Source organism: Streptomyces sp. NPDC002779 (assembly GCF_042888685.1).
In the GTDB taxonomy this organism is placed as follows: domain Bacteria; phylum Actinomycetota; class Actinomycetes; order Streptomycetales; family Streptomycetaceae; genus Streptomyces.
Window position 1 is genome coordinate 57,672 of record NZ_JBIAQC010000004.1, and the last position, 56,150, is coordinate 113,821.

Consider the following 56,150-nt stretch of genomic DNA (forward strand, 5'->3'; position numbering starts at 1 on the left):
GTGCCGATCCCGGAGGGGTGGTCGTTCGAGCAGGCGGCGTCCGTCCCGGTCGTCTTCCTGACGGCGTACTACGGCCTGGTGGACCTGGGTGGCCTCAAGCGGGGTGACACCGTGCTGGTGCATGCGGGTGCGGGTGGGGTTGGTATGGCGGCGATCCAGCTGGCGCGGCACTTCGGCGCGGAAGTCCTCGCTACGGCCAGTCCTGGGAAGTGGGATGTGCTGCGAGGGCTGGGTCTGACGGACGACCGGATCGCCTCCTCCCGGGACCTGGACTTCCGGGAGAAGTTCAGTGCCGAGCGCGTGGACGTCGTCCTGAACTCCCTCGCCCGCGAGTTCGTCGACGCCTCACTCGAACTCCTCGCTCCTCAGGGCCGGTTCGTCGAAATGGGCAAGACGGATCTGCGTGACCCTGAGCAATTGGCGCAGGCCAATCCGGGCATGACGTACGCGCCCTTCGAGCTGAGTGACGCCGGTGCCGAGCGGATCCAGGAGACCCTGGGCGAGCTCATGCGGCTGTTCGAGTCGGGTGTGCTGGAGCCGTTGCCGGTGCGGGCGTGGGATGTGCGCAGGGCGCCGGAGGCCTTCCGTTTCATCAGCCAGGCGAAGCATGTCGGCAAGGTCGCTCTGACCATGCCGGTGCCGGTGGATCCTGACGGCACCGTCCTGATCACCGGCGGGACCGGCACCCTCGGCTCGCTCCTGGCCCGGCACCTCGTGACCGAGCACGGCGTACGGAACCTGCTGCTGACCAGCCGCAGCGGACCGGAGGCACCGGGGGCGCAGGAACTCATCGCTGAGATGGAGGAGTTGGGGGCATCGGTCCAAGTGGCCGCATGCGACGCCGCCGACCGTGATCAGCTCGCCGCCCTGCTGAACGGCCGTACGCTGACCGGTGTCGTCCACGCAGCAGGGGTCCTGGCCGACGGTCTGGTCACCGCCCTCACCCCGGAGCAACTGGCCACGGTCTGGCGGCCCAAGGCACAAGCCGCCCTGCACCTGCACGAACTCACCCAGGACTCCGACCTCGCCTTCTTCGCGCTGTACTCCTCCGCTTCCGGTGTCTTCGGCGGTGCCGGGCAGGCCAACTACGCCGCCGCCAACACCTTCCTCGACGCCCTCGCCCATCACCGCCGCGCCCAAGGGCTGCCCGCCACCTCCCTCGCCTGGGGCTTCTGGGCCGAGACCAGCGCCCTGACCAGCAGCCTCGGAGAGACCGAACAGGCCCGGATGACCCAGGCCGGGATGCTGCCGCTCACCACCGAGCGCGGGCTCGCCGTCTTCGACGCGGCGACCGGCTCGGACGGCGCTGTGGCCGTGGCCGCCGCGCTCGACACGGGCGGGCTGCGCGATCGGTCCCCCCAGCACGTGCCGCCGTTCCTGCGGGAGTTGGTCACCGTGACCCGGCGGCGGCGCGGCACCGCGGCCAACGAGGTCGTCGAGTCGGCCTCCGGGTTGGCCAGGCGGCTCGCCGGACTGGACCCGGCCGGCCGGGACGAGGCGCTGCGCGAGCTGGTGCGGAGCCATGTGGCCGTGGTCCTCGGCCACTCGGATGCCGCCGCCCTCGACATGGCACGGGAGTTCGTCGCCCTGGGCTTCGACTCGCTCACCGCCGTCGAGCTGCGCAACCGGCTCGGCACCGCCACCGGTCTGGCACTCCCGGCGACGCTGATCTTCGACCACCGGACGCCGGAGGCGCTGGCCCGGTACCTCTCCGGTGAGTTGGCGGGCAGCGGCGAGGCGGCGGATGGCGGACCCGTCACCGTCGTCACCGCGGAGTCCCGGCCCGCGGATCCCGACTCGCTCAGCGGGATCTTCCTGCGTGCCTGCCGCGAGGGCCGGTTCGCGGAGATCAGCACGGTGCTGCGGACGGCGGCCGACTTCCGTGAGAACTTCAGCGGCCCGGCGGAGCTGGCCAAGCTGCCGCAGCTCACCCCGCTGGCCCGGGGCGCCCGGACGCCCCAGCTGATCTGCTTCCCGACCTTCGCCTGGAAGCCGAGCGTCTACCAGTACCTCCCCTTCGCCTCCGCGCTCAGCGGCACCCGAACCGTCTCCGCCCTCTCTCTTCCGGGGTTCATGACCGGCGAGTCGATCCCGGCCGACCTGGACGCACTGGTGCGGACACTGGCCGAGGCGATCCGGCAGAACGCCGGGGACGAGCCGTACGCCCTGCTCGGCTACTCCAGCGGCGGCCTGATCGCCAGTGCGGTTTCCCGGCATCTGGAGGAGGCGGGTTCCGGTCCGGCCGGACTGGTGATGGTGGACACCCACTGGTGGGACACAGCGGGCGGTTTCGACCTCGATCCGTGGGCGAACAGCGTCCTCAGCGGGCTGCTGGACCGGGTCGGGGAGAGCGAGCACCAGGGGGAGAACTGGGGCGACGCCTGGGTCACCGCTCGCGCCCGCTACCTGTATCTGGACTTCCACCAGGCCGAGTTGGCGGCCCCCACGCTGCTGGTGCGGGCGGCCGACTCGCTCGGTCCGGAGGGCTCACGGCGGCGCGCCGACTGGGGCTACGGGCACACCGCCGTCGAGGTGCCGGGCGACCACTTCACCTTGATGGAGGGGGAGTTCGCCGCCGGAACCGCCGGGGCCGTGGACAGCTGGCTGCGGGCGCTGCCTGTGAACGACTGACCGACGACCCGTTTTCCTCGTCCTTCACCACCCCATCGACCACCACCCCCATCAACACGCACAGGAGAGGAGGCGCGGTGTTCGAACTCGCGGGACGGACCGCCTTCATCACCGGCGGCGCCCAGGGCATCGGACTGGGCCTGGCCCGGGCGCTCGCCAAGGAGGGCGTACGGCTCGCCCTCGCCGACATCGACACGGACGCGCTCGCCGCGGCCGACGTCGAGCTGTCGGCGCTGACCGGGGTGGCCACCTTCACCCTGGACGTCACCGACCGCGCCGCCTATAGCCGAGTGGCCGACGAGGCCGAGGAGCGCCTCGGTCCGGTGACGCTGCTCTGCAACAACGCGGGTGTCGGCGGCAGTTACCCGGTCAACGCGATGAGCTACGAACTGTGGGACCTGTTCCTCGGCGTCAACGTCGGCGGGGTGGTGAACGGTCTGCAGACCTTCCTGCCCCGCATGATCGCCCGCGGGGAGCCGGCGCACATCGTCAACACCGCCTCCACCGCGGGGCTGGCGCCCCAGGGCGGGCAGGCGGGCTACATGTACGAGGGGACCAAGGCCGGGGTGATCGGTCTGTCCGAGGGGCTTTCCCGGCAGTTGGCGCACGAGGGGCATCCCATCGGGGTGACGGTGTTCTGTCCGGGCCTGGTGGCCACCAACATGGTCGCCACCGGCCGGGCCGCGCGCCGCCGGCTCGGCGGTGACCTCGGGCTCACCGCCGAGCAGGAGGAGGACCGGGAGCGGCTCCTCACCGAGCAGGACTTCTATCTGCGCCAGCTCGGGCACTCCCCGGGCGCCGTGGGGGAGATGCTGGTGGAGGGGCTGCGGTCCGGAAAGCTGTACGTGATCACCGATCGAGGGGTGGCGGAGCCGCTGGCCGCCCGCTCGAAGGCCCTGTTCACGGCGCTGCCGCCGGAGACGGAGCACGACCGGCGGATCGCCCGCCATGTCGCGGCTCAGCTGCGGGAGGCCGCCCGCTCGGGCAGCAAGACCCACTGAGTCGCCCGTGAGGACGTGAGGAGGGGCCACCGCGCGAGGCGGACCTGCCTGCGGGGTGGCCCCTTTGCCGTTGCGGCCCCGGGGGAGGTCGGCCGCAGCGGCTGGGATGTCCGGGGCCGGACGCCCGGCGGTGTCCGGGGGTCAGGCGACGTCGCGCCGCCGGAAGCCGCTCAGCCCCGCCGCGATCAGCGCGGCGGCCAGCAGCACCAGCAACAGCAGCGGGGTCGCCCGGAAGTCCGCCGACGGCAGATCGGGAACATGGGTGAACGGGGACAGGTTCATGACCATCTGGTCGAGCTTGAGCACCTCACCGAACTGGCCGATGACCAGGACGACGGCCAGCACCGCCCACGCGACGGCCGTGTAGCGGGGCAGCAGCCCGAAGAGCAGCGCGCACAGACCGATCAGCGTCCATACGGCGGGCACCTGCGCTAGGGCGGCGCCCAGTACCCGGGGCACCTCACCGGCCACGTCACCGCTGTTGATGCCGTGTGCCAGGCCGGCCGAGAGTCCCGCCGAGGTGAGCATGACGACCGAGCCGAGCGCGGCGACGGTGAGATGACTGCCCGCCCAGCTCAGCCGGTTGACGGCCGTGCTCAGCACCGGGTCGATCCGGTGGGCGGACTCCTCGCCGGACAGCCGCAGCGCCGACTGGACGGCGTAGGCGCCGACGACGACGGCGATGAGCGAGGTGATGGTGGCCAGGAAGACGTCCACGATGCTGCCGCTGCCGCCGAGGTCGCGCAGCAGCTCGTCGATGTTCGGGTTGTCCTCGGCGACGTCGACCATGCCGTCCGCGACCCCGCCGAACGCGGCGCCGACGACCACGAAGGCGAGCGTCCAGCCCAGCATGGAACCGCGCTGGAGCCGCCAGGCGAGGGCGAAGGGGGAGCGCAGCGCGGGGGTCGCCTCGTTGGGCCCGAGCGAGGGCGGCAGCACACCGGCGCCGACGTCCCGCCGGCCGATGAGCACGCCGACCGCGGCGACGAGCACGGCCGCGGCGGCGACGAACAGCAGGGCCACCGCCCAGTTCTCGTCGGTGTACGGGCGGATCATCTGGGCCCAGCCGATGGGGGAGAGCCAGGTCAGCCACGACAGTCCGCCGTCGGAGGCGCTGGCCGCGTCACCCGTGGCGCGCAGCAGGTAGGCGAGGCCGAGGACGGTGGCCGCGATGCCGTTGGCGGAGCGCGCGTGGTCGGTGAGCTGGGCGGCGATCCCCGCCACGAGCGCGAAGAAGATGCCGACCCCGGCGCAGCCGAACGCGAAGGCCCAGGAGCCCGTCGCGGGCAGATCGGTGTTCTGCAGGCCGAGTCCGAGGAGCAGCGCGATGACCAGGTTCATCCCGGTGACCAGCAGCAGCGAGCTGGCGAGCCAGGCCTTGCGGCCGAGGACCGCCGAACCGGCCAGTTCCGCGCGGCCGCTCTCCTCCTCGGCGCGGGTGTGCCGCACCACCATGAAGATGCTCATCAGGCCGATGATCGTGGCCATGAAGGCGACCAGCTGGTAGGCGTTGACCCCGCCGGTCGTGGTCAGGTCGAAGGCGCGGCCGCCGAGGGCGAGCATCGCCGGGTTGGTCTCGACCGTCTCGGCCAGCTTCTCCCGCTCCTCGGCCGTGCCGTACAGGTCGTTGTTGCTCTGGGCGGATGCCGTGGTGAACAGCACGATGCCCAGGATCCAGGCGGTGGCGCGGACCCGGTCGAGCCGGAGGGCGAGCCGCAGCAGCGTCCCGGTGCCTGCGTAGTCCCTCACCGCGCGGCCTCCGCCCGGTCGTCGGCGCCTTCGGCGCCTTCCTTGTCCTGCGCGGCGGTGTAGTGGCGCATGAACAGGTCCTCGAGCGTGGGCGGCCGGCTGACGAGACCCCGCAGGCCCAGGGTCGTCAGATGCTGTACGGCGGTGTTGAGGTCGCCGGCGTCCACGTCGAAGGTGACGGTGTGGCCGTCCTCGCTGCCGATCCGCACGTCGTGCACGCCCGGGAGGCGGGAGAGGTCGCGGACGGGCTCGGTCAGTTCGGCGCGGATCGAGGTGCGGGTGAGGTGGCGCAGCTCGGTGAGGGTGCCGGACTCCACCGTACGGCCGCCGCGGATGATGCTGACCCGGTCGCACAGCCGCTCGACCTCGGACAGGATGTGGCTGGACAGCAGCACGGTCCGGCCCCGGCCGCGCTCCTCGTCGATGCAGTCCTGGAAGACGGATTCCATCAACGGGTCCAGGCCCGAGGTGGGTTCGTCGAAGATGAGCAGTTCGACGTCGGAGGCGAGGGCGGCCACCAGGGCGACCTTCTGCCGGTTGCCCTTGGAGTAGGCGCGGCCCTTCTTCTTCGGGTCCAGCTCGAACCGCTTGATCAGGTCGTCCCGGCGCTTCTTGCTCGCGCCGCCGCGCAGCCGCCCCAGCAGGTCGATGACCTCACCGCCGGAGAGGGTGGGCCAGAGCGTCACGTCACCGGGGACATAGGCGAGCCGCTTGTGCAGCTCCACGGCGTCCGCCCACGGATCTCCGCCGAGTAAGGACAGCCGGCCGCTGTCGGACCGCATGAGCCCCAGCAGGATGCGGATGGTCGTCGTCTTGCCGGAGCCGTTCGGGCCGAGGAATCCGTGCACCTCCCCGGCCTCCACGCTGAGGTCCAGCCCGTCGAGAGCCCGGACGGGGCCGAACGTCTTGACCAGTGAGGAGATTGAGATGGGTGGCGTCATGATTTTAAGAGTACTTGAACATTCGGAAATTTGCGAGAACTGGAAGAAGCTCGAATGGCCGGTTAAGGTGGCTGCAGGAGGTGCAGAACACGTGTCCACAGGCAGAGCAGAGTCAGCGGGCGATGCGTCCACGGGACCGGAGGGGTCGGCCGGAGGCGAGAGCAGGGCCGTGGAGCGGCTCGCGAGCCGGTTCGCCGAGACGGGCCTGCCCCGTATGTCCGCACGCGTCTTCGCCGCTGTGCTGGTGTCCCCGAGCGGCGCGCTCACGGCGGCCGAGATCGGCCAGTTTCTTTCCATCAGCTCCGGCACCGTCTCCACGGCCCTGCAGAGCCTCGTCCGGATCGGCCTGATCAACCGGGAGAACCAGCCCGGCTCCCGCCGGGACCTCTACCGAGTGCGGGAGGACCCCTGGCCCGACGTCTTCGCCATCCGCAGCCTGTGGCTGAGGGAGTTCGCGAAGGGGGCCATGGAGGACATGGAACTGCTCGACGAGGCCAACACCGGTGGCCGCGCGCGCCTGATGGACATGCGGGACTTCGGGCTCTTCGTCATGCCCAAGCTGGAACAGATCGTCGCCGACTGGCGCGAGCACCGGGCCTCCGGTGCCGCCGACGTCCCGCCCGACGACGCCGGAGGCGCCCCCGCCTGACCGGCCCGTTCGGGGGAGGGGGCGACTCGCAGGGTGGGTCCGCGTGCGAATTCCCGCCACGCGATGTCCTGCCCGGCGTCGAGCGCGTCCAGCGCCTCCTGCCACTCCCGCAGGTCCCGGGGGGAGACCCACAGGTCGAGACCGCCCTTCACGAAAGGCGTCTCGACGACGAGGTCACCGGTCAGGACGCCGTCCGGGGCGCCCCCCCCGCGGAGTCCGTGCCGGTGATCCTCAGGACGACGCTGTTCCCGCCGCCCTCCAGCCGTACCAGGTCCACCGGCCCGTCCGTCATGGATGCTCCCCCGTTCGCTCAACTGGCCGAAGAGCAGCCCGCGTCAGGAGGCGAAAGGTGTCAGGGGACCGGAGGCATGTCGCTCGGGCGGGAGTCCAGGCCCGTGCGGTGCTTGACCCAGGAACCGCGGGTGAAGTCGGGGACCGCCACCGGACGGCCGCCCGCCGCGAGGGACTTGACGCTCAGCGGGATCGGGGAGCACCAGACCGCGCCGTCGTAGACGTCCATGTCGGGGACCAGCCCGGCGCGCATCAGCTGAATGGTGCGCCACTGCAGGACGTAGTCCATGCCGCCGTGGCCGCCGTTGTTGGCCGCGTCGTCGCCGATCTTCAGCCACAGCCAGTGGTCGAACTCCTTGCGGTAGGCGTCGAACGCCCGCCAGGTGTGGCCGCTGTGGTCGGGTTCGAGATAGATCCGGCCGCCGCCCGCGGACGTCACGCCCGCGTAGTCCTCGAAGATGCCCCGGCTGCCGGCGAGCGAGTTGATACGGCTGTACGGCCGCGGTGAGCTCACCTCGTGCTCGGCGCGGATCACCCGGCCCTCGGCGGTGTCGATCAGGCAGGTGACGAGGTCACCGTTGATGTACGTCTCCTTCCAGCTCGGGTGGGATTTGGGGATGAAGCGCTCGCGGTAGTCGGCCAGCCCCCGGGGCTCGGTCGCGGTGGCCCGCAGCGTCGTCATGCGGTCGCCGCGGTTGATGTCCATCGCCGCCGCGATCGGGGCCAGGCCGTGCATGGCGTAGAAGGACGCGGTGCTGCGGGTGTGCCACAGCCGCCGCCAGGAGTCGGTGTAGTAGGTGTCCGAGAACAGCAGGGCCCGCAGGTCGTGCAGATAGCCGCCGTGACCGTTGGTCACCTCGCCGAACAGGCCGTCGTGGGCCATCTTCAGCATCGCCAGCTCGTTGCGGCCGTAGGAGCAGTTCTCGGAGAGGATCAGATGGCGGCGGGTGCGCTCGCTGGTGTCCACGAGGTCCCACAGTTCGTCCAGCTCGGTGGCGATGGGCAGTTCGACCAGCGCGTGCTTGCCGGCGAGCAGGGCGGCGCGGCCCTGCTCGTGGTGGAACTCCCAGGGCGTCGCGATGTACACGAGGTCGATGTCGTCGCGGCGCAGCATGCGCGCGTAGGCGTCGGCCGAGCCGCCGTACTCGGCGGGGCGGGGGCGGCCCTCGGCGACGAGCCGGTCGGCGGTGCGTCTGGCGCGGTCGGCGCGGATGTCGCACACGGCCGTCACCGTGCAGCCCGGGACCGCGGCCCAGCCCGAGGACATCCCGTGGCCCCGGTTCCCGAGACCGATCAGACCGACGCGGACGGTCGGGTACGCGCCGAACGGCACGTCGATCATCGATTTCTGCCCCGGGCGCCGCGACGGGGTCACGTCGGCGGTCGGGGCCGTGGGGGCGGCGGAGGCCTGGGTGCCGAGTCCGGCGACGACGGCTCCGGAGGCCAGGGCCCCGCCCATGAGGGTACGGCGTGAGACAGCAGGGATTTCAGGCATGGCGCGGATCGCTCCCTTATGCGTGGCGGCCGGCTGCTCTTGCTGCCGCATGACTTTGTCCACGCGAGCGTCCTGTGTCAATAGGTGCTTGAAAAGAAGGTGTTGCGAGCAGAAACGAGCATGCGGTTCTCAAGTGGCCGAAGTCCGCCGGTCCTTGGGCAACGCGAAGGCCCCGCCGCCGGTCGGTGTCGGTGACCGGTGAACGGGGCCTTTCCGCGGGCCGGTTGGGCCCGGCGTGCGGTGGTCAGCGGGCGAGTACGTCCCTGATCCGGCCGTGGATCACGTGCCGCGCGTCCTCGGGAAGCGCGCCGAGGTCCGTGTTCTCGACGGCGTGCAGGACCGTTTCGACGTCGGTGTCGCAGGGCGTGGTCGCGGTGAGGAACTCGTAGCCGTCGCGGACGGCGACGCGCAGGCGCCTGGTGCCGTCGGGCTCCGCGTGCACCGCGGTGGCGACGACGAACGGCGGCGGGCCGCCCGGGTCGCCCTCCTGCTTCAGGTAGCCGCTGACCAGCGGGGTGCGCCAGGTGATGCCGAGCAGGACGGGGCGCTTGGCCAGGAGTTCGGTCAGGTCGGTCTCGTAGACGCCCGTCGTGTCCAGGACCGTCGCGCGGGTGTCCAGGACGAGCGCGGCGGGGAGCAGGCAACGCAGGGTGCTGCCCACGATGTTGCCGCCGACCGTGGCCGCGCGGCGCACGGCGCCGGTGCCTATGCCGCCGGCCGCCCGGCGCAGCACCTCCGGCACCCGGTCGTCGATCCGCTGGAGCACCACGGCCGAGCCCAGGGCCTCGGGCCCGAGGGCGTTCGCCTCCGGCAGGTTGCGCAGGGACATGGCCCGGTCGGGGAAGCCGTCGCGCTGGAAGGACGCCCAGACGAGCGTCGCCCCGCCGATCGGCAACGCCCCCTTGGCAAGGTGCTGTTGGACCTCGGACACGGATGTGGGCAGATGCAACAACACGGAGCGGCCTGCTTTCGCGACGGGTCTGTGGTGAACGCGTACCGCATTCTCCCCGCCGGGCAGGGGGCGCATGCAGGGTTCACCGGGTCACTCCGTGCGCCCCTGATGCTGGACTTTCTGTATAGCATCTGGACGTGTAGTCTAGGCGCAGGCTGACGGACAGGGAGTGAGCGATGGCGGGTGAACCGGGCCTGGAAGCCGAGCGGGACGCGATCATCTCGGCGCTGACGCCGGTCGTGGACGGGCTCGTGGCGACCTTCGGGCCGCTGTGCGAGGTGGTGCTGCACGACTACCGCCGGCCCGAGCGATCCGTCGTCGCGGTCGCCGGTTCCGTGACCGGGCGGACCGTCGGCGGGGCGATGAGCGAGATCGGCATGCGGATCGTCGCCCGCGGCGCCGAGGCGGACGACGACCTGAATTACGTCACCCGCACCCGGACCGGGAAGCTGGTCAAGGCGTCCACCCTGGTGCTGCGGGACTCCACCGGCGAGGTCTTCGGCGCCCTGTGCGTCAACCTCGACGTCACCGCCGTCAACGAGGCCCACGCCCTGCTCGGCGCCCTCGCCGGCATCGGCCGGGACAGCGCCGAGGCACCGGTCACCACCTTCGGCAACGACATCGACTCCGTCGTCGACGCCATCCTCGACGCCCACCAGCTCCGCCAGAACCGCGGCTGGGCGGAGCTGGACCGCACCCAGCGCCTGGAACTCTTCCGCGGCCTCGACGGCCGCGGCGTCTTCGCCGTGCGGCGCGCCGTCGAGCAGGTCGCCGCCCGGCTCGGCATCTCCCGCGCCTCCGCCTACCACTACCTCGCCCAGGCACGCGCCGCGACCGGCCCGGCTTCCGACCCCGATGGAGGACCCGCGTGACCAGCACCCCGCCCCTCACCCCCGACGACGTCCGGGACGCGGCCGCACGCCTCAAGGGCGTCGCCCACCGCACGCCGGTGCTGCGCTCGCGCACCCTCGACGGCCTCGTCGGCGCCGAGGTCTTCCTCAAGTGCGAGAACTTCCAGCGCGTGGGCGCCTTCAAGTTCCGCGGCGCCTACAACGCCGCCTCCCGGCTGACGCCGGACCAGCTCACCCGGGGCATCGCCACCTACTCCTCCGGCAACCACGCCCAGGCCGTCGCCCTCGCCGCCCGGGAACTGGGCACCACCGCCGTCATCGTCATGCCCGAGGACGCCCCGCCCGCCAAGCGGCGGGCCACCGAGGGCTACGGCGCCGAGATCGTCACCTACGACCGCTACACCGGCGACCGGGTCGCCCTCGCCGAGGCCCTGGCCGCCGAGCGGGGCCTAACCGTCATCCCGCCCTACGAACACCCCCACGTCATGGCCGGGCAGGGCACGGCCGCGCTGGAACTCCTCGAAGAGGTGGGTCCGTTGGACGCGCTGCTGACCCCGGTCGGCGGCGGCGGACTCATCGCGGGGAGCGGCACCGTCGCCAAGGCGCTGTACCCGCGGCTGCGGCTGATCGGCGTCGAGCCCGAGGCCGGGGACGACACCAAGCGGTCCCTGGAGGCCGGCCGGCGCATCGAGATCCCGGTGCCCAGAACCATCGCCGACGGCCAGGCCCTGCACACACCGGGCGAACTCACCTTCTCCGTCAACCGACGGCTCGTCGACGCCATCGCCCTGGTCGGCGACGACGAGATCCGGGACGCGATGCGCTTCGCCTTCGAGCGCCTGAAGATCGTCGTCGAACCGAGCGGCGCCACCCCCCTGGCGGCACTCCTCTCCGGCCGCGCGGGCGCGCTGCCGCCCCGGGTCGGAGTCATCGTCTCCGGGGGCAACGTCGACGCCGAGCGGTTCGCCCGGCTGTGCGCGCCCGCCGGCTGACACCCGGGCCGCGCGACCGCCGTGCCGCCGTCACCCGCATGGCGGCGCCGACTGGACAGGCGGACGATGGAGGGGTGGGGTCCGGCCCCCGCCGGGGCCGCTCGGCAGCGGCCGGGAGACGGAGACCGGCCCCGGCCGTACCGACGCGGCCGGAAGGAGATCCGTGATGATCGAAGTGAAGACGCTCGACAAGCCGGACGAGCGGCGCGATTTCCCCAGGGGACACCTGGAGGCCGTCCACCTGACCGGGCTCGACTTCGCCGTGGGCACCTTCGAGCCCGGCTGGCGCTGGTCGGAGTCCGTGGCCCCGATCGCGGGCACCGAGAGCTGCGAGGTCCACCACAACGGCTACGTCGTCCAAGGCCGTCTGCACGTCACGATGGACGACGGCGGCGAGGCCGAGGTCGGCCCGGGCGATGTCTTCGTGGTCCCGCCGGGCCACGACGCCTGGGTCGTGGGCGATGAACAGGTCGTCGTGTACGACTTCGCGGGCACCATGGCCACGGAGTACGCGAAGGCCAAGGAGTAGCGAGGAGGAGCGACGCTCAGACGGTGACGACGATCTTCGCGCGCGCGTGCTCCACCTCCAGGTGGCGAATCGCCTCGGCCGCCGCACTGAGCGGATACGTCCGCTCGACGACCGGCGCGATCCGCCCGGCCTCGGCCAGCTCCTTGAGGGCCGCGAGGTTCTCCCTGCTCTGGCGGGCGGGGAGTTCGAGCAGCCGCTGCCGTGTGAAGGGCGCCGCCAGCCGCCGCTTGAGGAACAGTCCCATGGGGCCGACGATGCTGCCGCCCTCGTAGAATCCGCCGCCGGACAGCACCAGGGTGCCGGTCGGGGTGAGCGCGCGCCGCAACGCCCGCAGTGAGTGGTTGCCGACCAGGTCCAGTACCACGTCGTAGCGCCGGCTCGTGCGGGTGAAGTCCTCGCGTGCGTAGTCGATGACATGGTCCGCGCCCAGTGAGCGGGCCATGTCCGCGTTGCGCGCGCTGCACACCGCGGTCACCTCCGCGCCGTACGCCTTGCCGAGCTGCACGGCGAAGGTGCCGACGCCGCCCGAGGCGCCGTTGACCAGCAGCGTCTGCCCCTGCCGCACACCGCCCACGTCCCGGACGCCGATCAGGGCCGTGTTCCCGGCGAGGGGTATCGCGGCGGCCTGCTCGAAGGTGAGGTGGGACGGCTTCGGGCCCACCGCGTCACCCGGCGCGCACACATACTCCGCGAAGGCGCCGTCGGCTTCGCCGAACACCTCGTCACCGGGCCCGAGACCGGTGATCCCGTCGCCCACCGCCGCCACCCGGCCCGCGAAGTCCCGGCCCCTGACCCGCGCCTTGGGTCCGCGCAGCCCCATCACCGCGCGCGCCACCTTCGGGTCGCCGTGCATGAAATGCCAGTCGTAGGCGTTGACCGACGCGGCGTGCACCCGCACCAGCACCTCGCCGGGTCCCGGCACCGGCCGTTCGATGTCCCGGAACTCCAGCACGTCCGCCGGGCCGTACCGGTCCTGCACCACTGCCTTCATGATCTCCCCCTTCACCGCTTTCGAGACTACGGATCCGGGCCGGTCAGGGACATCAGGGACGAACCCTGATTCGTCCCGGGGAGCGGAGCCCACGACCACCACCGAAGGTTCCGTCGCCCCGGTCACACCGGCAGCAGCCGGGATACCAGGTCGCTGAGCTGGCGGGCGTTGCGGCACTCGTGCATCTCCACCAGCTCGGCGTAGTCCGGCGCGGCGGAGTCGCCCGTGCCCCAGCTCGTGGTCTGCTCCGGGTTCAACCAGTAGACGCGGCGGGCCCTTTCGCTGATGAGCCGGACGGCCGCGAGGTTCGGGTCGCTCATGTTGGTGCGCGCGTCGCCGAGCACGAACACCATGGTGCGCGGGCCGACCGCGTCACCGTACCGCTCGGCGAACTCGCCCAGCGCCACGCCGTAGTCGCTGCTGCCGTGCCAGCCGGTCAGGGTGGCCTCGGTCCGGATGCGGTCGCCCAGACCCTCCGGGTCGGCCGTGCCGTGCACGAGCAGGCCGGTCACCTCGTCGATGCGGTTGACGAACGCGAACACCCGCACCTTGCTGAACTGGTCGTGCAGCGCCTGCACCAGCAGCATGGTGAAGTCCGAGAAGCCGGACACCGAGCCCGACACATCGCACAGCAGCACCAGTTCGGGCCGCACCGGCCGCCGCCTGCGCAGCACCGGCTTCATCGGCACCCCGCCCGTCGACAGCGAGCCGCGCAGGGTCCGCCGTAGATCGATCGCACCGCGCGCGGCCCGGCGCCGGCGGGCCGCCAGCCGGGTGGCGAGCTTGCGGGCGAGCGGCTGAACGGCCCTGCGCAGCTCGGCCAGTTGAGCCTTCCCCGCGAAGAGGAAGTCCACCCGGTCGGCGCTCGGCGCCACCGCCCGCCGGGCGATCTCGTCCCGGCCGCGCCGCTCCGCCACCCGGCGCCGCGCCTCCGCGGTGACCAGAGCCCGGAACCCCTCGATGCGCCGCCGGATCTCGTCCTCCAGCAGCCGGTCGGCGAACCCCGGAGCGCCGCCCCGAGCCCGCACGTCGTCGCGGACCCGGGCGAGCAGCGTCTGCGGGCGGAGCCGGTCGAGGGTCTGGTACGACGACCAGCCGTCCGACCTCGGGGAGGAGCCGTATCCGCCGAAGCCGTCGACCGCCTCCACCGCCAGCCGGCCCATCAGCGCCCGGTCGTTCGCCGCCAGCGCCGCCGCCAGCCGGTCGCGCAGGTCCTCCCGCCCCGCCGCCTCCTGCTCCGGCGCGCCGACGCCCCGCGGGAAGTACAGGTCGAAGACCGGGTCGAACACCGGCCGTTGGGCCGTACCGTGCAACAAGGTCGCCGCCAGGCCCTCGCGCAGCCGCTCCCGGTCCGTCAGGCCGAGCGCCGCCACCGCCTGCGCCGCGTCCACGGTCTCGCCGGTGCCGATCCGGATGCCGTGCGCGCGCAGGGCGGCCACCAGCGACGTCAGCCGCTCGGCGACCCCAGCGGGGGTGGTCACAGGGCGTCCAGGTCGAGCTTGGCGGTGGCCTTCAGCACGTCCTCCCGGTGCTTGAGGAGGACGCCGAGACTGTCCCGTACGACGGTCTCGTCCAGGGTGTCGGCGCCGAGCGCGAGCAGGGTCCGGGCCCAGTCGATGGTCTCGGCGACCGACGGCAGCTTCCGCAGGTCCATGGCGCGCAGCGCACCCACCACCCGTACCACCGAGCGGGCCAGCGCCTCGTCGAGCTCGGGCACCTTCAGCCGGACGATCCGGCGCTCCAACTCCTCGTCGGGGAAGCCGATGTGGAGGAAGAGGCAGCGGCGGCGCAGCGCCTCGGACAGTTCGCGGCTGGCGTTGGAGGTGAGGACGACGAAGGGGCGGCGGGTGGCGGTGACGGTGCCGAGTTCGGGGACCGTGACCTGGAAGTCGCTGAGCACCTCCAGCAGCAGGCCCTCCACCTCGACGTCCGCCTTGTCCGTCTCGTCGATCAGCAGCACCTTGGGGTCGTCGCCGCGGATCGCCGTGAGCAGCGGACGGGGGAGCAGGAACTCCTCGCTGAAGATGTCCGTGCGCGCCTCGTCCCAGGTCTCGTCACGGCCCGCGCTGATGCGCAGCAACTGCTTGGCGTGGTTCCACTCGTACAGCGCGCGGGACTCGTCCACGCCCTCGTAGCACTGGAGCCGGACGAGCCGGGCCCCGGCGACCTGGGCGACGGCCTTGGCGAGCTCCGTCTTGCCGACCCCGGCGGGGCCCTCGACCAGCAGGGGCTTGCCGAGGCGGTCGGCGAGGAAGACGGTCGTGGCGACCGCGGGCGAGGCGAGGTAGCCGGTCTCGGCCAGCCGCGCGGCGACGTCGTCGACGGAAGTGAACAACGGGGCCTCCAGGTCGGATACTGCCACCTATCTAAGCGCTTGTTCACCTCCTGTGTCACGGCGTCGAGGGGGCTCGCCGCCAGAACGCGCCGAGCCCCCCGCCATCCGTCACCCCACCGCGACCGCCGCCACCGCCGGAGTACGCAGCACCCGGCGGGTCGTCACCAGGCTGGTGCCCAGGGTCGTCGCGGCTGCTACGGCGATGACCGCGGCGGCGACGCCGTAGAACTCGGTGGGCAGGAGCCGGTCGGAGCGGACCAGCGTGAAGGGGATGATGCCCGCCAGCGCCGCCAGCGTCCCGCACACCACTCCGGTCAGCGTGAGGATCAGTCCCTCGGCGCCCACCATCCCCAGCACCTGGCCGGGCGTCGCCCCCGCCAGCCGCTGCTGGCCGAACTCCCGGACCCGGTACGTGGTCGCCGCGTACAGCGAGTTGACCAGCATCACGCAGACGAAGACCACGATGATGCCGACGACCGTGTAGTTGAGCGTCTCCAGGTTCTTCGCGTCGACCGACTTCACCGCGCCCGAGGCCGCGAGGGCGTCGCTCTCCACGGCCTGCGCGGTGAGCGTGGCCGTGGACACCGCCGTGAAGAGGATCAGCGACATCAGCGTGCCCGCCAGGTCGGCCACCCGCCGGCGCAGATTCCGCACCGCCAGCCAGCCGCTCGCACCCCGCGGCGCCAGCCGGTCCAGCACGCCCCCGAGCAGCCGGGGCGCCCGCAGCGCGAACCCCACCGACAGCAGGATCGCCCCGTACACGGCCGGCGCCATCAGCGCCTCGTCCGTCGCCGAGAAGGCGAAGGTGGCGCTCGCCGACAGGGCACCGGCCGCGAGCGCCGCGTACCCGAGATACGTCCGCCCCCTGCCCGGCCGTCGCGACCCGCGCGTGGCCCGCCGTACGGCGAGGAACGCCGCGCCCGCCGACGCGAGCAGCGTGATGCCGACGCCTGTCACGAGCACGACCGGGCCGAAGACGTGGCCGACGGAACCGGCCACCTGGCCACTCTCCTGGAAGACGGCCAGCAGCGCCCGCCCGCCGAGCATCGCCGCGCCGACCGCCGGTACCGCGCCCACCAGCGCCACCGCCACCGCCTCACCCACCACCATCCGCCGGAGCTGCCCCGGCGTCGCCCCCGAGCAGCGCAGCAGTTCCAGCTCCGCCGTCCGCTGACGGACGTTGACCGTCAGCGTCGAGGCCACGGCGAAGAACACCAGCAGGCTGCCGTAGCCGCCGACGACACTCGCCGCCGTCGTCAGCGTCTCCGCGCTCGTCGCGTCGATGCCGTCCCGCGCCGCGGTGTCGTGCAGGGAGTTGAACGTCATGATGATCGCCGCGCCCAGGAAGGCGGCGAGCAGCGTCGCCAGGAACCGTCCGGGCCGCTGCCGGATCGACCGCATCGCCAGCAGGAACATCGCTCACACCTCCGTCGCCACGGCGTCGCCCAGGTGCGCGAGGCGCTCGGCCACCGCGTCCGGGGTCGGCGCGTCCATCCGGCCCGCGAGCCGCCCGTCCGCCAGGAACAGCACGGAGTCGGCGTAGGAGGCGGCGACCGGGTCGTGCGTCACCATCACCACCGTCCGCCCGAGCCCCCGCACCGCGTGCTGGAGCAGCGTGAGGACGTCCCGCGCGCTGCGCGTGTCCAGGGCGCCGGTCGGCTCGTCCGCGAAGATCACCCGAGGTTCGGTGACCAGCGCCCGGGCGATCGCGACACGCTGTCGCTGGCCGCCGGAGAGCTGGTCGGGACGGTGGCCGAGCCGGTCGCCGAGACCGACCGAGGCCAGCACCTCCCGGACCCGCCGCTTGTCCACCCGCCGCCCGGCCAGCTTCAGCGGCAGCACCGTGTTCTGCGCGACGGTCAGCGTCTCCAGCAGGTTGTACTGCTGGAACACGAACCCGATCCGGCCGCGCCGGAACTTCGTCAGCGCCGTCTCGTCGCCGCCCGTCAGCTCGGTGCCGTCCACCCGCACGATCCCGCTGTCCGGCCGGTCCAGACCCGCCGCGCAGTGCAGCAACGTCGTCTTGCCGGAGCCGGAAGGACCCATCACCGCGGTGAAGGTGCCGCGCCCGAGCCCCAAGGTGACCTCGCGCAAGGCGGTCACCGCGCTGTCGTCCGTGCCGTAGGTCCTGGTGACCTTGACCAGCCGCAGCGCCTCGGCGGCGGGTCCCTCGTCGTGCGCGGGTGTGCCCGTGCGGAACATCGTCATCACTCCCCGGTGGGGCACTCCCTGTGCCCCCCACCACGAAGCTACGGAGACGGCGGGCTCGGCACATGGGGTGCAGAACCCGTATCGGGGGGTGTACTCAGGGACACCACGGCCCCGTCTCCAGGGCAGTGGCCCGCCGAGGTGACACACCGGTGACAACCGTCACGGGACTGGTGCGGCGAGCCGACTTCCCGGCCGTCACCCGCGGCGGTACAGGTACCCCATGACGGTCGACGGGGGACGCCGCCACTCGTGGTGGCAGGGATTGCGGGAGTCGGTCGAGGGGGCGGACACCGATCTGCGGCCCGAGGGACTGATGCACATCGTGCCGGCCGGACTCGGCCCGGCCTACATGAAGTTCGGGGACCTGTACCCCGAACAGCAGCTGCAACTGCAGCTCTTGTACGGCGCCTCGCAGCGCGCCTTCGAGCGCACCACGCGCGTCGCGGCGCGGGTCGCCGTGCGGCGCGTCCTCCACAACGCGCTGAGCGATCCACGCCTCGAGGACGCCAAGCCGAACGACCACCTGGCCGAGTACCTCGACGAGGAGGTCGCCGACCTGCGGGGACGACTCGCCCAGGACAGCGCGATCGCGGTCAGTCGCGGCCTCAACGTCGGCCTGACGCTCGGCTCCGCCGCCAGCCTGGTGCTGCTCGTCGTACCGCTGCTCTGGGGTGCCGGACTGCTCCAGGCCCTGGGGGTGACGCTCAACTGCACCAACCGCTGGCAGCTGCTGGGCGCGTTCGTGTGCGGCGGGGTCGGGGCGCTCGGCGCGGTGCTGAGTGTGCTGGTCCGACTGCGGGGACACACCGAACAGTTGACGCAGCGTCAGAACGGTGCCCAGGACGGTCTGGTCGTGCCCGGCCAGATGGCCCGCAGGATGCGCCACGAGGGCGTGTACCGGGTGGTCGTCGGCTGGATCCTCGCCCTCGCGGTGTACTTCCTGCTCAGCGGCGGCCTCGTGCCCGTCTTCGAGGTCCCGGCCACGGCGGCCGAGATCTGCCCGTCCGCCGCCACGCCCGGCTCTCCCGCGAAGGGCACGGACTTCTGGGGGTTCTGGTGCGCGATAGGTTTCGTCGCCGGGTTCAACGAGCGCTGGGCCTTCGGCATCCTGGCCCGCGAGTCGACCCGCAAGCCGAAGAACGCCTGAGTGCGGGGGCGGGGATGCGCGGGGGTTGGGGCACCGGTGCGCGACCGGCGCCCCGAGGGCGTACGGCATCTTCCCCGCCCGGCGATCGACCGCTCCGACGTCAGGGCGAGCGGACGCGTCAGCGCCGCGGACTCGGCGACCGTGGTCCACGACGACCCCCCACCCGCAGCCCACCTGGCCGACCGGCTCCGGCCGCCGCTACGCGCTTGCGTGTCCGGCGGCACGGCGGGTCGCCGGGCCCGTGCCACCGGTGGCCCCTGGCCAGTCCGCGCACCTGCACTTGCTCGGGTCGCCGCGCGTCGTGTGGCCGGGTCCGTGTCACGGGCGGCCGTCGGCCGTTGCGCGCTGGCCTGCGCGCTTGCGTGGTCCGGCGGCACGGCGGGTGGCTGGATCCCTGTCACACCGCGGCCCCCGGCCACTCCCCGCTGACCTGCACCTTTCCCTGGCTCCCCGTACGTCGTGTGGCCGGGCCCGTCCGGGGAACCCGGGCGCCATGGACGATCAGGCCCGCACCCGTAAGTCGCACTGGATCGAGACGGCGCCGCCCGGCGACCTCGCGCCCCCGCCGGACGGTGACCTCACCGTCGAGGTGGCCGTCGTGGGCGCGGGTATCGCCGGGATCAGTACGGCCTGGGAGCTGGCCCGGCGGGGCCACGGCGTCGCCTTGCTGGAGGCGGACCGGATCGCCACCGGCGTCACCGGGCACACCACGGCCAAGATGAGCGCCCAGCACACCCTGATCTACGACCGGCTCCGCCGTACCCGCGGCCGGGACGGGGCACGGCTGTACGCGGCCTCCCAGATGGACGCGATCCGGCACGCCGCCGAAACCGCTGAGGCGCTCGGCGTGGACTGCGACTGGGAGACCACGGCGGCCTACACCTGGGCCGAGAACGCCGACCGCACCGAGGAACTGCGGGCCGAGGCCGCCGCCGCCCGGGAGGCGGGGCTGCCCGCGCAGTACGTGACCGAGACGGACCTGCCGTTCCCGGTCGCGGGGGCCGTTCGGGTGGAGGAACAGGCCCAGTTCCACCCCCGCAAATACCTGCTGGCGCTGGTCGAGGACCTGCAGCGGCTGGGCGGTCGCGTGTACGAGCACACCCGTGTGGTCGGCCTCTCCGAGGGCGAACGCTGTGTGCTCACGACCGAGGACGGCGTGAAGGTGACGGCGCGGTCCGTCGTGGTCGCCACCCATTATCCGATCTTCGACCGGGCGCTGCTGTTCACCCGCCTCACGCCCCGCCGGGAACTCGTCGTCACCGCTCCCGTCGACGCCGCCACGGCTCCGACCGGCATGTACATCACCCCCGAGCAGAACACCCGCTCCGTCCGCACGGCGCCCTACGGCGACGGCAGGCGCCTGCTCCTCGTCACCGGGGAACACTTCACCCCCGGCGCCGGCGGCGATGTCGAGGCCCGCTTCGAGACCCTCTCCGCCTGGGCCCGGGAACGCTTCGGTGACCTCGACTTCACCCACCGCTGGGCCACGCAGGACAACGACCCCACCGACTCCGTACCGCTCGTCGGCCCCCTGCACCCCGGGAGCAAGCACGTCTACGTGGCCACCGGCTTCGGCGGCTGGGGAATGGCGAGCGGGATCATGTCGGGCCGCCTGCTGTGCGATCTGATCACCGGCCGGGACAATGCGTGGAGCGACCTGTACGACCCGCGCCGGGTGGCGCCCGTCCTGCGGGAGGGGATGGACTTCCTCAAGCACCAGGCCGACGTGGCACGGCACTTCGTCGGTGACCGGCTCCAGCACCTGCCGGGCCCCTCGGCCACGTCGGTGGACGAGATCGCCCCCGGGGACGGCGCCATCGTCCATGTGTCGGGCAAGCGCTGCGCCGTCCACCGCGACGAGGACGGCAAGGTGCACGCCGTCTCCGCCAAGTGCACGCACATGGGCTGTCTCGTGGCGTTCAACCGCGCGGAGCAGGCCTGGGAATGCCCGTGCCACGGCTCCCGTTTCGCCCCGGACGGCCGGGTGGTCCAGGGGCCCGCGGTGCGGCCCCTGGAGCAACGGGACATCTGAGCCGCCCCCTCAGCCGACCAGGATCACCTCCAGGGTGCGCGGCCCGTGCACCCCCTCGACCCGGTCCAGTTCGATGTCGCTGGTCGCCGAAGGGCCGGAGATCCAGGTCAACGGGCGGACGGGGTCGAGCCGTTCGAGGGCCTGCGGCACGGAGGAGACGACCTGGTCCGGCACCCGTACGACGCAGATGTGATGGTCGGGGACGAGCGTGATGCGGCGACGGCCCTGGTCGGGGCCGCCGTCGAGGACGATGGTGCCGGTCTCGGCGACGGCCACCGCGCACGCCGTGATCACACTGTCGACGCGGTCCAGCTCGTGCGGGGTGCTCTCGATCCGGTCCGGGACCTGCTCTGCATCGGCCACCGCGAGCCACGACGACTCCAGACCGGGCGGCACGAGCACCGTCCTCGCCCCCCGCGCGGCCAGCAGCCCGGCGAGCGTCGCCGGCAGGTCATCGGGGGAGCAACGGTGCACGATCGCCCGGTAGTCGGCCAGGTTCTCGGCCAACAAATCCACCGTCTCCTCCGCGCCCCGCTCCCCGTGCTGCCGCAGATACCCGCGCTCGACCGGCGTGTCCTCGTCCGGTCCTACGTCGGCCAGCGCGCGCCGCACCCGCCCGAGGATCCGTTCCCTGCTGCTCACTTGGCGTCGTCCTTTCCGCCGTGCGTCCGCTGCCACCAGTCCCGGAACGGCTCCCGGGGCACCGCGGGCAGTTCCCGGGTGCCGCTCCACGCCTTCCCGGGCCCCGGCAGGCTGCGGGGATGCAGGCGCCGGGTGCGGGAGGCGAGCCGCTGCCCGGTGCGCAGGGCGGCCGGGTAGGTGAACGCCCAGCGGGCCGCCCGCATCGCCGCCCGTTCCGCCGCGTGTCCCTTGGCGGGCTTGAGCACGACCTTGTTGCCGCCCCGGGTCACCGGCCCGCCCTGCACGACCCGTTCCCGCAGGTGCACCAGCACCTCGGGGATGTCGATGGCCACGGGGCACACCTCGTAGCAGGCGCCGCACAGGGAGGAGGCGTACGGCAGGGAGGCGTCGATCTCGCTTGCCGTGCCCCGCAGTTGGGGGCTGAGGATGGCGCCGATCGGGCCCGGGTAGACCGAGCCGTACGCGTGGCCGCCGGCCCGCTCGTACACCGGGCAGACATTGAGGCAGGCGGAGCAGCGGATGCAGCGCAGGGCCTGGCGGCCGACCTCGTCGGCGAGGGTGTCGGTGCGGCCGTTGTCGAGGAGGACGAGATGGAAGGTCCGGGGCCCGTCCGCCGTCCCGGAGTCCGTCGTACCGGTCCACATGCTCGTGTACGGGTTCATGCGCTCGGCGGTGGAGGAGCGGGGGAGGGTCTGCAGGAACACCTCCAGGTCCTGCCAGGACGGCACGACCTTCTCGATGCCGACGACCGAGATCAGTGTCTCGGGCAGGGTCAGGCACATCCGGCCGTTGCCCTCGGACTCCACGACCACCAGGGTGCCGGTCTCGGCGACCATGAAGTTGGCGCCCGAGATGCCGACCTTGGCGCGCAGGAACTTCTCCCGCAGATGCACCCGGGCGGCCTCGGCGAGTGCGGCCGGGGTGTCGGTGAGCCCTTCGGGGGCCGGACGGCCCCACTCGCTCATCTCCCGGGCGAAGATGTCCCGGATCTCGCCGCGGTTGCGGTGGATCGCCGGGACCAGGATGTGGGAGGGCCGGTCCTTGCCCAACTGCACGATCAGTTCGGCGAGATCGGTCTCGTAGGCGCGGATGCCCTCCGCCTCCAGCGCCTCGTTCAGCCCGATCTCCTGCGTGGCCATCGACTTGACCTTGACTACCTCCGACTCGCCGGTGGCCTTGACGAGTCGGGTGACGATCCGGTTGGCCTCGTCGGCGTCGGCGGCCCAGTGCACGGTGCCGCCCGCGGCGGTCACCGACTCCTCCAACTGCACCAGGTAGCGGTCCAGATGGCGCAGCGCACGGTCCTTGATTCGCGCGCCCGCGTCGCGCAGCGCGTCCCAGTCGGACACCTCCGCCACGGCCGCGGCCCGCTTGCCGCGGATGGTGTGCGTGGCGTGGCGGAGATTGCCGCGCAGGGTCTGGTCGTGCACGGCCTCGTGCGCGGCCTCCGGGAAGGCCGGCATCCCTACGAACGTCCCGCTCATACGGCCGGTTCCTCCTCCGTGCTCGCCAGGATCTCGGCGATGTGGACGGGCCGCATCCCCGTCCTGAGCCGGGCCATGGTGCCGCCGATGTGCATCAGACACGAGTTGTCGGCCGAGCAGAGCACGTCCGCGCCCGTGGACTCGGCGTTGCGCACCTTGTCCGCGCCCATCGCCGCCGAGACATCGGAGTTCTTCACGGCGAAGGTGCCGCCGAAACCGCAGCACTCGTCGGCGCCCGGCAGCTCGACCAGCTCAAGTCCCTTCACCGCCCGCAGCAGCCGCTGGGGCTTGTCACCGAGCCCCAGCCCGCGCAGCCCGTGGCAGGCCGGGTGGTAGGTCACCGTGTGCGGGTAGTACGCCCCGACGTCCGTCACCCCCAGCACGTCCACCAGGAACTCCGTCAGCTCGTACGTCTTCGGCACCACGGGCGCGAGGGTGGCGGCGAGCGCGTCCCCGCGCCCCTCCGCCCGCGCCCGCTCGCCCATCCGCGGGTACAGCTCGCGCACCATCGCCCCGCACGACCCGGAAGGCGTCACGATCGCCTCGTACTCCCCGAAGACATCGGAGAAATGCCGGGCCAGTGGCTCCGCGCCATGCCGGTAGCCGGTGTTGTAGTGCGCCTGCCCGCAGCAGGTCTGCGCCATCGGGAAGTCGACCTCGACACCCAGCCTGGTCAGCAGCTTCACCACGGCGCGCCCGGTGTCCGGATAGAGCGTGTCGTTGACACAGGTCAGGAACAGAGCGACACGCATCGCGGCTCCTTGTCGTCGATCATCGGATGAGTGCAGGGTAGTGCGGGGCAGCGGCCCGGGGGAGTCCCGCTCATCCGCGGGCGAACCGGGCCTCGGCCTCGCGCCACCGGGCGGTGTCGCCCCGTGGCTCGTAGCGGGTCAACGGCTGGGTACGGGTGAGCAGTTGCCGCCCGTCCATGAGATCCCGGACCAGGCCGTGCGGGCGGGCCTGGACCAGGACGTTGCCGAGGGCCGCGGCTTCCGTCGGCCCCGCCACCACCGGCAGCCCGCAGGCGTCGGCGGTGAGCTGGCACAGCAGGGCGTTGCGGGTGCCGCCCCCGACGACGTACACGACGTCGACCGGCCGGTCGGCCAGCCGCTGGGCGTCCGCGACGGCCCTGCGGTGGGCGAGGGCGAGCGAGTCGAGGATGCAGCGCGTGACCTCGGCGGGCGACTCGGGCGCCGGCTGCCCGGAGGCCCGGCACGCCTCGGCGATCCGCTGCGGCATCCGCCCCGGCGCGAGGAACGCCGCGTCGCCCGCGTCCACCACCGACCGCAGCGCCGGTGCCTTGGCCGCCCTGAGCAGCAGCCCGCCCAGATCCGGCTCGTCCCACACGCGCAGGCACTCCTGGAGCAGCCACAGGCCCATGATGTTGCGCAGGTAGCGGACCGTGCCGTCCAGCCCCAGCTCGTTGGTGAAGTTGGCAGCCCGGCTCTCCTCGGTCAGCACCGGCGCATCCAGCTCCAGACCGGCCAGCGACCAGGTCCCCGTGCAGATGTACGCGAAGTGCTCACCGGCGCCGGCCGGGACCGCGGCCACCGCGGAGGCGGTGTCGTGCGAGCCGACGGCGGTCACCGGCACGGGTCCGGTGAGCCCGGTGTCGTCCAGGACCTCGGGCCGCAGCAGACCGGCCGGCTCCCCGGGCTGCCGCAATGGCGCGAACAGGTCCAGGTCGACGCCGAGCCGGGCGGCGACATCGGTGGCCCACCGCCGGGTCCGCGGGTCGATCAGCTGGGTGGTCGAGGCGTTGGTCAGCTCGGTGCCCTGCTCGCCGGTGAGCCAGTACGTCAGCAGGTCGGGGATGAGCAACAGGCGCCGGGCACGGGCGAGTTGGTCCGTGCCGCGGGCGGCCATGAGCTGGTACAGGGTGTTGAAGGGCGCGTACTGCAGCCCGGTCGCCCCGTACAGCTCCTCGGCGGGCACGGTCGCCCACACCTTCTCCGCGACCCCGTCCGTACGGGAGTCGCGGTAGTGGACGGGGTTGCCGAGCAGCGCCCCGTCGGCGTCCAGCAGGCCGTAGTCGACGGCCCAGCTGTCGATGCCGACGGAGTCGACCTGCCCGGCGGCCCGCAGGCCGTCCAGCACCCCCGCGTACAGCCCGAGCACGTCCCAGCGCAGCCCCTCCGGAACGCGCACCGGCCGGTTCACGAACCGGTGCGCCTCCGCCAGCTCCAGACTGTCGGGCCCCACGCGGCCGACCATGACCCGTCCGCTGGACGCGCCGAGGTCGACCGCGGCGTACGACTTCACGGACCCGCTCACCGCAGGAAGGCGGCCGCGACGCCGGCGTCGACCGGGACGTGCAGTCCCGTGGTGTGCGTCAGCTCCCCGCCGGTGAGGGCGAAGACGGCGTTGGCGACATGCGCGGGCAGCACCTCCCGCTTGAGGATGGTCCGCTGGGCGTAGAACTCGCCCAGCTTGTCCTCCTCCACCCCGTACACGGCGGCCCGCTGGGCGCCCCAGCCACCGGCGAAGATCCCCGAGCCGCGCACGACGCCGTCCGGGTTGACGCCGTTGACGCGGATGCCGTGCTCGCCCAGCTCGGCGGCCAGCAGCCGCACCTGGTGGGCCTGGTCGGCCTTGGTGGCGGAGTAGGCGATGTTGTTCGGGCCGGCGAAGACGGCGTTCTTGGAGGCGATGTACACGATGTCACCGCCCAGACCCTGGGCGATCATCACCCGCGCCGCCTCCCTCGACACGAGGAAGGAACCGCGCGCCATGATGTCGTGCTGCAGGTCCCAGTCCTTGGCCGACGTCTCCAGCAGCGGCTTGGAGATGGAGATCCCGGCGTTGTTCACGACGAGGTCGACCCCGCCGAAGGCGAGCACGGCGGCCTCGAAGGCGTCGGCGATCTGCTCCTCGGAGGTGACGTCCACCGTCACCGCGACCGCCTTGTCGGGCCCGCCCAGCTCCTCGGCGACGGCGGCGGCGTTCTCGGCGTCGAGATCGGCGACGACCACACAAGCACCTTCGGCGACCAGCCGCTGGGCGATGGCCTTGCCGATCCCGCTGCCGGCGCCGGTCACCAGCGCGACCCGGGTGGCGAGCGGCTTGGGCTTCGGCATCCGCTGGAGCTTGGCCTCCTCCAGGGCCCAGTACTCGATGCGGAACTTCTCGGACTCCTCGATGGGCGCGTACGTCGAGACGGCCTCGGCGCCGCGCATCACGTTGATGGCGTTGACGTAGAACTCGCCCGCGACCCGGGCGGTCTGCTTGTCCTTGCCGAAGGAGAACATGCCGACGCCGGGGACCAGCACGATCGCCGGGTCCGCCCCGCGCATCGCGGGGGAGTCGGGCAGGGCGTGCCGCTGGTAGTAGGCGGCGTACTCCTCGCGGTAGGCGGCGTGCAGCTCCTTCAGCCGCGCCACGACGTCCTGAAGCGGCGCCGTGGGCGGCAGGTCCAGCACCAGCGGCCGCACCTTGGTGCGCAGGAAGTGGTCGGGGCACGAGGTGCCGAGGGCGGCGAGCCGGGGGTGCTCGGCGCGGGCGAGGAAGTCGAGGACGGCGTCGGAGTCGTCGAAGTGCCCGACCTGCGCCCGGTCCTGGGAGGCGACGGCACGCACGTGCGGCGCCAGAGCCGCGGCCCGCTCCCGCCGCTCGCCCTCGCCGAGGGCCTCGTACCCCTCGATGACGGGACCGAAGGGATCGGCCTTCCCCTTCTCCGCAAGGAACGCCTCGGCGGTGCGGATGATGTGCAGCGAATTGCGCTCGCACTCCTCGGAGGTGTCACCCCAGGCGGTGATCCCGTGCCCGCCGAGCACGCACCCGATGGCCTGGGGGTTGGCCTTCTTCACCGCGGCGATGTCGAGCCCGAGCTGGAACCCGGGGCGCCGCCACGGCACCCACACCACGGTGTCGCCGAAGCACTCGGCGGTCAGCTTCTCGCCGTCGGCGGCACAGGCGAGCGCGATACCGGAGTCGGGGTGCAGATGATCGACATGGGCGGCCTCGACGAGCCCGTGCATGGCGGTGTCGATGGAGGGCGCGGCACCCCCCTTGCCGTGCAGGCAGTAGTCGAACGCGGCGACCATCTCGTCCTCGCGCTCCACACCCGGGTAGACGTCGACGAGCGCCCGCATCCGGTCCAGCCGCAGCACCGCCAGCCCCGCCTCGGTGAGCGTCCCGAGATCACCACCGGACCCCTTGACCCACATCAGCTCGACATCACCCCCCGTGACGGGATCGGTGCCGGCGCCCTTGGCGGAGGCATTGCCGCCGGCGTAGTTGGTGTTACGGGGATCAGAACCGAGCCGACGGGACCGGGCGAGGAGAGCGGCGGCTTCGGGATGGATAGCCATGGAAAATTTCCTTACTTCTTGAAAAAGGGCGAGTGCACTTCCCAAGGGGCGCGGGGCAGTGCCGATTTGCGGCTCCGCCGCGTGGGCGCGACCAGCCACACACCACGCGCACCCCGCATACGACAGATCAGGGCAGACGCTCACGCCCCCCAACCGGCCTGCTCCCCACCGACTCGCTCAGCAACGATCTTCTCGGCCCACCCGGACCGCGCATACGCGGCAAGGGGCTCAGGATCCAGCCCCATCTCCTCCCGCACCTCCCGCAGCAGCGGCCGCACATCGGTGTTGTACGCGTCCATCACCACGGCATTCGCGGCCAGCACGTCCCCGGCGGCCTGCGCCTCGGAAAGAGAGACGCGATCCACCAGGAGCGCCTTCGCCGTGGCCTCCTGCACATTCATCACCGACCGGATGATCGCCGGGATCTTCGCCTCGATGTTGTGGCACTGATCGAGCATGAACGCGACCTCGGTGCTGAAGCCCCCGCCGCGGATCACCTCGTACATGATCCGGAACAGCTGGAAGGGGTCCGCCGCGCCCACCATCAGGTCGTCGTCGGCGTAGAAGCGCGAGTTGAAGTCGAACCCGCCGAGCTTCCCCTCCCGCAGCAGCGTGGCGACGATGAACTCGATATTGGTGCCGGGCGCATGGTGCCCGGTGTCGACGACGACCTGGGCCTTCGGCCCGAGCTTGAGGCAGTGCGCGTACGCCGTCCCCCAGTCCGGGACGTCCGTCGTGTAGAAGGCGGGCTCGAAGAACTTGTACTCCAGCAGCATCCGCTGCCCGTCCCCGAGCCGCTCGTAGACCTCGGCGAGACCCTCGGCCAGGCGGTCCTGGCGCCCGCGGATGTCGTCCTGCCCGGGATAATTCGTCCCGTCGGCGAACCACAGCTTCAGGTCGGTGGAGCCGGTCGCGTCCATGATGTCGACGCACTCCAGCAGGTGGTCGACGGCCTTGCGGCGCACCGCCGCCTCGGGGTGGCAGATGCTGCCGAGCTTGTAGTCGTCGTCCTGGAACGTGTTGGAGTTGATCGCACCCAGCTTCACCCCCCGTTCCTCGGCGAACTTGGCGAGAGCCGCGTAGTCCTCGACCTTGTCCCAGGGGATGTGCAGGGCCACCGTCGGCGCCACCCCCGTGAACGTGTGGACCTGCGCCGCGTCCTCCAGCTTCTCCTGGGGTGTCCGTGGCACCCCCGGTTGCGCGAACACCTTGAACCGGGTCCCGGAGTTCCCGTACGCCCACGACGGCGTCTCGACGGCCTGGGTCTTGAGCGCGGCCTTCACCGCGGCGAGGTCGGTCACTTCGGGCTCCTGTGACGTCGGGGCGGAAAGTCTTCAGAAACGCATCACTGTGAAACGATTCAAGACGGGAAGCTATGAGCCCCCCGAAGGGGTGTCAAGCCCCAGGCCCAAGCCTGTTGCTCGTGACCCGGCCGTGACCTTCGTTCATCGAAACTTTTTCGACACGGACCCATTGACGTGACATGCGTCGCATGCCTAACGTCCCGGCAACCAAGTTGAAACCTTTCACGACGTCGCGAGGGCCGTCCCGCCGACGTCGTCGAGGAGCCCCCATGACCCACCCGTCCACCACGGGTCCGGCCCCGGTACTCGCGCTCAGGGACCTGTCGAAGTCCTTCGGCGCGGTCCGCGCCCTGCGGGACGTCTCCCTGGAGCTGTTCCCCGGGGAGGTGCACGCCCTCGCCGGAGAGAACGGCGCGGGCAAGTCGACCCTCATCAAAACGCTCGCCGGAGTGCACCGGCCGGACGCCGGCCAGGTGCTGCTCGACGGCGCACCCGTCGTCTTCCACGGCCCCGGCGACGCCCGGGACGCCGGTATCGCCGTGATCTACCAGGAGCCGACCCTCTTCCCCGACCTGTCGATCGCCGAGAACATCTTCATGGGCCGCAGGCCCCGGCGCGCGTTCGGCCGGATCGATCACAAAGCCACCCATGCCGCCACGCTGGCCCTGATGCGGCGCCTCGGCGTCGAGCTCGACCCCGACCGCCCGGCGCGCGGTCTGTCCATCGCCGACCAGCAGATCGTCGAGATCGCCAAGGCGCTCTCCTTCGACGCCCGGGTCCTGATCATGGACGAGCCGACCGCCGCGCTCACCGGCAGCGAGGTCGCCCGCCTCTTCGGCGTCGTCCGCACCCTGCGCGACCAGGGCGCCGCCGTGCTGTTCATCTCCCACCGGCTGGAGGAGATCTTCCAGATCTGCCGGCGGGTCACCACCCTGCGCGACGGCGCCTGGATCGCCAGCGAGCCGATCGACGGCATGACCGAGGACGACCTGGTCCGCCGCATGGTCGGCCGTGACCTGGACGAGCTGTACCCCAAGCAGGACGTCACCCCGGGCGAGGTCGCCCTGAGCGTGCGCCGCCTCACCCGCGAGGGCGTCTTCACCGACGTCTCCTTCGACGTCCGGCGCGGTGAGATCGTCGGCCTCGCGGGGCTCGTCGGCGCCGGCCGCACCGAGGTCGCCCGAGCCGTCTTCGGCATCGACCGCTGGGACGCCGGGGAGGTGTCCGTCGGCGGGAAAGCCCTCGTCAACGGCGCCCCCTCCACCGCGATGGCCGCCGGCCTCGCCCTGGTCCCCGAGGACCGGCGGGCCCAGGGCCTGGTGATGGACATGTCCATCGAGCGCAACATCGGGCTCACCGGCCTGCGCACGACCGTCCGGGCCGGCCTGATGGACCGCGGGGCCGAGCGCAGCCGCTCCCTCGACTGGGCCGTCAAGCTCCAGGTGAAGTACGCCCGGATCGCCGACACCGTCGCCACCCTCTCCGGCGGCAACCAGCAGAAGGTCGTCCTCGCCAAGTGGCTCGCCACCCGGCCCGACGTGCTCATCGTCGACGAGCCCACCCGCGGTATCGACGTCGGCACCAAGGCCGAGGTGCACCGGCTGCTCAGCGGGCTCGCCGCCGACGGGGTCGCCGTCCTGATGATCTCCTCCGACCTGCCCGAGATCCTCGGCATGGCCGACCGCGTGCTGGTGATGCACGAAGGGCGGCTCACCGCCGAGATCGCACGCTCCGAAGCCACCGAGGAAGCCGTGATGGCCGCAGCCACGGGGAGGGCCGCCGCATGACGGTGACCACCCCCCAGCAAGCCCCCGCCCCAGAGGTGCCCAAGGCAGGCGCGACCCGACTGGTCGACCGCGTCTTCAAGATGCGCGAACTGGCCATCCTGGTCGTCTTCCTGGCGATGATCGCCGTCACCCAGGCCGGCAACAGCGAGTTCCTCACCGAACAGGGCATCAAGGACCTCCTCCTCAACGCGACGATCCTGGTGCTGGTCGCCGTCGGACAGTCCCTGGTCGTCATCACCCGCAACGTCGACCTGTCGGTCGGCTCGACCCTGGGCATCAGCGCCTTCGCCGCCGGTACGTATCTCCAGGGCGGCGGCAACCCGGTCCTGGCCGTGCTGCTCGCGGTGCTGATGGGCATCGGCTTCGGCCTGCTCAACGGCCTGCTCGTCAGCCTCGGCCAGGTGCCGGCCCTCGTCGTCACCCTCGGCACGCTGTACATCATCCGCGGCATCGACTCCATCTGGGTCGGCTCCCGGCAGATCACGGCGGCCGACCTGCCGGACGGCTTCGTCGACTTCGGCTCCGGCGGCATCTCCGCGGTGCCGTGGCTGGCCCTGATCGCCCTGGTGGTGCTGGTGGCCACCGCCTACTACCTCAAGCACTACGGCAGCGGACGCGAACTGTATGCCCTCGGCTCCAACCCCGAGGCCGCCCGCCTCGCCGGAATCCCGGTCCGCAAGCGCATCCTCGCCGCCTACACCTTCTGCGGGGCGCTGGCCGGGCTCGCGGGGGCGCTGTACCTGGCGCGGTTCGGCAACGTCGACTCCGGCACCGGCAACGGCTACGAACTCACGGTCGTGAGCGCCGTCGTGGTCGGTGGTGTCGTCTTCACCGGCGGCTCCGGCAGCGTCTACGGCGCCGCCCTGGGCGCCCTGCTGCTGACCTCCATCAACAGTGTGCTGCCCGCCCTCGGCGTCAGCTCCGTCTGGGTGCTCGCCATCAACGGCATCCTGCTCATCCTCGCCATCGCGGTCGACCGGGTCGTCGCGCTGCGCGTGGCCTCGGCCCTGAAGAAGAGGAACGCCCGCCATGCCTGAGTCCCTGCTGCGCGCGGTCCGCTGGGACACGGTGGTCGGCGCCCTGCTGATCGTGGTGCTCCTGCTGTCCTTCGGATCCGTGGACGGTTTCGGAAACGCGCTCAACCTGTCGTTCCTGATCGGGAACACCCTTCCGATCGCCTTGATCGCGCTGCCCATGACCCTGCTGGTCGTCTCGGGCGAGATCGATCTCTCGGTCGCCTCGACCGCCGGACTGTCCGGAGCGGTCATGGGCGCCCTGTGGAACCAGGGCATGACGATCGAGGCGATCATTCCGATCTGCCTGCTGCTCGGGGTGGTGTGCGGGCTGATCAACGGTCTGCTGGTGACCCGGCTCGGGCTGCCGTCCCTCGCCGTCACCATCGGCACGCTGGCCGCCTACCGGGGCATCGCGCAGATCGTGCTCGGCTCCGACGCGGTGACCGACTTCCCCACCCCGTACCTGGACTTCGCGTCCGGACGGATCGGCGACACCTTCATCCCGTACGCCCTCCTGCCCTTCCTGGTGCTGCTGGCCATCGCGGTGGTCGCGCTGCACGCCACCCCGTTCGGGCGGTCGCTGTTCGCCATCGGCGCCAGCCAGGAGGCGGCCCGGTTCGCCGGGATCCGGGTCAGGCGGCAGAAGCTGATCCTGTTCACGGTGACGGGCTTCATGGCCTCCCTCACCGGCATCTTCTGGGCCCTGCACTACGCCAGCGCCCGCTTCGACAACGCCACCGGACTCGAACTCTCCGTCGTCGCCGCCGTGTTGCTCGGTGGCATCGACTTCGACGGCGGCAAGGGAACGCTCGGCGGCGCGATCGCCGGTGTCTTCCTGCTCGGCGCCCTGCAGAACGTGATGAGTCTCCAGGACGTCTCCGCCCAGTCGCAGATCCTCGTCACGGGTGTGCTGCTGGTGCTCTCCGTGCTCGGACCCCGCGTCGCACGGCAGATCGCCGTCGCCCGCGCCGGACGCAGAGCCGCGGCCTCGCCGGCGGTGTCCAAAACCCCCGCCCCGACCTCGTAACCCCTCCGCTGACCCCGCCTCCCCTAAGGAAGAGCCCTCATGCGCAAGTCATCGCTCCGCCGTGCCTCCGCGGCCGTCGCCGCCGCCACCTCCCTCGCCCTCGCCCTCACCGCCTGCGGCGGCACCACCAAGGAGGACGTGGCCAAGGAGGACGCCTCCGCCGCCACCGCCGGAAAGGCCGACCCGAACGCCGAACTCGAGAAGGGCCTGACCGTCGGCTTCCTGCCCAAGCAGGTCAACAACCCCTACTTCACCTCCGCCGGCAAGGGCGGCGAGACGGCCCTCGAGCAGCTGGGCTCCAGCTACAAGGAGGTCGGCCCGTCCAGCGCCACCGACACCGCGGGGCAGGTCAGTTACGTCAACACGCTCACGCAGCAGCAGGTCGACGCCATGGCCGTCTCCGCGCAGGACCCCGGCGCCCTGTGCACCGCGCTCAAGCAGGCCATGAAGAACGACATCAAGGTCGTCACCTACGACTCCGACACCAAGGCCGACTGCCGCAACGCCTTCGTCTCGCAGGCCTCCGCCGAGGACCTCGGCCGCACCGAGGTGCAGCTGCTCGCCGAACAGATCGGCTACAAGGGCGAGATCGCGATCCTGTCCGCCGCGCAGACCGCGACCAACCAGAACGCCTGGATCGAGTTCATGAAGGACGAGCTCAAGGACCCGAAGTACAAGGACATGAAGCTGGTGAAGGTCGCGTACGGCAACGACGACGCCCAGCAGTCCTTCCAGCAGACCCAGGGCCTGCTCCAGGAGCACCCGAACCTGAAGGGGATCATCTCCCCGACCACCGTCGGCATCAAGGCCGCCGCCCAGTACCTGTCGGGCTCCAAGTACAAGGGCAAGGTCAAGCTGACCGGCCTCGGCACCCCGAACGACATGCGCAAGTACGTCAAGAACGGCACCGTCGAGGCGTTCGAGCTGTGGGACCCGGCCAAGCTCGGCGAGCTGGCCGCCCGTACCGCCGTCGCCCTGGTGTCCGGGCAGATCACCGGCAAGGAGGGCGAGACCTTCACCGCCGGCGACATGGGCGAGTACACCATCGGCAAGGACGGCGTGATCAGCCTCGGCAAGCCGACCGTGTTCAGCAAGGACAACATCGACCAGTTCGACTTCTGAGCGACAAGGGGCTGTTGATGCACCGCGTGTGCTTTCTGCTGAAGGTCCGGGCGGACCGCCTCGACGAGTACCGCGAGCGGCACGCCGCCGTATGGCCGGAGATGCTCGACGCGCTCTCGGCCACCGGCTGGCACAACTACTCGCTCTTCCTGCGGGACGACGGCCTGCTGGTCGGCTACCTGGAGACCGAGGACTTCGCCGCCGCCCAGGCCGGCATGGCAGCCACCGAGGTCAACGCCCGCTGGCAGGCGGAGATGGCGCCGTTCTTCGAGTTGCTGGACGGCGCCCGACCCGACGAAGCGATGAAACCCCTCACCGAAGTCTTCCACCTAGCCTGAGCCGGAGTTGCTTCCATGAGAAGACGCACTGTCCTGGCCACCGCGCTGCTGGCCGCGGTGGCCACCCCGGGCACGGCGCGGGCCGCCGATCCCGGCCCCTCCGTCACCCTCACCGGCACCACCACGCTCGACTCCCAGGCCATCTTCTTCGTCTCCTACGACGGCCTGGTCAACAACAACTCCTTCCAGAAGAACGGCCTGTTGACCTACAAGGGGTACCAGTACGCCGTCTGGTACACCGCCGACCGCAACGCCGTCGTCGGCCGGCGCGCGCTCGGCGCGAGCACCTGGTCGACCGTCAAGGTCGGCCACACGCTCCGCTACAACGACTCCCACAACGTCATCTCCATGGGCGTCTCCCGCGTCGACGGCCGACTGCACCTGAACATGGACTCGCACAGCGACGGCTTCACCTACGTCAAGTCGGTGGCCGGCCTGATGGACAACCCGGCCGGGCTCTCCTGGACCACCGCCCGCTTCGGCACACCCCAGTCGACGCTGGACGGCCTCACGCTGACGAGTCAGTTCACCTACCCGCAGTTCATCGCCACCCCCGAGGGCCGGCTCCAGCTCAGCTACCGGGTCGCCGTCTCCGGCAACGGCCGCAACCACCTCGCCGAGTACGACGGCACCAAGTGGACCGCGCTGGGGGAGTGGACCAGCTCCACCGGCACGTACACCAGCGAGCACGGCTCCTCGACCGCCCGCAACATGTACCTGCACGGCATCGACTACGACCGGGGCGGCCGGCTGCACTCCTTCTTCACCTGGCGCGAACAGAACGGCGCCGTGATGTGCGCCGGCGGCGGCATCACCAACCACGACACCGGCTACGTCTACTCCGACGACCGCGGCCGCACCTGGCGCACCGACGCGGGCACGGTGGCCGGCACCACCGGCGGCTCCGACAAGGTGTCCGTCACCGACGGCGGCCTGGTCGTGGACCCGCTCAACGCGGACCACTCCCTGATGAACCAGGAGAGCCAGTTCACCGACTCCGCCGGCCGGCCGCACGCGATCATCTCCTACGTCCCCGGCCGCTTCGGGCAGTGCACCACGAACTACGTCGCCGACCGCACCGCCAACGGCCGCGCCTTCCACCTCCGCAAGAACGCCTCGGGCAGCTGGCAGAAGACCGAGATCCCGGTCCCGCTCAACTCCAGCCAGCGCACCAGACTGGTCCTGGACAAGTACGACAACGCGTACGCGGTCCTCCCGTTCGGCCGGATCGCCGGCGCGTCCAAGGCGTCCGGCTACAGCGACTGGAGGCTGCTGTACGACGGCGCCGGGCTGAACGCCTTCGGCGAGGTCGTGATCGACGAGACGCGGATCGCGCAGGACCACGTCCTGTCCGTGATGTACCAGGTGAAGTCCAGCGGTACGACGCCCTCGGCACTGCGCGTCGTCGACTTCCGGCTCCCTGCCTGACCGATGCCGTCCCCGGGCGGCGTGACGGTAATGTGAAGACCCGCCCGCCGCCCCTCGTTCCCCCGGAGGTTCCTGCCTGATGGCCCAGTCGGTGGGTATCAAGGACGTCGCCCGCGCCGCCGGAGTCTCCGTCGGCACCGTCTCGAACGTCATCAACCGTCCGGACTCGGTCGCCACCGAGACCCGGGCCCGGGTGCTGTCGGCGATCGACCGGCTGGGCTATGTCCGCAGCGAGTCCGCACGCCAGCTGCGCGCGGGCCGCAGCCGCATCATGGGGCTGCTCGTCCTCGACATGGGCAACCCCTTCTTCGTCGACGTGGCGCGCGGCGCGGAACGGGCCGCGCGTGACGCCGGACTCGGCGTGATGGTCTGCAACAGCGCGCAGAGCGCCTCCGAGGAGGCCGACTACCTCTCCCTCTTCGCCGAGCAGCGGGTGCGCGGGGTGCTGCTGACCCCGGCGGACGCCACCGGGCGCAACATCGGCGCCTTCCGGCGGCACGGCATCCCCTTCGTCCTCGTCGACCGGGTCGCCGAGGGCGCCACCGAATGCTCGGTCTCCGTCGACGACGTCGCGGGCGGCGCGCTCGCCGTCCGGCACCTCGTCGACGCCGGGCACCGCTCCATCGCCTACGTCAGCGGCCCGCCCAGCCTCAACCAGGTCCGCGACCGCCGTACCGGCGCGCTGTCCGCGCTCGCCGAGGCCGGCCTCGCCCCCGAGGTGCTGCGCGAACTGCCCACCGAGCGGCTCGACGTCGCCGCGGGCCGGGACGCCGGCGCCCGGCTGCTCGGCCTAGCCGACCGCCCCACCGCCGTCTTCTGCGCCAACGACCTGCTCGCCCTCGGCGTCCTGCAGGCGATGTACGCGGCCGGGGTCGGAGTCCCCGACGACCTCGCCATCGTCGGCTACGACGACATCGAGTTCGCCGCCGCCGCGGCCGTCCCGCTCACCTCGGTCCGGCAGCCCGCCGTCACCATGGGCGCCCTCGCCGCCGAGCTGCTGCTGGAGGAGACCGAGGACGAGGGCGGCACCCGGGGCCACGAGCACCGCAGGGTCGTGCTCCAGCCCGAGCTGGTGGTCCGGCGCTCCAGCCTGTCCAGCCGCTGACCGGAGATTCAGTACGATCTCATGATCCCGGCCGGCGAGCAGCGGACGGACCTGTGCTGGACTGGGACGCGGCCCGCACATCCGTCCGCCCCGGGAGCCCTGTTGACCGCGACCTACCGCCAGCCCGGCGTCGTCCTCACCGACCGCCGCTTCACCGTGCCCCTCGACCACGACGACCCGGCGGGCGAGACCATCGAGCTCTACGCCCGTGAGGTCGTCGCCGCGGAACGCGCGCACCAGCACCTGCCGTGGCTGGTCTACCTCCAGGGCGGCCCCGGCTTCGGGGCGAACCGCTTCGTCGGCCGGGAAGCCTGGCTGAAGCGGGCGCTGACGGAATTCCGGGTTCTGCTCCTGGACCAGCGCGGCACCGGCGCCTCCACCCCGGCCAACCGCCAGACGCTCCCGCTGCGCGGCGGCCCCGCCGCACAGGCCGGCTACCTCGCGCACTTCCGCGCCGACTCCATCGTCCGCGACTGCGAGGCCATCCGCCGGCAGGTCACCGGCGGAGCCCCCTGGACCGTCCTCGGCCAGAGCTTCGGCGGCTTCTGCACCGTGACCTATCTGTCCCTCGCGCCCGAGGGCCTGAGCACCGCCCTCATCACCGGCGGACTGCCCTCCCTCGACGCGACCGCCGACGACGTCTACCGGGCCGCCTACCCGCGCATCGAACGCAAGGTCGCCGCCCACTACGCCCGCTATCCGCAGGACGTCGAGCGGGCCCGGCAGATCGCCGAGCACCTGCTCCAGCACGACGTCGTCCTGCCGAACGGCTACCGGTTCACCGTCGAGGCCTTCCAGTCCCTGGGCATCCTCCTCGGCCGCGGGGACGGCAGCCACCGGCTGCACTTCCTGCTGGAGGGCGCCTTCGTCCGCACCCCGCAGGGCCCCGCCCTCGCCGACTCCTTCCAGGAGGAGGTCCAGGGGCTGCTGTCATACGCGGGCCATCCCCTGTACGCGCTGCTGCACGAAGCGATCTACGGCCAGGGCCCGGGCGCCACGGACTGGGCCGCTGAGCGGGTGCGCGGCGAGTTCCCGCAGTTCGACGCCGCCAAGGCCCTGGCCGGTGACGGCCCGCTGCTGTTCACGGGCGAATCCGTGCACCCCTGGATGTTCGACAACGACCCGGCCCTGCGCCCGCTGCGCGAGACCGCGCAGGACCTGGCCCGGAACCGGGGCTGGCCGCCCCTGTACGACCCCGCCCGCCTCGCCGCCAACGACGTCCCGGTCGCGGCGGCCGTCTACCACGACGACATGTACGTCGACACGGCCCACTCCCTGGCCACCGCGCGCGCCGTCCGCGGCCTGCGCACCTGGGTCACCGACGAGTTCGAGCACGACGGCGTACGCGCGGGCGGCCCGCGCGTCCTGGACCGCCTGCTGGCGCTGGCACGCGACGAGGTGTGACGACGCGCCGCAACCCACCGCGCGCCTGTCCCGGCCGAGGCGGACGGTCCGCGCCACGGCTAGTCTGCGAGGCATGAGCGATCCGTCGATCACCCAACTCCACCCCATGCCCGAGGACTGGCAGCGCGCCCTCGCCGTCGTCGCGCACCCGGACGATCTGGAGTACGGCTGCTCGGCGGCCGTCGCCGCCTGGACCGACCAGGGCCGTGAGATCTGCTACGTCCTGGCGTCCCGTGGGGAGGCGGGCATCGACACCCTGGAGCCCGCCGAGTGCGGACCGCTGCGGGAGCGGGAGCAGCGGGCGAGCGCGGCGGTCGTCGGGGTGTCGGTGGTGGAGTTCCTGGACCACCGGGACGGTGTGATCGAGTACGGCACCGCGCTGCGCCGGGACATCGCGGCGGCCGTCCGCCGCCATCGGCCCGAGCTGGTGATCACCCTGAACCACCGGGACACCTGGGGCGGCGTCGCCTGGAACACCCCCGACCATGTGGCCGTCGGCCGCGCCACGCTGGACGCGGTCGGGGACGCCGGGAACCGGTGGATCTTCCCCGAGCTGACCGAGCAGGGCCTGGAGCCCTGGGACGGCGTCCGCTGGGTCGCCGTCGCCGGATCCAGCTCCCCCACACACGCCGTCGACGCCACGGCGGGCCTGGACCGGGCGGTCCGCTCACTGCTCGAACACCGCACCTACATCGAGGCGTTGACCGCAGAGGACCCCGAGACCTACGCACGCGACTTCCTCACCGGCAACGCCACGGCGACGGGGGAGCGCTTCGGCGGAAAACCGGCGGTGTCCTTCGAACTCTTCTCGCGCTGAGAGCTGTCAGATGTCCCGAACCGTTCGTATCCGGGCTCGCCGACCTTCCGCCAGCCTGCGCGGCCCGGAGTGCCAGCGGTGGGTAAGGCCGCCATGTGGCCGCTGGAGGAGTTCACGGTGTTCGACGACGCGCGCATCCACGTGGAACTGCTCGCCGCGAAGGTGACAGTCACGGCCCCTGACAAGTTAAAGATCTACGTCCGGGCGTTCGCCCGCCTTATTGAGCTGGCCGAATACGGCGCGGACGCCCGCGTCCTGATCCTCAAGGCCATCGAGACCTTGCACTCACCGCGCCGGTCACACCGGTGGCGGGCATGGCCAGCGGACCCGCGCGAGGGTGCGGATTCTGATCTCGGGGTCTTGGAGATCGCCGTGCCAATGACCCAGTCCGACGTCGTGGCTTTGTGCTCCAGAAGGGGACGGCCGAGGAGCTGACCGGCCTGGCTGGTTCAATCCGTTCGGAATGGCGTCAGTGACGGCCAGTCGGTGAGGGGGCGTGGTTCTTGGAGGCGGCCCTTGCCGGAGCGGTCGCCCGCCGTGTGGGCGAGTAGGTACTGGTCGCCGGAGAAGACCCAGAAGCGGTGGTCGTCACCGGGAACCGGCAGGACTGCGTCGATTTTGTTCGTGAAGCGGTCCAGGCCGCCGAACGTCTTGCGCCACTGCGCGATCGGGGCCGGCCCGCTCACCCGCCGTGCCGATGCCGGGTCCGCCCCCATCTCGACGAGCATGTACTCGCTACCGGAGAACACCCAGAACCTGCCCTGCGCACCCGGGACCGGCATCACCGCATCCACACGGTGCGAGAAGTCCGGGGTCTCTCCGATGCTGTTGCTCCAGTCGGTGAGGGGGCGTGGTTCTTGGAGGCGGCCCTTGCCGGAGCGGTCGCCTGCCGTGTGGACGAGTAGGTACTGGTCGCCGGAGAAGACCCAGAAGCGGTGGTCGTCACCGGGAACCGGCAGGACTGCGTCGATTTTGTCCGTGAAGCGGTCCAGGCCGCCGAACGTCTTGCGCCACTGCGCGATCGGGGCCGGCCCGCTCACCCGCCGTGCCGATGCCGGGTCCGCCCCCGTCTCGACGAGCATGTACTCGCTACCGGAGAACACCCAGAACCTGCCCTGCGCACCCGGAACCGGCATCACCGCATCCACACGCGAGAGTGCATGGGCACCAGTGGACGTCTGCCCGGTCGGGTGGGGCGAACCAGAACCAGAACCGGAGTCGTCCCCGGCGACGGCGGTGATCACGCCCGCTCCGGCGAGGAGCACCACCACGGCGATCACCCCTGTGATCGCCGTGCGGCGCCGTTTCGCGGGTGCGGTCGCCGTGCGACGCCGGTTCCCGCGTGCGGGCTGCACCGGCTGCCGCAGTGTCGCCTGCGTCGTTCGGGGAACGCCGTCGGCTATCGACTGCAGCGCGTCTTTGAGTTGCGCGCTGGACGGGCGCTTGGCGGGGTCCTTGTCCAGCAACTGCTCGATGACGTCGCCCAGCGGGCCCCGGACGTGGACGGAGGGCGGTTCGAAGGCGACGGCGAACGAGGTGGCAGTGAGGTTCTCGCGGGCGAAGGGGGTCTGACCGGAGACCAGGAAACACAGAGTGACGCCGAGGGAGAACAAGTCGCTGGCCGGTCCGGTGGGCTGATCGCGCAGGCGTTCCGGGGCCATGTACTCGGCCGAGCCGACTACGCCCCCCGTGCCCGTGAGGCCCGTGTGACCGGACAGGGCGGCGATACCGAAGTCGGTCAGCACGCTGCTGCCGTCCGCACGCAGGAGCACGTTGGCCGGTTTCACGTCACGGTGCAGCGCACCGGCCGCGTGGACCGCCTCCAGCGCGGACAGGACCTCCAGACCCACGCGGGCTGTCTCCACCGGTGACAGGAGCCCGCTCGTTCGCACGCGCTCGCTCAGCGAGCCACCTGGCACCAGTTCCATGACGATCCAGAAACCGCCGTCGAACTCCACCAGGTCGTAGATGTCGATGACATGAGCGTGCGTCACCCGGGCGATCGCCCGAGCCTCCGACAGCACCCGCCGCATCGACGCCTGCTGCTCATACCCGCCGCCAAAGGCGTGGAGCTCCTTGACAGCCACCGTCCGCTGCAACAGGTGGTCCCAGGCGCGCCACACCGTGCCCATCCCGCCGCTGCCCAGCCGGTCGGCGAGCACGTACCTGTCGGCGACGACTCGCCCGCCCACACTTTCGATCACGACGAGACAATGTACATGCCGACTTCGAGGCGATTCCGGGTCGGGACAGTGGCACGCGGAGCACACGAGTCGAAGACGCTGTGGCCCTTTACGCTCAGGGACGCGGGAGATCGGCCGTAGGGCAGGCGTTGAACACTTCGGTGAGGACATCCGCAACCTCGGGGGCGGCTGACCACAGTGATCGCGCGGATCGGGAGCGTAGTCCCGCCGCGATTCGCCGGCCGCGCCCGGCGCCGGGTGCGGGGCGCCACCCCGTCGACCGAGCCCGACCTCGGCCGGCAGCGGCAGGTCCCCGACGCGTTCCTGGCGGCCTGCCGGGCCCGGGGACTTCGACGACCTCGAGATCATGCTTTGCGGGCCGCTGACCGGCGGTGCGGCGGCGCCGAAGCTGGTGCGCGGCGCGCGTCCGGTGGCCGAACAGGCCATGCTGTTCCGCCAGTTCGCACAGTACGCCCGGTTCGTCCTGGTCGACGGGTAGCTCGGCATGGTCGGCGCCCCGATGGCACGCCGGTGTCGGTCGCCGGTCTCGTCATTGCCGACGGGGGCATCACCGGGATGTACATCCTGGTCGGCCCCGAGCCGCTGGGCCTGCCTGACCTGCGGCGCTGGGTGGGGGCAGCCGCCCGTAGGGTGGTCGGTATGCAAGACCTCACCCTTGACCCGGCCGGCCTGCGCGGTGACTGCGCGAACTGTTTCGGGCTGTGCTGCGTCGCCCTGCCCTTCGCCCGCTCCGCCGACTTCGCGGTCGACAAGCAGGCCGGCACGCCCTGCCGCAACCTCCAGGACGACCACCGCTGCGGCATCCACACCCGGCTGCGGCAGGAGGGCTTCACCGGCTGCACGGTCTACGACTGCTTCGGCGCGGGGCAGCGGGTCTCGCAGGTCACCTTCGGCGGGGAGGACTGGCGTGCCGGTTCCGCCGAGCGCGCCCGGCGCATGTTCGAGGTGTTCCCGGTGGTCCGCCAGCTCCATGAGCTGCTCCGGTACCTCACCGAGGCGCTGACGCTGCCCGCCGCCCGCCCGGTCCGCGCGGATCTGCGCCGGATGCTGCGCAAGACCGAGGAACTGGCCGGGGGCAGCCCCGAGGAGCTGTCCCGGCTGGATGTGGGCCCGCACCGGCAGGAGGTCGGCGGGCTCCTGCTGCGGACGAGTGAGCTGACCCGGGCGGGTGTGCGCGGCCGCCGGAAGGACCGCCGCGGCGCGGACCTGATGGGCGCCCGCCTCAAGGGTGCGGACCTGCGCGGGGTGAGCCTGCGCGGCGCCTGCCTGATCGCCGCCGACCTCCTCGGCGCGGACCTGCGCGCCGCCGATCTCCTCGGCGCGGACCTCCGCGACGCCGACCTCACCGACGCCGACCTGACCGGCGCCCTCTTCCTCACCCAGCCCCAGCTGAACGCGGCCAGGGGGAGCACGGGGACCGGTCTGCCGGGGACGCTGACGCGGCCGGTGCACTGGGCGGGGGAAGCCTGAGGGGCGGGGTCGGTTGCCGTGTGGGTCACAGAAGCACCGGTGCCGGCGGGTTGCAGGCGGTCGCGCGGTGGCCGGTACTGGTCGCCCTCGTGACCGACCGGCTCGGGCTCAGTCGCCCGTCCCGCCCACCGGATGCGGTTGTTCCCGGGCCGCCGGGTCCACGGCGGTGCGGCGCTCCAGGCCCATCCGCAGGCCCTCCGGCATGAGGGTGAGGCGTTCCGTCACCCGCAGCCGGTACGCGGGGTCCGGGCGCAGGGTGTAGCGGCGCAGCAGCAGGCCGAGGACCAGCGTGGCCTCGTGCAGCGCGAACTGGCGGCCGATGCACGCCCGCGCGCCGGTGCCCCACGGCTTGAAGGCGTGCGGGGGCCGGGAGCGTACCGCCTTCGGGTCGAAGCGGTCCGGGTCGAAGCGCTCGGCGTCGGCGCCCCAGACCTCGGGGTCGCGGTGCAGCATCGGGGTCAGCACCAGCGCCCAGGCGCCCCGCCGCATGGGATGCTCCCCGGCCAGCACCGTGTCCTCGCGGGCCTCCCGGGCGAAGGCGGGCGCGGTCGGCCACAGCCGCAGCGACTCGTCCAACACCCGGCGCAGAAAGCGCAGTTTGGCCACCTCGTCGTAGCCGGGCCGGTCCGTATCGCCCCAGACGCGGTCCACCTCGGCGCGGGCGCGGGCGGCGACGTCCGGATGGCGGGCGAGGTAGTACAGGGCGAAGGAGAGCGCGCCCGAGGTGGTCTCGTGCCCGGCCACCAGGAACGTGATGACCTGACGCCGGACGTTCTCGGCCGACAGCCGTTCCCCGGTCTCGGGGTGGGCCGTCTCCAGCATCCGGTCCAGCAGATCGTCGTCCCCGCTCGTCGTACGGCGGGCCCGGACCAACTCGTCGACCGTGCGGTTGAGATAGGCGATGTCGGCCTCGTTGCGCCGCGCGGCGCGGCGGGTGAGGAACGCCGCCGGGACGGTGTTCAGCCGCTGCGCGTGGGCGAGCGTCCCCACCATCGCGGTCACGAAGGGGTGCGGGCGCGTGCGTTCGAAGGAGCCGAAGTCGTGCCCGAACCCGGTTCGCGCGATGGTCTCCAGGGTCAGCTTCGTCATGTCGCCGGGCACGTCCACCGTCCGCCCGGCCAGGGCCGCGCGGTCCCAGTGGTCGGTGAGCCGCCCGGCCACGTCCAGCATCGCCGTGTGGTAGCCCGCCATGGCCTCCCGGCTGAACCCGGGGGCCAGAACGTCGTGCGCGAGCTGCCAGTTGGGCTCGTGGTGGTAGGCGGTGAACAGCGCGTCCCCGACGACCGGCCGCAGATTGGCGATGCCGAGACCCACGTGCTTGGTGAACCGCGTCTCGTCCGCGAGGTCGGCGGTCAGGTCCGCGCCCCACACGAACACGAACTCCTTGCCGAACGCCTTGCGCCGGAAGATCGGCCCCAGTCGGCGGGCGAGCCGTACGGAGTCCTGGAGCGGTGTCGTCCGGCTCGCGCCCAGGAGGTCGCCCAGCAGCGGGATCCGGTGGGGCGGGTGCGGAATGCGGTGCAGCTCGGGCCAGCCCTGCTCGGCGCTGCGGAACCCCTTGGGCAGCGCGGACCCGGTCGTCTCCGCCATGACGCGATCTCCCTTGATCTTGCGGCACATTGAGCAGGCAGCGCGTGTTGTACGCCGGTTCAATAGCGCGTTTCAGTCTGGTCCGGTTGTTGAACCGGCGTCAAGTAAGGTGCGGACATGAGCGCGAACCAGGGCGAGCGCACGCGCCGTCGGCTCAGCACCGAGGAGCGCCGGGAGCAGCTTCTCGCCGTCGGGGCGCGGCTGTTCTCGGAGAGTCCGTACGACGAGGTGCGGATCGAGCAGGTCGCCGAGATCGCCGGTGTCTCGCGCGGGCTGCTCTACCACTACTTCCCGGCCAAGCGGGACTTCTTCGCCGCCGTGGTGGACCGCGAGAGCGCGCGCATGCTGCGGATGACGGCCGCCGTGCCCGGCCTTCCGGTGCGCGAGCAGCTCACCGTGAACCTCGACAGGTATCTGGCGTACGTCGAGGAACACGCCCACGGTTTCCGTGCCTTCCACCGCGCCGAGGCGTCCGGCGACCGGGCCGTGCGCAAGGTCTACCGGCAGGCCCTGGCCGCCCAGGAGAGGCAGATCCTCGCGGCGATGGCGGCGGACCCCGAGTTCGGCCCCGCCGTCGAGCGGCGCCCGGACCTGCGGTTCGCGGTGCGCGGCTGGCTGGCGTTCACCACCGCCGTCTGTCTGGAGTGGCTGCGGGGCCCGGAGGAGTTGACCCGGGACCAGGTGCGCGACCTGTGCGCCCGCGCGCTGTTGGGCGTCGTCGCCTCCTGAACGCGTCCCCGTGATTCCACGCGCTATGGCGGGGGGTGTTGGCGTGCACCCTGATCTTCGGTAAGTTAGGCAAGGCTTACCTTAGGAGGTACGGAATGGGTGACAGCCGGAGCTGGACGGCCACGCCTGCCGCGGCGGAACGCGCCCGGTCGGTGCTCGCCACCGCGTGGTCCTGCGCGGTGACCGCGGAGGGCGGCCGGGAGGAGTTCGTCGGCGCGCACAGCGTGACCGAGGACGGCCGGGTGCTCCTGCACGTGCCCGAGGACAGCGCCCTGGTGACGGCCGCGATCTGCGCCCCGCGCGGAGAACCCTCCGCGGTGCTGGAGTTCGCCGACGTCGCGCCCGTCCCGGTCCGCCACCGCATCCGGGCCCGGCTGTGGATCGCCGGATGGTTCGGGGCCGAGGAGGACCATCTCGCCTTCCGGCCCACCCGCGTGGTGCTGCGGGAACCGGACGGAGCCGTCGTCGTCGACCTCGACGAGTTCGCCGCCGCCGCACCCGACCCGCTGGCCACGGCCGAGGCCCGGCTGCTGACCCACCTCGCCGACTGCCACCCCGACGCGGTCGAGCGGCTCACCCGGCTCGTCGAGCCCGAGAGCCTGCACGGCGCGGTCCGGGTCCAGCCCCTGGCCGTGGACCGGCACGGACTGACCCTGCGCATCGAGCGCACTCGCGCCCACGGCGACGTACGCCTGCCCTTCCACCGGCCCGCCGACGACGTCGCCCAGCTCACCGAGCGCATGCACGTGCTGCTCGGACAGGCGAGCGCCGCCTCCTGCCCGCGGGCGCTACAGCGGCAGCGCACAGACCGCGACGGGTGACGCGAACGGCTCACCCGCGCGCCGCAGCTCCCCGCTGTCCTCGTCGACGCGGAAGACGCTGACGGTGCCCGACCGCTGGTTCGCCGTGAAGAGCAGCCCGCCGTCCGGCGAGAGGGTGAGCTGACGGGGGAAGTCGCCGCCCACCGGCACCGTGCCGAGCAGCCGGAGCCGGGCCCCGTCCGCCTCCACCGCGTACCGGGACAGGCTGTTGTCGCCCCGGTTGGCCAGCCAGGCGTACCGGCCGTTCGGGGTGACCACGAGCTGCGCCGGATAGCTGGTGCCCGGCCCGGTGCCCGTGGACTGCGCGTCGCCGACGGACATGCGGCCCGTTGCGGGGTCGTAGGCGCAGACGGCGACGGTGTTGTCGACCTCGTTGGCGAGATACGCGTACCGGCCGCCGGGATGGAACGTCAGATGACGCGGCCCCGCACCCGGGCGCGTCCGGGCCCGGGAGACCTCCGCGAGCGTGCCCTTCGCCGGGTCGAGCCGGTAGGTGTACACCGTGTCCGTGCCCAGGTCGACGGCGAGGACATGGCCGCCGTCGGGACTGGTGACGACCTGGTGGGCGTGCGGTCCGTCCTGGCCCGGACCCGGCGCCGGATCGGCGTGCGTGACCAGGTGGGTGCGTTCCCCGAGCGCCCCCGAGGCAGCCACGGGGTGCACGGCGACGCTGCCGGTGCCGTAGTTCGCGCTGAACAGCCAGCGCCCGCTCGGATGCACCGACAGATGACACGGCGCCTGCCCGCCGGTGCTCCGACTGCCCAGGACCTCGCGGTCGGACAGCCGTACGGCGGTCACGGCACCGTCCGCGCGCTCGTTCACGGCGTACAGCGTGCGGCCGTCCGGATGGACCGCGAGATACGACGGGTCGGCGAGGTCCGCGAGGACGCCCGCACCGGTGACCCGGCCCGTGCCGGGGTCGTACGACGCGACCCCGACGCCCTTTCCGCCGCCCTCCGCCGAGGTGTACGTGCCGAGGAACAGCGGGCGGGGGCCGGAGGGGCTCGCGGATCCGGGCGAGGTGCCCGGGGCTGCCTCGGGGGCCCCCGGTGCCGACGCCTCGTCGCACCCCGGGAGCGCCATCACGGCGGCGGTACCCGCGAGGGCACCGACGAACCGCCGCCTGCTCACGCCACCCCTGCCCATGCCCATGCCTTCCGCTCGTCCGTCGTCGCGACAGTCACCCTGACGCGGATCACCCGGCCGGTGCAACCGAGGACGCCCGGCCCGCCGGCTCGGTCACCGGGAACGGCGGACCGAGGCGAGACGCTTGCGGCCCACCCGCACGCTGTCCTGCACGCGGGTCAGCCGCGGCATCCGCTCGCGCTGCTCGCTGGAGACGCGGTCCAGCTCCTCCAGCAGCCGGCGCGAGCGGTGCTCGGTGTCCAGCTCGTCGAGGATGCGGTTGACCTCGGTCAGCACCGCGCCGTGCAGCTGCCACTGGCGGGCGTCGCGCTGGACCTCCGCCAGCAGCAGCTGGGCGAGCTTGTCGCGGGTGGCGGCGGCATGGCGCAGGTCGGAGGTGAGCCGCTCCTCCGCCGACTCGGCGTCATCGCTGACATGGGCGGTGACCAGCACCGCGAAGCTCACCATCGCGTCCGCGATCTCGGACAGCAGCTGTTCCACCGCGGCGCCGATCTCCGGTGTGAACAGCGGGTCGGGATCGCGCTCCTTGGCCAGGTCGGTGAGGGTGCGGGCGATCACCCGCAGCACCACGGTGCAGATCTCCAGGGTGTCCAGGCCGGTGCGCAGCACCACCCGGTGCAGCAGGCCCTCGCGGACCCGTGGATTGAGCCGCAGGCTGTCCTCGGCCTGCCGCAGCGCCGCGTCCACCTGGACGATGTCGTGGTCGAGCCGCCGCGCCTCGTGCAGCCGGGCCGCGGCCCGCTCGAAGGGCGTGCGGCCCGCGGCCTCCTCACCCATGCTCAGCATCAACTGGCGCACCCGGCGCGCCAGATCCTCGATGGACTCACCCGCCTCACCCACCCACACGGGCGGGGCCAGCAGCAGATTGCAGGCGAGGCCGACCACCGCGCCGATCAGGGTCTCCAGGACGCGCGCCCACGCGTAGTCGCCGACGGCCGTCACACCGAGCACCAGCATCGCGCTGATCGCCACCTCGGGCACGTACTCGTCCACCCGGACCAGATGCCCGACGGCCAGCGAGGCCAGGATCAGCAGGCCCAGACTCCACCAGGTCAGACCCACCAGCAGACTGAAGGCGATGGCGACGAAAACCCCGGCCACCACGGCGTTCACCCGGCGCACACCGTTGGTGAGGGTCGCGTAGAGGGTGACCTGGACCACCAGCAGCGCGGTCAGGGGCGCGGTCAGCGGGGCCGGCTCGGGGCTCAGATGCAGCGCGATGACGTAGGCCACCGTGGCCGCGGCCGCCGACCGCACGGTCTGGACGATCACGGGGTCCCGGCGCAGCCTCAGCAGCCGCTCCCGCGACACCCGCCACTCACGTACGTCTTGCATCCTTGCGCTGTTCCCCTCTCACGGGGCGCCGAACATGATCACCGCGACCGACTTTGCGGATCGCAACGGTCCGCCGCCCCTGCTCATCATCCTCGGCGCTCCGACGCCCGTCCTCCTGGCGGCCGGCCCCGTCCGCTGCCCGGGGGACGGCTCGGGCCCCGTCCGCTGCCCGGGGACGGCTCATGCGTACAGCTTGTCCAGGAAGGCCGTGAGGTTGGCCTCGGTGCGTGCCACCTGTTCCGCCTGTGTGAGGCTCTCCTCGATCCGGGCCCCCGAGTCGGGGACCTTCTTGCCGCGGAGGTAGAGGGAGCAGGCGAGGTCGGTGCACATGTAAAGGCCGACGGAATTGCCCTCGCGCCCGGCGGCACCGGCTTTGCGCGCGGTCATCAGGGACACCCCGCCGCCCCGGTGGGTCGTCAGGCACAGCGAGCACATGCTGCGGTGCAGGAACCCGCGCTGGGAGGACGGGAAGCGGAGCGTGATGCCGACGAGCCGTCCGTCCCGCTCGGTGACCAGATAGCTGCGGTCGGGCGCCCCCGGATCTCGCCAGCCCAGGAAGTCCAGGTCGGCCCAGGGGAGCCGGTCCAGGTCCCGGGGGACGGCGAGGCGCTTGGCCTCGCCCTTGGAGCAGTTGACGAACGACGTGCGGATCTCCGGCTCGGTGAGGGGTCGCATGGGGGCCTCCTGGGGCGCTGTCCTTACGTGAACCTAGTGTTCCTAGGTTTCTGGCTAAGGCTAAACGTGACTCTCCGGGAGGGGCCAGCGAATTAGGGTCCGTAGGCTGTGCCGCGAGCGCACGGGGGTGCGCGGGGCGACCGACCGAGGGGGCGACGTGGCGGACTCATGGGAGCGGGCCGGGCGGATCCTGAGCGTGGCGGGGCTGCCCCCGGGCGACCTCACCGGGGTGCGCCCGCTGACCGGCGGGACCTACAACACCGTGGAAGAGCTCCTGCTCGCCGACGGCAGCCGGTACGTGCTGAAGGTGCCGCCCGCCCGGACCGTGCCGGGGCTGCGGCACGAGCGGGACCTTCTTGTCTCCGAGGCGGACTTCTACCGCGCGGCGGCGACCGTCGGCGTGACGGCTCCGCGGGTCGTCGCCGCCACCCCGGGCGAGCTGCTGATGACGGCCTGCCCCGGCGACGGGTGGGACGACACGCTCACGGACGCCGAAGAGCGGCAGCTGCGCGCCGAGCTGGGCCGTCAGGTGGCCCTGCTGCACCGGGTGAGCGGGCCGGGTCACGGCTGTCCCTCCGGCGCCCTCGGTCCGCTCGCCGCCGACTGGCGGACCGCCTTCACCGGCATGCTCGACGCCGTCCTCGACGACGCCCGCCGCTATCGCCCCTGGCTGCCCCGCCCCGTCGAGGAGACGGCCCGCGCCCTCCGGGCCGGCTACCCGGCACTCGCCGCGATCACCGTCCCCCGTCTGGTCCACTTCGACCTGTGGCGCGGCAACATCCTGGTCGACCGCTCGACCGGCGCGCCCCGCATCGGCGGGCTCATCGACGGCGAGCGGATGTTCTGGGGCGACCCGGTCGCCGACTTCGTCTCCCTGGCGCTGCTCGGGGACATCGAGAAGGACGAGGCGTTCCTCGCCGGCTACCGGGAGGCCGGGGGCCTCGTCGAGTTCGACACGCCCACCCGGCTGCGGCTCGCCCTGTACCGGGCCTACCTGTACCTGATCATGCTCACGGAGACCGTGCCGCGTGCCGTCGGCGCCGGGCGGCTGCGATGGACGCGCGAGACCGTCGGGCCCGAACTGGTGGCCGCGCTCGACGAGATCGCCGAGCTGGGACGCTGAGCCGGTATCTTCCAGGTCGGACGGCGGGTCGAAGGGGGAGCCAGATGGTGGGCCGGAACAGGCGAACGGTACGTGATCTCCGCCGGGCCAACCGCGCGGTCGTCCTCCAGTGCCTCTACTTCGACGGTCCCCTCAGCCGCTTCGAGCTCGGCCCGGCCACCGGGCTCAGCTCCGGCTCGGTCAGCAACGTCGTCGCCGACCTGCTCGCGGACGGCGTGCTGGAGGAGGCCGGAAACGTCGACTCCGACGGCGGACGGCCCCGCACCCTGCTCAGGGTGGCGCCCGCCAGCGGCCATATGATCGGCGTCGACGTCGGCGAAACCCGGGTCCGGGTCGAGCTGTTCGACGTAGCGCTGACCGAACTCGCCCGCGCCGAAAGGCCGTTGGGCCCCGAGGGGTACGAGGTCGATGTCGTCGTCGGGCACATCCGGGACGCCCTCACCGAGGTGCTCACCGCCGCGGACCTCGCCCCGGAGCGGCTGCTCGGCGTCGGCATCGGCGTCCCCGGCATCGTGGAGCACACCCCGGACCGCGGCGCGGTGGTGCACGGGCAGACCATCGGCTGGGACGCCGTGGCCCTGGAGTCGCTCCTCCGCGAGCGGTGCGAACTGCCCTCTTCCGTCCCGTACTTCATCGACAACGGGGCCCGGACCCTCGGCCAGGCGGAGATGTGGTTCGGGGCCGGACGCGGCGCCCGCAGCGCGATCGTCGTGCTCTTCGGCTCCGGCGTCGGAGCCTGTGTCGTCACCCCGGAGGCCGAGGACGGACGGGCCGTGGAGGGCGGGCATCTGACCGTACGGGTCGGGGGCCGCCGCTGCCGGTGCGGCGCGCTCGGCTGCCTGGAGGCCTACGCCGGCGCGGAGGGCCTGCTCGAACGCTGGCGCGAGCAGGGCGGAGGCCCGCCGGAGGGCTCGGGACAGGAGGGCGCCCTGGCCGCCCTGGTCGCCGATCCCGGGGCGCGGGCCCTGCTGGACGAGACCGCCGAGTACATCGGGGCCGGTCTGGCGGACCTGATCAACCTGTTCCAGCCCGAGCGCATCCTGATCGGCGGCTGGGCCGGCCTGCGGCTCGGCCCCGCGCTGCTGCCCGGCATCCGGCGCCACGCGGGGGCGTACGCGCTGCGGCACCCCGCCGGGCGGGTCACCATCGACCTCGGCGGGCTGGGCCCGGACGCGGTCACCGTGGGCGCCGCGATCCTGCCGCTCGCGGACTTCTTCGCCCACGGCGGCAGCCGCGCCGCCCCGGCTCTCGAGAGCCCGCGGCCCGCCTGGCAGACGGCTCTGGACGAACGCACCCCGCGCTGACGTTTCGCCGCACGGCCCGGAGGTACTCGCGTGACCTTGGCCATGTGAGGGAAGGAGGACGCCGTGACCGACGAGAACGGCGGGCCCGTCCCGCGCGATCTGCCGGATCAGCAGGCGGGCGAGGGGGAGGACCACTGGGACGTGGACCCGGCCCCCGAGGACGTGGAACAGGGCGAGGACGTCCCGGAGTCCGACGAGGCCGGCGGCCGCCGCGGCGACACAGCCCCGTTGACCGATGACCCGGAGCCGGAGGAGTCGACGGCCTGAGACTTCGGAGCGCTGAGATCCGAGAGAGCGGGACGACCAATACTGGTCGTCCCGCTCTCGGCTAGCTGGCCTTACGACCCCGCAGGGGCGCCGTGTCCGCGCCCGCACCGTGCTGGAGGCCGTGCAGGAACTCCGCCAGGACCTCGGTCGCCGTGTGCCGGGGGCTCCAGCCCAGTTCCGTGCGAGCGCGGCTGCTGTCCATCAGGGGCAGCCGCAGCACGGCGTCGAACAAATGCGGCGAGGCCGGCAACAGATGCAGCCCCCAGGCGGCGGCGATCGCCGAGCGGGCGGCCGTGCGCGGCAGCCGTACCGGACGGGCGTGGAACATCTCGCCGAGCAGGTGCGCGTCCACCGGCGGATCGGCCGCCAGGTTGAAGGCGCCGCGCACGTCCGAGCCGATCGCGAGCCGGTACGCCTCGGCCGCGTCGTCGGTGTGCAGCGCCTGCACGCGCAGGCCCGGGATGTCGGGCAGGAAGGGCAGCAGCTCCGGGCGCGCCAGTGGCCCCGGCAGGAAGCGGCCGCCGAAGATCCTGCGCTGCTCGCTCGCCGACTCCCGCTTGAACAGGAAGGCGGGCCGCATCCGCACCACGCGCACCTTCGGGTGCGCCCGGTCGAAGGCGTCCAGCGTCCGCTCCAGATACGCCTTCTCCCGACAGTAGGCGGCGTCCGGCCAGCCGTGCGTCGGCCATGACTCGTCCACGGGGTGGTCCTTCGGACCGGGGGAGTACGCGCCGACCGACGAGGCGTGCACCAAGGTGGGCACCTTCGCCGCGGCCACCGCCTCGAAAACGCGGATGCTGCCCAGGACGTTGGTCCGCCAGGTCACCGCCGGATCGTGCGTGGGCTGGAACGCCCAGGCCAGATGGACCACGGCCGTGGCGCCGTCGAAGACCTTCACCAGATCGGTCTGCGCGGACGCCAGATCGACTGCCGCCCACTCCGTCTTCGGCGGCGACCACTCGGGAACCCTGCGGGCCAGCCCCAGTACGGAGCCGACCCCCGGATCCTCGGAAAGCAGCCGCACCACACTCGTGCCGACGTTCCCCGTGGCGCCGGTGACAACGATCCTGCTGCCCTGTGTGCTGGTCACCTTCGGCTCCTCTCGGCCGCTGCGGGGGAGTACCGAGTACCCGGAAATGCGCGAGGACACGAAGAGGACACAAAAAGGGGCCCCGACCGCGACGGGGGAATCACGATCGGGGCGATCAGGGGCGGGCGCGGAGGGCGGCCGCCGGGCGTGTCACCTCATGCGAACGGGCCGTGCTCGAGGGAGGCCAGCAGGTGCGCGGGATCGTCGTAGACCTCGTCCGCGCCCGCCTCCACCAGGTCGGACCGCGGAATGCCCCCGCACAGCACGGCGACGCACCGCACCCCGGCGCGGGTGCCCGCGCGCATGTCCCACACGGTGTCCCCGACGAACACCGCCCGCTCGGCGGGCACGCCGGCCAGTTCCAGCGCGTGCTCCACCGGCTCGGGCGCGGGTTTGCCCTGTTCCACGTCGTCCGCGCTCGCCGTCGCGGCGATGGCGTCGTCCGCGTCGATGGCCCGCCGCAGCGCGCCCAGTTCGCCGCCGCCCGCCGAGGTGGCCAGCACCACCGTCCAGCCGTCCTGGTGCAGCCGCCGCAGCAGCCGTCCGGCGTCCGCCAGGGCGGGCAGCCGGTCGAAGTACTGCCCGTACAGCGCCTTGTGCGCGGCACTCAGCTCCTCGTCGGCCTCCTTGTCGCGGTCGTCACCGAGGAGGTGGGCGATCAGGTCGTCGGAGCCGAGTCCGATCGCCCGGTGGATGGCGTGCATGGGCACCGTGTGGCCCGCCTGCCGGAAGGCCTCCCACCAGGTCACCGCGTGCAGGTGGTTGGTGTCGACGAGCGTGCCGTCGACGTCGAACACGGCCGCGCGTCCCATGCGCCGTCCCTTCGTCGTCCATGAGTCCCGGAAGTTGTCGAGTACCACGTCAGGAGCCCGCCAAGCGTGCCGGCAGGCGCCCCTCCCGGGTCCAGGCCAGCAGTTCCTCCAGCGGCCAGGTGGTGACCACCCGGTCCGCGGGCACCCCGCACTCCTCGGCCCGGGCGCAGCCGAGGACCTGCCAGTCCAGCTGGCCGGGCGCGTGGGCGTCGGTGTCGATCGAGAACAGCACCCCCGCCTCCACCGCCCGCCGCAGCAGCCGCCGGGGCGGGTCGAGCCGCTCGGGCCTGCTGTTGATCTCCACCGCGGTGCCGCTCTCCGCGCAGGCGCCGAACACCTCGTCCGCGTCGAACTGGGACTCCGGCCGCCCCCGCCCGGTGACCAGCCGCCCGGTGCAGTGCCCGAGCACGTCGGCATGCGGATTGCGGACGGCGGCCACCATCCGGCGGGTCATCGAGCGGGCGTCCATCCGCAGCTTGGAGTGGACGGAGACCACCACCACGTCCAGCCGGTCCAGCAGCTCCGGCTCCTGGTCGAGCGAGCCGTCGTCGAGGATGTCGCACTCGATGCCGGTCAGCAGCCGGAACGGCGCCCAGGTCTCGTTCAGCGCCGCCACCACGTCCAGTTGCTCGCGCAGCCGGTCCGCCGACAGGCCGCGGGCCACCGTCAGCCGCGGGGAGTGGTCGGTCAGCACCGCCCACTCGTGCCCCAGGTCGGCCGCCGTCCGGCCCATCTCCTCGATCGGGCTGCCGCCGTCCGACCAGTCGGAGTGCAGATGGCAGTCCCCGCGCAGCAGCGCCCGCAGTCCGGTGCGGTCCGCCCCGGACGGCGCCTCGGCCTCCAGCTTCTCCAGATAACCGGGGACCTGCCCGGCCAGCGCCTCCCGCGCCACCTGCGCCGTCTTCGGGCCGACACCGCCGAGCGCCTCCAGCGTCCCGGCGGCGGCCCGCTCGCGCAGTTCCGCCTCCGGCAGCGCCGCCAGCACCCGGGCCGCGGTGCGGAAGGCGCGTACCCGATAAGTCGGCGCCAAGGATCGCTCCAGCAGGAAGGCGATCCGCTCCAGTGCCTCGACGGGATCCATCGCCACCTCCGCCTCCAGGGTTCCCCAGCGGGGCGGCAGCCGCACGGCGGGCCCTCCGTTTGCGCGCCACCCGCCCCGGGTATTGCGATGCGCAGATTTCGTCCGCCCGAAGATCCGCCCGAGGAAGAGGCCCGATATGTCCCTCCCCACCGAGTCCACCGGCAAGGTGGCCGTCATCACCGGCGCCGACTCCGGCATCGGCCGGGCCACGGCGGTCCGTCTCGCACAGGCGGGACTGGACATCGGCATCACCTGGCACGGCGACCGGCGGGGCGCCGAGGAGACCGCCGCAGAGGTCCGCGCACAGGGCCGGCGGGCCGCCGTGGCGCAGATGGACCTCACCCGGCTGCCCGAGGCGGCCGACACGATCGACGAGCTGTGCGACCGGCTCGGCCGGCTGGACGTCCTGGTCAACAACGCCGGCATCGGCACCCGCACGCTCTTCCTCGACCTGAAGCTCGACGACGTCCGCGAGGTCCTCGACGTGAACCTGGTCGGGCCCTTCCTGTGCGGACAGAAGGCGGCCCGGCACATGATCCGGCAGGGCGACGGCGGCCGGATCGTCAACGTCACCTCCGTCCACGAGCATCAGCCGCGGGTCGGCGCGGCACCGTACTGCGCGGCCAAGGGCGGCCTGGGCCTGCTGACCCAGGTGATGGCCCTGGAGCTGGCCGAGCACGGCATCACCGTCAACGCGGTCGCGCCCGGCGAGATCGCCACGCCGATGACCGGCCAGGAGGACACCGACCCGCACACCGAGCGCCGCCCCGGCGTGCCGCTCGGGCGGCCCGGCGACGCCCGGGAGGTCGCCGCCGTGATCGCCTTCCTCGCCGGACCGGACGCGTCCTACGTCACCGGTGCCTCCTGGAGCGTCGACGGCGGCATGCTGCGCATGGGACCGCAGGCCGGTTCACACCTGACCGCCGACGACTGGCGGCGGCCGTGAGCGGGCGGCCCTGCGGTCCTGACGCGCTGACCGGGTGACCTGCGAGGTTCGCGAACGGCGGATGCGATTTACGCTCTATTGCATGACCGAAATCGCGAGCCCGTACATCTCCCATCCACGGATCATGGTGCTCGGGGTCCAGCCGGGCACGCCCCCGTTCCGCATCGTGGAGATCGACGGCATTGTGGTCGGGGAGGCGAAAGCCGTCACCGACGTCCTGTCCACCGCCGCCGCGTTCGGCATCACCGTCCATGACCTGGACGACCCGGACGTGGTGCGCTGGGTGGGCGGCGACAAGTTCACCTGGACCCGGCACTAGCGGCCCAGCCGACCTTCAGCGGTTCAGCCGACCTCAGTGGCTCTCAGCCGACCGTCCACTTCTGGTTGGCGGCGCCGGTGCAGGACCAGATCTGGAGCCGGGTGCCGTTGGCCGCGTTGTGGCCGGTCACGTCCAGGCATTTGTTCGCCTGCGGGTTGACGATGTCGCGGGCCGCGGTGACCGTCCACCGCTGGGCGGCAGTGCCATTGCAGTCCCACAGCTGTACGGGGGTGCCGTCGGCGGTGCCCGCCCCGGAGACGTCCAGACACTTGCCGAGCGCCCGGATCGTGCCGTCCGCGCCGACCGTCCACCGCTGGGCGGCGGTGCCGTTGCAGTCGTAGAGCTGTACCGGGGTGCCGTTGGCGGAGTTCGCCCCGGCCACGTCGACGCACTTGCCGGCCAGGCCCCTGATCGCGCCGCCCGTGGGAGTGTCGGCCGTGGTCACGGTCACGTGGTCGACGACCATCTGCTGCGGGAAGACGGTGGAGCCGTCCGGGTCGCCGGGCCAGTACCCGCCGACCGCGAGGTTCAGGATCAGGAAGAACGGCTTGTTGAAGACCCAGGCGCGGCCGCCCAGGTCGGCCGGGGTGCGCCGCTGGTAGACGTTGCCGTCCACGGACCAGGTGATCGAGTCGGGCGCCCAGTCGATGGCGAAGG

The 56,150-nt window shown here is 72.2% G+C and carries 51 protein-coding genes and 1 pseudogene (2 of these 52 cut by a window edge); 27 read left to right on the forward strand and 25 right to left on the reverse strand.

Going from position 1 to position 56,150, the window contains the following annotated elements:
- On the forward strand, positions 1-2,631 hold the 3' end of the coding sequence (locus ACFYW5_RS13020; protein WP_389417021.1) for a beta-ketoacyl synthase N-terminal-like domain-containing protein. 4,608 nt of this gene lie to the left of the window's left edge; only the last 2,631 of its 7,239 coding nucleotides appear in the window; the start codon falls outside the window, past its left edge; it ends in the stop codon at positions 2,629-2,631.
- 77 nt (positions 2,632-2,708) lie between these two features.
- Positions 2,709-3,632: an SDR family NAD(P)-dependent oxidoreductase gene (locus ACFYW5_RS13025; protein WP_389417022.1), complete on the forward strand. Its 924-nt coding sequence runs from the start codon at positions 2,709-2,711 to the stop codon at positions 3,630-3,632.
- 141 nt (positions 3,633-3,773) lie between these two features.
- On the opposite strand, the gene ACFYW5_RS13030 is transcribed toward ACFYW5_RS13025, so the two are convergent.
- Together ACFYW5_RS13030 and ACFYW5_RS13035 are read right to left on the reverse strand one after the other, a co-directional pair.
- Positions 3,774-5,381 (reverse strand): ABC transporter permease, encoded by a 1,608-nt coding sequence (locus tag ACFYW5_RS13030; protein ID WP_389417023.1) that lies wholly within the window; start codon positions 5,379-5,381, stop codon positions 3,774-3,776.
- Positions 5,378-6,322 (reverse strand): ATP-binding cassette domain-containing protein, encoded by a 945-nt coding sequence (locus ACFYW5_RS13035; RefSeq protein WP_389417024.1) that lies wholly within the window; start codon positions 6,320-6,322, stop codon positions 5,378-5,380. Before ACFYW5_RS13035 ends, ACFYW5_RS13030 begins: the two co-directional genes overlap by 4 nt.
- 91 nt (positions 6,323-6,413) lie before the next feature.
- On the opposite strand from ACFYW5_RS13035, the gene ACFYW5_RS13040 reads away from it, so the two are divergent.
- Positions 6,414-6,971: a GbsR/MarR family transcriptional regulator gene (locus tag ACFYW5_RS13040; protein WP_389417025.1), complete on the forward strand. Its 558-nt coding sequence runs from the start codon at positions 6,414-6,416 to the stop codon at positions 6,969-6,971.
- 68 nt (positions 6,972-7,039) lie between these two features.
- Here ACFYW5_RS13040 and ACFYW5_RS13045 read toward each other — a convergent pair.
- From ACFYW5_RS13045 to ACFYW5_RS13055, 3 genes and pseudogenes are all read right to left on the reverse strand, one after another.
- Positions 7,040-7,123: pseudogene (locus tag ACFYW5_RS13045) on the reverse strand (DUF5959 family protein); the annotation flags it as partial.
- Positions 7,124-7,323: 200 nt separating this feature from the next.
- A complete protein-coding gene (locus tag ACFYW5_RS13050) occupies positions 7,324-8,757 on the reverse strand; it encodes a Gfo/Idh/MocA family protein (RefSeq protein ID WP_389417026.1) in 1,434 nt (477 codons plus the stop codon).
- Positions 8,758-9,001: 244 nt separating this feature from the next.
- Positions 9,002-9,712: an FAD binding domain-containing protein gene (locus ACFYW5_RS13055; protein WP_389417027.1), complete on the reverse strand. Its 711-nt coding sequence runs from the start codon at positions 9,710-9,712 to the stop codon at positions 9,002-9,004.
- Between the two features lie 173 nt (positions 9,713-9,885).
- Between ACFYW5_RS13055 and ACFYW5_RS13060 the strand changes: the two genes are divergently transcribed.
- The 3 genes from ACFYW5_RS13060 (at position 9,886) to ACFYW5_RS13070 (ending at position 12,081) form a co-directional block, all read left to right on the forward strand.
- Positions 9,886-10,581 carry a transcriptional regulator gene (locus tag ACFYW5_RS13060; protein ID WP_389417028.1) on the forward strand — a complete coding sequence of 232 codons (696 nt, stop codon included), beginning with the start codon at positions 9,886-9,888 and terminating at the stop codon, positions 10,579-10,581.
- Complete coding sequence (locus tag ACFYW5_RS13065; protein WP_389417029.1) at positions 10,578-11,552, forward strand: pyridoxal-phosphate dependent enzyme; 975 nt, start codon at positions 10,578-10,580, stop codon at positions 11,550-11,552. Before ACFYW5_RS13060 ends, ACFYW5_RS13065 begins: the two co-directional genes overlap by 4 nt.
- A 166-nt stretch (positions 11,553-11,718) precedes the next feature.
- Complete coding sequence (locus ACFYW5_RS13070) at positions 11,719-12,081, forward strand: cupin domain-containing protein (RefSeq protein WP_250076540.1); 363 nt, start codon at positions 11,719-11,721, stop codon at positions 12,079-12,081.
- 16 nt (positions 12,082-12,097) lie between these two features.
- Here ACFYW5_RS13070 and ACFYW5_RS13075 read toward each other — a convergent pair whose 3' ends face one another.
- The 5 genes from ACFYW5_RS13075 to ACFYW5_RS13095 all read right to left on the reverse strand — a co-directional run bounded on the left by ACFYW5_RS13075 (position 12,098) and on the right by ACFYW5_RS13095 (position 17,615).
- On the reverse strand, positions 12,098-13,072 hold the full coding sequence (locus ACFYW5_RS13075; RefSeq protein ID WP_389417030.1) for an NAD(P)-dependent alcohol dehydrogenase: 975 nt from the start codon (positions 13,070-13,072) through the stop codon (positions 12,098-12,100).
- Positions 13,073-13,194: 122 nt separating this feature from the next.
- Positions 13,195-14,553, reverse strand: coding sequence for a VWA domain-containing protein (locus ACFYW5_RS13080; protein ID WP_389417031.1), 1,359 nt, complete (start codon positions 14,551-14,553; stop codon positions 13,195-13,197).
- Complete coding sequence (locus ACFYW5_RS13085; protein ID WP_389417032.1) at positions 14,550-15,407, reverse strand: AAA family ATPase; 858 nt, start codon at positions 15,405-15,407, stop codon at positions 14,550-14,552. Before ACFYW5_RS13085 ends, ACFYW5_RS13080 begins: the two co-directional genes overlap by 4 nt.
- Positions 15,408-15,515: 108 nt before the next feature.
- Positions 15,516-16,823, reverse strand: a complete 1,308-nt coding sequence (locus ACFYW5_RS13090; RefSeq protein WP_389417033.1) for an FtsX-like permease family protein — start codon at positions 16,821-16,823, stop codon at positions 15,516-15,518.
- Between the two features lie 3 nt (positions 16,824-16,826).
- Entirely contained in the window at positions 16,827-17,615 is a 789-nt protein-coding gene (locus tag ACFYW5_RS13095; RefSeq protein WP_389417034.1) for an ABC transporter ATP-binding protein, read from the reverse strand.
- 223 nt (positions 17,616-17,838) lie between these two features.
- Between ACFYW5_RS13095 and ACFYW5_RS13100 the strand changes: the two genes are divergently transcribed.
- Together ACFYW5_RS13100 and ACFYW5_RS13105 are read left to right on the forward strand one after the other, a co-directional pair.
- Positions 17,839-18,765, forward strand: coding sequence for a hypothetical protein (locus ACFYW5_RS13100; protein ID WP_389417035.1), 927 nt, complete (start codon positions 17,839-17,841; stop codon positions 18,763-18,765).
- A gap of 493 nt (positions 18,766-19,258) precedes the next feature.
- Positions 19,259-20,797 (forward strand): FAD-dependent oxidoreductase, encoded by a 1,539-nt coding sequence (locus ACFYW5_RS13105; protein ID WP_389417036.1) that lies wholly within the window; start codon positions 19,259-19,261, stop codon positions 20,795-20,797.
- 9 nt (positions 20,798-20,806) lie between these two features.
- Here ACFYW5_RS13105 and ACFYW5_RS13110 read toward each other — a convergent pair whose 3' ends face one another.
- From ACFYW5_RS13110 to rhaI, 6 genes are all read right to left on the reverse strand, one after another.
- Positions 20,807-21,439: a lactate utilization protein C gene (locus tag ACFYW5_RS13110; protein ID WP_389417037.1), complete on the reverse strand. Its 633-nt coding sequence runs from the start codon at positions 21,437-21,439 to the stop codon at positions 20,807-20,809.
- Positions 21,436-22,923 (reverse strand): LutB/LldF family L-lactate oxidation iron-sulfur protein, encoded by a 1,488-nt coding sequence (locus ACFYW5_RS13115; RefSeq protein WP_389417038.1) that lies wholly within the window; start codon positions 22,921-22,923, stop codon positions 21,436-21,438. Before ACFYW5_RS13115 ends, ACFYW5_RS13110 begins: the two co-directional genes overlap by 4 nt.
- Positions 22,920-23,675: a (Fe-S)-binding protein gene (locus tag ACFYW5_RS13120; RefSeq protein WP_389417039.1), complete on the reverse strand. Its 756-nt coding sequence runs from the start codon at positions 23,673-23,675 to the stop codon at positions 22,920-22,922. Before ACFYW5_RS13120 ends, ACFYW5_RS13115 begins: the two co-directional genes overlap by 4 nt.
- A 70-nt stretch (positions 23,676-23,745) precedes the next feature.
- Positions 23,746-25,197, reverse strand: a complete 1,452-nt coding sequence (locus ACFYW5_RS13125) for a rhamnulokinase family protein (RefSeq protein ID WP_389417040.1) — start codon at positions 25,195-25,197, stop codon at positions 23,746-23,748.
- A complete protein-coding gene (locus tag ACFYW5_RS13130; RefSeq protein WP_389417041.1) occupies positions 25,194-27,233 on the reverse strand; it encodes a bifunctional aldolase/short-chain dehydrogenase in 2,040 nt (679 codons plus the stop codon). Before ACFYW5_RS13130 ends, ACFYW5_RS13125 begins: the two co-directional genes overlap by 4 nt.
- A 140-nt stretch (positions 27,234-27,373) precedes the next feature.
- Complete coding sequence (gene rhaI / locus ACFYW5_RS13135) at positions 27,374-28,534, reverse strand: L-rhamnose isomerase (protein WP_389417042.1); 1,161 nt, start codon at positions 28,532-28,534, stop codon at positions 27,374-27,376.
- 272 nt (positions 28,535-28,806) lie between these two features.
- Between rhaI and ACFYW5_RS13140 the strand changes: the two genes are divergently transcribed.
- The 10 genes from ACFYW5_RS13140 (at position 28,807) to ACFYW5_RS13185 (ending at position 39,016) form a co-directional block, all read left to right on the forward strand.
- Entirely contained in the window at positions 28,807-30,324 is a 1,518-nt protein-coding gene (locus tag ACFYW5_RS13140) for a sugar ABC transporter ATP-binding protein (protein ID WP_389417043.1), read from the forward strand.
- Positions 30,321-31,361, forward strand: a complete 1,041-nt coding sequence (locus ACFYW5_RS13145) for an ABC transporter permease (protein WP_389417044.1) — start codon at positions 30,321-30,323, stop codon at positions 31,359-31,361. Before ACFYW5_RS13140 ends, ACFYW5_RS13145 begins: the two co-directional genes overlap by 4 nt.
- Positions 31,354-32,367 carry an ABC transporter permease gene (locus ACFYW5_RS13150; RefSeq protein WP_389417045.1) on the forward strand — a complete coding sequence of 338 codons (1,014 nt, stop codon included), beginning with the start codon at positions 31,354-31,356 and terminating at the stop codon, positions 32,365-32,367. The genes ACFYW5_RS13145 and ACFYW5_RS13150 overlap by 8 nt, the downstream gene beginning before the upstream one ends.
- Before the next feature lie 39 nt (positions 32,368-32,406).
- Positions 32,407-33,489, forward strand: a complete 1,083-nt coding sequence (gene rhaS / locus ACFYW5_RS13155) for a rhamnose ABC transporter substrate-binding protein (RefSeq protein ID WP_389417046.1) — start codon at positions 32,407-32,409, stop codon at positions 33,487-33,489.
- A 17-nt stretch (positions 33,490-33,506) separates the two neighbouring features.
- Entirely contained in the window at positions 33,507-33,827 is a 321-nt protein-coding gene (locus ACFYW5_RS13160) for an L-rhamnose mutarotase (protein WP_389417047.1), read from the forward strand.
- A gap of 15 nt (positions 33,828-33,842) precedes the next feature.
- Positions 33,843-35,255, forward strand: a complete 1,413-nt coding sequence (locus ACFYW5_RS13165; protein WP_389417048.1) for a BNR repeat-containing protein — start codon at positions 33,843-33,845, stop codon at positions 35,253-35,255.
- A 79-nt stretch (positions 35,256-35,334) separates the two neighbouring features.
- Positions 35,335-36,360: a LacI family DNA-binding transcriptional regulator gene (locus ACFYW5_RS13170; protein WP_389417049.1), complete on the forward strand. Its 1,026-nt coding sequence runs from the start codon at positions 35,335-35,337 to the stop codon at positions 36,358-36,360.
- Positions 36,361-36,462: 102 nt separating this feature from the next.
- Positions 36,463-37,764 (forward strand): alpha/beta fold hydrolase, encoded by a 1,302-nt coding sequence (locus ACFYW5_RS13175; RefSeq protein ID WP_389417050.1) that lies wholly within the window; start codon positions 36,463-36,465, stop codon positions 37,762-37,764.
- Between the two features lie 73 nt (positions 37,765-37,837).
- Positions 37,838-38,581 (forward strand): PIG-L deacetylase family protein, encoded by a 744-nt coding sequence (locus tag ACFYW5_RS13180; protein ID WP_389417051.1) that lies wholly within the window; start codon positions 37,838-37,840, stop codon positions 38,579-38,581.
- 78 nt (positions 38,582-38,659) lie between these two features.
- Complete coding sequence (locus tag ACFYW5_RS13185; RefSeq protein ID WP_389417052.1) at positions 38,660-39,016, forward strand: hypothetical protein; 357 nt, start codon at positions 38,660-38,662, stop codon at positions 39,014-39,016.
- Between the two features lie 14 nt (positions 39,017-39,030).
- On the opposite strand, the gene ACFYW5_RS13190 is transcribed toward ACFYW5_RS13185, so the two are convergent.
- Entirely contained in the window at positions 39,031-40,743 is a 1,713-nt protein-coding gene (locus ACFYW5_RS13190) for a protein kinase (RefSeq protein ID WP_389417053.1), read from the reverse strand.
- A 388-nt stretch (positions 40,744-41,131) separates the two neighbouring features.
- Here ACFYW5_RS13190 and ACFYW5_RS13195 point away from each other — a divergent pair, with 388 nt between their 5' ends.
- Together ACFYW5_RS13195 and ACFYW5_RS13200 are read left to right on the forward strand one after the other, a co-directional pair.
- The gene (locus ACFYW5_RS13195) at positions 41,132-41,263 is read left to right on the forward strand and encodes a hypothetical protein (RefSeq protein ID WP_389417054.1); all 132 of its coding nucleotides are present in this window, start codon (positions 41,132-41,134) and stop codon (positions 41,261-41,263) included.
- A gap of 161 nt (positions 41,264-41,424) precedes the next feature.
- Entirely contained in the window at positions 41,425-42,255 is an 831-nt protein-coding gene (locus tag ACFYW5_RS13200; RefSeq protein ID WP_389417465.1) for a pentapeptide repeat-containing protein, read from the forward strand.
- A gap of 108 nt (positions 42,256-42,363) precedes the next feature.
- Here the strand turns inward: ACFYW5_RS13200 and ACFYW5_RS13205 are convergent, their stop codons facing one another.
- Positions 42,364-43,845 (reverse strand): cytochrome P450, encoded by a 1,482-nt coding sequence (locus tag ACFYW5_RS13205; protein ID WP_389417055.1) that lies wholly within the window; start codon positions 43,843-43,845, stop codon positions 42,364-42,366.
- 117 nt (positions 43,846-43,962) lie between these two features.
- Between ACFYW5_RS13205 and ACFYW5_RS13210 the strand changes: the two genes are divergently transcribed.
- Together ACFYW5_RS13210 and ACFYW5_RS13215 are read left to right on the forward strand one after the other, a co-directional pair.
- Positions 43,963-44,574, forward strand: a complete 612-nt coding sequence (locus ACFYW5_RS13210) for a TetR/AcrR family transcriptional regulator (protein WP_389417056.1) — start codon at positions 43,963-43,965, stop codon at positions 44,572-44,574.
- A gap of 95 nt (positions 44,575-44,669) precedes the next feature.
- Positions 44,670-45,395, forward strand: coding sequence for a DUF2470 domain-containing protein (locus ACFYW5_RS13215; RefSeq protein WP_389417057.1), 726 nt, complete (start codon positions 44,670-44,672; stop codon positions 45,393-45,395).
- Here ACFYW5_RS13215 and ACFYW5_RS13220 read toward each other — a convergent pair.
- The 3 genes from ACFYW5_RS13220 to ACFYW5_RS13230 form a co-directional block, all read right to left on the reverse strand.
- A complete protein-coding gene (locus tag ACFYW5_RS13220) occupies positions 45,363-46,541 on the reverse strand; it encodes a lactonase family protein (protein WP_389417058.1) in 1,179 nt (392 codons plus the stop codon). The genes ACFYW5_RS13215 and ACFYW5_RS13220 overlap by 33 nt on opposite strands.
- A 93-nt stretch (positions 46,542-46,634) precedes the next feature.
- Entirely contained in the window at positions 46,635-47,876 is a 1,242-nt protein-coding gene (locus ACFYW5_RS13225; RefSeq protein ID WP_389417059.1) for an aromatic acid exporter family protein, read from the reverse strand.
- A gap of 180 nt (positions 47,877-48,056) precedes the next feature.
- Complete coding sequence (locus tag ACFYW5_RS13230; protein ID WP_389417060.1) at positions 48,057-48,551, reverse strand: FBP domain-containing protein; 495 nt, start codon at positions 48,549-48,551, stop codon at positions 48,057-48,059.
- Positions 48,552-48,708: 157 nt separating this feature from the next.
- On the opposite strand from ACFYW5_RS13230, the gene ACFYW5_RS13235 reads away from it, so the two are divergent.
- The 3 genes from ACFYW5_RS13235 (at position 48,709) to ACFYW5_RS13245 (ending at position 51,245) form a co-directional block, all read left to right on the forward strand.
- Positions 48,709-49,674 (forward strand): phosphotransferase family protein, encoded by a 966-nt coding sequence (locus ACFYW5_RS13235; RefSeq protein WP_389417061.1) that lies wholly within the window; start codon positions 48,709-48,711, stop codon positions 49,672-49,674.
- Positions 49,675-49,718: 44 nt separating this feature from the next.
- On the forward strand, positions 49,719-50,978 hold the full coding sequence (locus ACFYW5_RS13240) for an ROK family protein (RefSeq protein WP_389417062.1): 1,260 nt from the start codon (positions 49,719-49,721) through the stop codon (positions 50,976-50,978).
- A 63-nt stretch (positions 50,979-51,041) separates the two neighbouring features.
- Positions 51,042-51,245: a hypothetical protein gene (locus ACFYW5_RS13245; RefSeq protein WP_389417063.1), complete on the forward strand. Its 204-nt coding sequence runs from the start codon at positions 51,042-51,044 to the stop codon at positions 51,243-51,245.
- A gap of 61 nt (positions 51,246-51,306) precedes the next feature.
- Here ACFYW5_RS13245 and ACFYW5_RS13250 read toward each other — a convergent pair whose 3' ends face one another.
- From ACFYW5_RS13250 to ACFYW5_RS13260, 3 genes are all read right to left on the reverse strand, one after another.
- The gene (locus ACFYW5_RS13250) at positions 51,307-52,335 is read right to left on the reverse strand and encodes an SDR family oxidoreductase (protein WP_389417064.1); all 1,029 of its coding nucleotides are present in this window, start codon (positions 52,333-52,335) and stop codon (positions 51,307-51,309) included.
- 155 nt (positions 52,336-52,490) lie between these two features.
- Positions 52,491-53,147, reverse strand: coding sequence for an HAD family hydrolase (locus ACFYW5_RS13255; RefSeq protein ID WP_389417065.1), 657 nt, complete (start codon positions 53,145-53,147; stop codon positions 52,491-52,493).
- A gap of 49 nt (positions 53,148-53,196) precedes the next feature.
- Positions 53,197-54,228, reverse strand: coding sequence for a PHP domain-containing protein (locus ACFYW5_RS13260; RefSeq protein ID WP_389417466.1), 1,032 nt, complete (start codon positions 54,226-54,228; stop codon positions 53,197-53,199).
- A gap of 136 nt (positions 54,229-54,364) precedes the next feature.
- On the opposite strand from ACFYW5_RS13260, the gene ACFYW5_RS13265 reads away from it, so the two are divergent.
- Both ACFYW5_RS13265 and ACFYW5_RS13270 read left to right on the forward strand, forming a co-directional pair.
- Positions 54,365-55,174: an SDR family oxidoreductase gene (locus tag ACFYW5_RS13265; RefSeq protein ID WP_389417066.1), complete on the forward strand. Its 810-nt coding sequence runs from the start codon at positions 54,365-54,367 to the stop codon at positions 55,172-55,174.
- Between the two features lie 82 nt (positions 55,175-55,256).
- A complete protein-coding gene (locus tag ACFYW5_RS13270; protein WP_250076467.1) occupies positions 55,257-55,493 on the forward strand; it encodes a hypothetical protein in 237 nt (78 codons plus the stop codon).
- A 43-nt stretch (positions 55,494-55,536) separates the two neighbouring features.
- On the opposite strand, the gene ACFYW5_RS13275 is transcribed toward ACFYW5_RS13270, so the two are convergent.
- Positions 55,537-56,150 carry the 3' end of a lectin gene (locus ACFYW5_RS13275; protein ID WP_389417067.1) on the reverse strand. Its footprint extends 646 nt past the window's final position, so the window shows 614 of its 1,260 coding nt (coding positions 647-1,260); its start codon lies off the right edge, out of view — the gene reads right to left on this strand; the stop codon is at positions 55,537-55,539.

Coding starts and splice junctions, on each gene's coding strand:
- ACFYW5_RS13170 (WP_389417049.1), top strand. CDS start 35,335: ATGGCCCAGTCGGTGGGTATCAAGGACGTCGCCCGCGCCGCCGGAGTC.
- ACFYW5_RS13270 (WP_250076467.1), top strand. CDS start 55,257: ATGACCGAAATCGCGAGCCCGTACATCTCCCATCCACGGATCATGGTG.
- ACFYW5_RS13035 (WP_389417024.1), bottom strand. CDS start 6,322: ATGACGCCACCCATCTCAATCTCCTCACTGGTCAAGACGTTCGGCCCC.
- ACFYW5_RS13240 (WP_389417062.1), top strand. CDS start 49,719: ATGGTGGGCCGGAACAGGCGAACGGTACGTGATCTCCGCCGGGCCAAC.
- ACFYW5_RS13140 (WP_389417043.1), top strand. CDS start 28,807: ATGACCCACCCGTCCACCACGGGTCCGGCCCCGGTACTCGCGCTCAGG.
- ACFYW5_RS13120 (WP_389417039.1), bottom strand. CDS start 23,675: ATGCGTGTCGCTCTGTTCCTGACCTGTGTCAACGACACGCTCTATCCG.
- ACFYW5_RS13230 (WP_389417060.1), bottom strand. CDS start 48,551: ATGCGACCCCTCACCGAGCCGGAGATCCGCACGTCGTTCGTCAACTGC.
- ACFYW5_RS13060 (WP_389417028.1), top strand. CDS start 9,886: ATGGCGGGTGAACCGGGCCTGGAAGCCGAGCGGGACGCGATCATCTCG.
- ACFYW5_RS13265 (WP_389417066.1), top strand. CDS start 54,365: ATGTCCCTCCCCACCGAGTCCACCGGCAAGGTGGCCGTCATCACCGGC.
- ACFYW5_RS13075 (WP_389417030.1), bottom strand. CDS start 13,072: ATGAAGGCAGTGGTGCAGGACCGGTACGGCCCGGCGGACGTGCTGGAG.
- ACFYW5_RS13105 (WP_389417036.1), top strand. CDS start 19,259: ATGGACGATCAGGCCCGCACCCGTAAGTCGCACTGGATCGAGACGGCG.
- ACFYW5_RS13210 (WP_389417056.1), top strand. CDS start 43,963: ATGAGCGCGAACCAGGGCGAGCGCACGCGCCGTCGGCTCAGCACCGAG.
- ACFYW5_RS13200 (WP_389417465.1), top strand. CDS start 41,425: ATGCAAGACCTCACCCTTGACCCGGCCGGCCTGCGCGGTGACTGCGCG.
- ACFYW5_RS13255 (WP_389417065.1), bottom strand. CDS start 53,147: ATGGGACGCGCGGCCGTGTTCGACGTCGACGGCACGCTCGTCGACACC.
- ACFYW5_RS13100 (WP_389417035.1), top strand. CDS start 17,839: ATGACGGTCGACGGGGGACGCCGCCACTCGTGGTGGCAGGGATTGCGG.
- ACFYW5_RS13150 (WP_389417045.1), top strand. CDS start 31,354: ATGCCTGAGTCCCTGCTGCGCGCGGTCCGCTGGGACACGGTGGTCGGC.
- ACFYW5_RS13225 (WP_389417059.1), bottom strand. CDS start 47,876: ATGCAAGACGTACGTGAGTGGCGGGTGTCGCGGGAGCGGCTGCTGAGG.
- ACFYW5_RS13160 (WP_389417047.1), top strand. CDS start 33,507: ATGCACCGCGTGTGCTTTCTGCTGAAGGTCCGGGCGGACCGCCTCGAC.
- ACFYW5_RS13195 (WP_389417054.1), top strand. CDS start 41,132: ATGCTTTGCGGGCCGCTGACCGGCGGTGCGGCGGCGCCGAAGCTGGTG.
- ACFYW5_RS13165 (WP_389417048.1), top strand. CDS start 33,843: ATGAGAAGACGCACTGTCCTGGCCACCGCGCTGCTGGCCGCGGTGGCC.
- ACFYW5_RS13180 (WP_389417051.1), top strand. CDS start 37,838: ATGAGCGATCCGTCGATCACCCAACTCCACCCCATGCCCGAGGACTGG.
- ACFYW5_RS13260 (WP_389417466.1), bottom strand. CDS start 54,228: ATGGATCCCGTCGAGGCACTGGAGCGGATCGCCTTCCTGCTGGAGCGA.
- ACFYW5_RS13215 (WP_389417057.1), top strand. CDS start 44,670: ATGGGTGACAGCCGGAGCTGGACGGCCACGCCTGCCGCGGCGGAACGC.
- ACFYW5_RS13220 (WP_389417058.1), bottom strand. CDS start 46,541: ATGGGCAGGGGTGGCGTGAGCAGGCGGCGGTTCGTCGGTGCCCTCGCG.
- ACFYW5_RS13115 (WP_389417038.1), bottom strand. CDS start 22,923: ATGAGCGGGACGTTCGTAGGGATGCCGGCCTTCCCGGAGGCCGCGCAC.
- ACFYW5_RS13145 (WP_389417044.1), top strand. CDS start 30,321: ATGACGGTGACCACCCCCCAGCAAGCCCCCGCCCCAGAGGTGCCCAAG.
- ACFYW5_RS13095 (WP_389417034.1), bottom strand. CDS start 17,615: ATGACGATGTTCCGCACGGGCACACCCGCGCACGACGAGGGACCCGCC.
- ACFYW5_RS13070 (WP_250076540.1), top strand. CDS start 11,719: ATGATCGAAGTGAAGACGCTCGACAAGCCGGACGAGCGGCGCGATTTC.
- ACFYW5_RS13050 (WP_389417026.1), bottom strand. CDS start 8,757: ATGCCTGAAATCCCTGCTGTCTCACGCCGTACCCTCATGGGCGGGGCC.
- ACFYW5_RS13205 (WP_389417055.1), bottom strand. CDS start 43,845: ATGGCGGAGACGACCGGGTCCGCGCTGCCCAAGGGGTTCCGCAGCGCC.
- ACFYW5_RS13090 (WP_389417033.1), bottom strand. CDS start 16,823: ATGTTCCTGCTGGCGATGCGGTCGATCCGGCAGCGGCCCGGACGGTTC.
- rhaS (WP_389417046.1), top strand. CDS start 32,407: ATGCGCAAGTCATCGCTCCGCCGTGCCTCCGCGGCCGTCGCCGCCGCC.
- ACFYW5_RS13130 (WP_389417041.1), bottom strand. CDS start 27,233: ATGGCTATCCATCCCGAAGCCGCCGCTCTCCTCGCCCGGTCCCGTCGG.